53 protein-coding genes (2 of these 53 cut by a window edge) are annotated in these 57404 nt (G+C 71.1%); 34 read left to right on the top strand and 19 right to left on the bottom strand.

All coding sequences use genetic code 11. The features are described from left to right. Together AB0367_RS04485 and AB0367_RS04480 are read left to right on the top strand one after the other, a co-directional pair. Positions 1–283, top strand: partial view of a ribonucleotide-diphosphate reductase subunit beta gene (locus AB0367_RS04485; RefSeq protein WP_366225117.1) — the 3' portion only. It extends 758 nt beyond the left edge of the window; only the last 283 of its 1041 coding nucleotides appear in the window; its start codon lies beyond the left edge, outside the window; it ends in the stop codon at positions 281–283. Between the two features lie 178 nt (positions 284–461). Beyond that, a complete protein-coding gene (locus tag AB0367_RS04480) occupies positions 462–1883 on the top strand; it encodes a glycine hydroxymethyltransferase (RefSeq protein WP_366224755.1) in 1422 nt (473 codons plus the stop codon). Between the two features lie 83 nt (positions 1884–1966). Here AB0367_RS04480 and AB0367_RS04475 read toward each other — a convergent pair whose 3' ends face one another. Continuing rightward, positions 1967–2755, bottom strand: a complete 789-nt coding sequence (locus AB0367_RS04475; RefSeq protein WP_366224754.1) for a methyltransferase domain-containing protein — start codon at positions 2753–2755, stop codon at positions 1967–1969. A gap of 281 nt (positions 2756–3036) precedes the next feature. Here AB0367_RS04475 and tkt point away from each other — a divergent pair, with 281 nt between their 5' ends. The 3 genes from tkt to gnd are packed head-to-tail and all read left to right on the top strand — an operon-like array spanning position 3037 to position 7285. After that, a complete protein-coding gene (gene tkt, locus AB0367_RS04470) occupies positions 3037–5100 on the top strand; it encodes a transketolase (protein WP_366224753.1) in 2064 nt (687 codons plus the stop codon). 42 nt (positions 5101–5142) lie between these two features. Further along, on the top strand, positions 5143–6216 hold the full coding sequence (gene tal, locus AB0367_RS04465; protein ID WP_366224752.1) for a transaldolase: 1074 nt from the start codon (positions 5143–5145) through the stop codon (positions 6214–6216). Positions 6217–6274: 58 nt separating this feature from the next. Beyond that, a complete protein-coding gene (gene gnd / locus AB0367_RS04460; protein ID WP_366224751.1) occupies positions 6275–7285 on the top strand; it encodes a phosphogluconate dehydrogenase (NAD(+)-dependent, decarboxylating) in 1011 nt (336 codons plus the stop codon). A 6-nt stretch (positions 7286–7291) separates the two neighbouring features. On the opposite strand, the gene AB0367_RS04455 is transcribed toward gnd, so the two are convergent. After that, entirely contained in the window at positions 7292–8101 is an 810-nt protein-coding gene (locus AB0367_RS04455) for a Cof-type HAD-IIB family hydrolase (protein WP_366224750.1), read from the bottom strand. 27 nt (positions 8102–8128) lie between these two features. Continuing rightward, positions 8129–9478, bottom strand: a complete 1350-nt coding sequence (locus tag AB0367_RS04450; RefSeq protein ID WP_366224749.1) for an NAD(P)/FAD-dependent oxidoreductase — start codon at positions 9476–9478, stop codon at positions 8129–8131. A gap of 185 nt (positions 9479–9663) precedes the next feature. On the opposite strand from AB0367_RS04450, the gene AB0367_RS04445 reads away from it, so the two are divergent. Continuing rightward, the gene (locus tag AB0367_RS04445; protein ID WP_366224748.1) at positions 9664–10038 is read left to right on the top strand and encodes a DUF488 family protein; all 375 of its coding nucleotides are present in this window, start codon (positions 9664–9666) and stop codon (positions 10036–10038) included. Between the two features lie 50 nt (positions 10039–10088). On the opposite strand, the gene AB0367_RS04440 is transcribed toward AB0367_RS04445, so the two are convergent. After that, the gene (locus tag AB0367_RS04440; protein WP_366224747.1) at positions 10089–10415 is read right to left on the bottom strand and encodes a hypothetical protein; all 327 of its coding nucleotides are present in this window, start codon (positions 10413–10415) and stop codon (positions 10089–10091) included. A 270-nt stretch (positions 10416–10685) separates the two neighbouring features. Between AB0367_RS04440 and AB0367_RS04435 the strand changes: the two genes are divergently transcribed. The 6 genes from AB0367_RS04435 to AB0367_RS04410 all read left to right on the top strand — a co-directional run bounded on the left by AB0367_RS04435 (position 10686) and on the right by AB0367_RS04410 (position 15421). After that, complete coding sequence (locus tag AB0367_RS04435) at positions 10686–11342, top strand: SDR family NAD(P)-dependent oxidoreductase (RefSeq protein WP_366224746.1); 657 nt, start codon at positions 10686–10688, stop codon at positions 11340–11342. 12 nt (positions 11343–11354) lie between these two features. After that, complete coding sequence (locus AB0367_RS04430) at positions 11355–12431, top strand: serine hydrolase domain-containing protein (protein WP_366224745.1); 1077 nt, start codon at positions 11355–11357, stop codon at positions 12429–12431. A 181-nt stretch (positions 12432–12612) separates the two neighbouring features. Beyond that, entirely contained in the window at positions 12613–13512 is a 900-nt protein-coding gene (locus AB0367_RS04425) for a hypothetical protein (protein WP_366224744.1), read from the top strand. 93 nt (positions 13513–13605) lie between these two features. Next, positions 13606–14274: a FadR/GntR family transcriptional regulator gene (locus AB0367_RS04420; RefSeq protein WP_366224743.1), complete on the top strand. Its 669-nt coding sequence runs from the start codon at positions 13606–13608 to the stop codon at positions 14272–14274. Next, positions 14271–15098, top strand: a complete 828-nt coding sequence (locus AB0367_RS04415; protein WP_366224742.1) for an ATP-binding cassette domain-containing protein — start codon at positions 14271–14273, stop codon at positions 15096–15098. Before AB0367_RS04420 ends, AB0367_RS04415 begins: the two co-directional genes overlap by 4 nt. Positions 15099–15160: 62 nt before the next feature. Next, on the top strand, positions 15161–15421 hold the full coding sequence (locus AB0367_RS04410; RefSeq protein WP_366224741.1) for a hypothetical protein: 261 nt from the start codon (positions 15161–15163) through the stop codon (positions 15419–15421). A 35-nt stretch (positions 15422–15456) separates the two neighbouring features. Here the strand turns inward: AB0367_RS04410 and AB0367_RS04405 are convergent, their stop codons facing one another. From AB0367_RS04405 to AB0367_RS04395, 3 genes are read right to left on the bottom strand one after another with little or no spacing between them, the layout of a single operon-like run. Further along, positions 15457–16533, bottom strand: a complete 1077-nt coding sequence (locus AB0367_RS04405; RefSeq protein WP_366225116.1) for an ABC transporter ATP-binding protein — start codon at positions 16531–16533, stop codon at positions 15457–15459. After that, entirely contained in the window at positions 16533–18029 is a 1497-nt protein-coding gene (locus AB0367_RS04400) for an iron ABC transporter permease (protein WP_366224740.1), read from the bottom strand. The genes AB0367_RS04405 and AB0367_RS04400 overlap by 1 nt, the downstream gene beginning before the upstream one ends. A 14-nt stretch (positions 18030–18043) precedes the next feature. Next, the gene (locus AB0367_RS04395; RefSeq protein ID WP_366224739.1) at positions 18044–19081 is read right to left on the bottom strand and encodes an iron ABC transporter substrate-binding protein; all 1038 of its coding nucleotides are present in this window, start codon (positions 19079–19081) and stop codon (positions 18044–18046) included. 73 nt (positions 19082–19154) lie between these two features. On the opposite strand from AB0367_RS04395, the gene AB0367_RS04390 reads away from it, so the two are divergent. After that, entirely contained in the window at positions 19155–21743 is a 2589-nt protein-coding gene (locus tag AB0367_RS04390) for an AMP-binding protein (protein ID WP_366224738.1), read from the top strand. On the opposite strand, the gene AB0367_RS04385 is transcribed toward AB0367_RS04390, so the two are convergent. Both AB0367_RS04385 and AB0367_RS04380 read right to left on the bottom strand, forming a co-directional pair. Continuing rightward, positions 21726–23612 carry a DUF4118 domain-containing protein gene (locus tag AB0367_RS04385; protein ID WP_366224737.1) on the bottom strand — a complete coding sequence of 629 codons (1887 nt, stop codon included), beginning with the start codon at positions 23610–23612 and terminating at the stop codon, positions 21726–21728. The genes AB0367_RS04390 and AB0367_RS04385 overlap by 18 nt on opposite strands. 396 nt (positions 23613–24008) lie before the next feature. Continuing rightward, positions 24009–24812: an SDR family oxidoreductase gene (locus tag AB0367_RS04380; protein WP_366224736.1), complete on the bottom strand. Its 804-nt coding sequence runs from the start codon at positions 24810–24812 to the stop codon at positions 24009–24011. 105 nt (positions 24813–24917) lie between these two features. On the opposite strand from AB0367_RS04380, the gene AB0367_RS04375 reads away from it, so the two are divergent. Further along, positions 24918–25553 (top strand): NADPH-dependent F420 reductase, encoded by a 636-nt coding sequence (locus AB0367_RS04375; protein WP_366224735.1) that lies wholly within the window; start codon positions 24918–24920, stop codon positions 25551–25553. A 61-nt stretch (positions 25554–25614) separates the two neighbouring features. Beyond that, positions 25615–26217 carry a histidine phosphatase family protein gene (locus AB0367_RS04370; RefSeq protein WP_366224734.1) on the top strand — a complete coding sequence of 201 codons (603 nt, stop codon included), beginning with the start codon at positions 25615–25617 and terminating at the stop codon, positions 26215–26217. Between the two features lie 191 nt (positions 26218–26408). On the opposite strand, the gene AB0367_RS04365 is transcribed toward AB0367_RS04370, so the two are convergent. Further along, positions 26409–27245 (bottom strand): LLM class flavin-dependent oxidoreductase, encoded by an 837-nt coding sequence (locus tag AB0367_RS04365; protein WP_366224733.1) that lies wholly within the window; start codon positions 27243–27245, stop codon positions 26409–26411. Positions 27246–27461: 216 nt separating this feature from the next. Between AB0367_RS04365 and AB0367_RS04360 the strand changes: the two genes are divergently transcribed. Beyond that, on the top strand, positions 27462–28025 hold the full coding sequence (locus AB0367_RS04360; protein WP_366224732.1) for a hypothetical protein: 564 nt from the start codon (positions 27462–27464) through the stop codon (positions 28023–28025). Between the two features lie 78 nt (positions 28026–28103). Here the strand turns inward: AB0367_RS04360 and AB0367_RS04355 are convergent, their stop codons facing one another. Next, positions 28104–28445, bottom strand: coding sequence for a hypothetical protein (locus tag AB0367_RS04355; protein WP_366224731.1), 342 nt, complete (start codon positions 28443–28445; stop codon positions 28104–28106). Positions 28446–28629: 184 nt separating this feature from the next. Continuing rightward, positions 28630–29397 (bottom strand): SDR family oxidoreductase, encoded by a 768-nt coding sequence (locus AB0367_RS04350; RefSeq protein ID WP_366224730.1) that lies wholly within the window; start codon positions 29395–29397, stop codon positions 28630–28632. Positions 29398–29483: 86 nt separating this feature from the next. Between AB0367_RS04350 and AB0367_RS04345 the strand changes: the two genes are divergently transcribed. The 4 genes from AB0367_RS04345 (at position 29484) to AB0367_RS04330 (ending at position 32178) form a co-directional block, all read left to right on the top strand. Beyond that, positions 29484–30092 (top strand): TetR/AcrR family transcriptional regulator, encoded by a 609-nt coding sequence (locus tag AB0367_RS04345; RefSeq protein ID WP_366224729.1) that lies wholly within the window; start codon positions 29484–29486, stop codon positions 30090–30092. Positions 30093–30272: 180 nt separating this feature from the next. Further along, positions 30273–30800, top strand: coding sequence for a SigE family RNA polymerase sigma factor (locus tag AB0367_RS04340; protein ID WP_366224728.1), 528 nt, complete (start codon positions 30273–30275; stop codon positions 30798–30800). After that, positions 30797–31906, top strand: a complete 1110-nt coding sequence (locus tag AB0367_RS04335) for a hypothetical protein (RefSeq protein ID WP_366224727.1) — start codon at positions 30797–30799, stop codon at positions 31904–31906. The genes AB0367_RS04340 and AB0367_RS04335 overlap by 4 nt, the downstream gene beginning before the upstream one ends. A gap of 107 nt (positions 31907–32013) precedes the next feature. Then, positions 32014–32178: a hypothetical protein gene (locus AB0367_RS04330; protein WP_366224726.1), complete on the top strand. Its 165-nt coding sequence runs from the start codon at positions 32014–32016 to the stop codon at positions 32176–32178. 15 nt (positions 32179–32193) lie between these two features. Here AB0367_RS04330 and AB0367_RS04325 read toward each other — a convergent pair whose 3' ends face one another. The 3 genes from AB0367_RS04325 to AB0367_RS04315 all read right to left on the bottom strand — a co-directional run bounded on the left by AB0367_RS04325 (position 32194) and on the right by AB0367_RS04315 (position 36552). Beyond that, entirely contained in the window at positions 32194–33180 is a 987-nt protein-coding gene (locus tag AB0367_RS04325; RefSeq protein ID WP_366224725.1) for a hypothetical protein, read from the bottom strand. A 70-nt stretch (positions 33181–33250) separates the two neighbouring features. Beyond that, complete coding sequence (locus AB0367_RS04320) at positions 33251–34963, bottom strand: ABC transporter ATP-binding protein (protein WP_366224724.1); 1713 nt, start codon at positions 34961–34963, stop codon at positions 33251–33253. After that, positions 34960–36552: an ABC transporter ATP-binding protein gene (locus tag AB0367_RS04315; protein ID WP_366224723.1), complete on the bottom strand. Its 1593-nt coding sequence runs from the start codon at positions 36550–36552 to the stop codon at positions 34960–34962. The genes AB0367_RS04320 and AB0367_RS04315 overlap by 4 nt, the downstream gene beginning before the upstream one ends. A gap of 150 nt (positions 36553–36702) precedes the next feature. Here AB0367_RS04315 and AB0367_RS04310 point away from each other — a divergent pair, with 150 nt between their 5' ends. From AB0367_RS04310 to AB0367_RS04275, 8 genes are all read left to right on the top strand, one after another. Continuing rightward, positions 36703–37506, top strand: a complete 804-nt coding sequence (locus AB0367_RS04310; RefSeq protein WP_366225115.1) for an inositol monophosphatase family protein — start codon at positions 36703–36705, stop codon at positions 37504–37506. 122 nt (positions 37507–37628) lie between these two features. Further along, positions 37629–38774, top strand: a complete 1146-nt coding sequence (locus AB0367_RS04305) for an epoxide hydrolase family protein (protein WP_366224722.1) — start codon at positions 37629–37631, stop codon at positions 38772–38774. A gap of 168 nt (positions 38775–38942) precedes the next feature. Beyond that, entirely contained in the window at positions 38943–39260 is a 318-nt protein-coding gene (locus tag AB0367_RS04300) for a DUF6403 family protein (protein ID WP_366224721.1), read from the top strand. Beyond that, complete coding sequence (locus tag AB0367_RS04295; protein WP_366224720.1) at positions 39253–40680, top strand: hypothetical protein; 1428 nt, start codon at positions 39253–39255, stop codon at positions 40678–40680. The genes AB0367_RS04300 and AB0367_RS04295 overlap by 8 nt, the downstream gene beginning before the upstream one ends. Further along, positions 40677–41669 carry a hypothetical protein gene (locus AB0367_RS04290; RefSeq protein WP_366224719.1) on the top strand — a complete coding sequence of 331 codons (993 nt, stop codon included), beginning with the start codon at positions 40677–40679 and terminating at the stop codon, positions 41667–41669. The genes AB0367_RS04295 and AB0367_RS04290 overlap by 4 nt, the downstream gene beginning before the upstream one ends. A 155-nt stretch (positions 41670–41824) precedes the next feature. Continuing rightward, entirely contained in the window at positions 41825–42619 is a 795-nt protein-coding gene (locus AB0367_RS04285) for a hypothetical protein (RefSeq protein WP_366224718.1), read from the top strand. Positions 42620–42697: 78 nt separating this feature from the next. Further along, positions 42698–43192 (top strand): DinB family protein, encoded by a 495-nt coding sequence (locus tag AB0367_RS04280; protein WP_366224717.1) that lies wholly within the window; start codon positions 42698–42700, stop codon positions 43190–43192. A gap of 57 nt (positions 43193–43249) precedes the next feature. Then, positions 43250–44491 (top strand): MFS transporter, encoded by a 1242-nt coding sequence (locus AB0367_RS04275; RefSeq protein WP_366224716.1) that lies wholly within the window; start codon positions 43250–43252, stop codon positions 44489–44491. A 134-nt stretch (positions 44492–44625) separates the two neighbouring features. On the opposite strand, the gene AB0367_RS04270 is transcribed toward AB0367_RS04275, so the two are convergent. Then, positions 44626–47286 carry a DEAD/DEAH box helicase gene (locus AB0367_RS04270; protein ID WP_366224715.1) on the bottom strand — a complete coding sequence of 887 codons (2661 nt, stop codon included), beginning with the start codon at positions 47284–47286 and terminating at the stop codon, positions 44626–44628. A gap of 124 nt (positions 47287–47410) precedes the next feature. Between AB0367_RS04270 and AB0367_RS04265 the strand changes: the two genes are divergently transcribed. Together AB0367_RS04265 and AB0367_RS04260 are read left to right on the top strand one after the other, a co-directional pair. Beyond that, positions 47411–50839: a helicase-related protein gene (locus AB0367_RS04265; protein WP_366224714.1), complete on the top strand. Its 3429-nt coding sequence runs from the start codon at positions 47411–47413 to the stop codon at positions 50837–50839. Between the two features lie 467 nt (positions 50840–51306). Next, entirely contained in the window at positions 51307–51642 is a 336-nt protein-coding gene (locus AB0367_RS04260) for a hypothetical protein (protein ID WP_366224713.1), read from the top strand. A 137-nt stretch (positions 51643–51779) separates the two neighbouring features. On the opposite strand, the gene AB0367_RS04255 is transcribed toward AB0367_RS04260, so the two are convergent. Next, the gene (locus AB0367_RS04255; RefSeq protein WP_366224712.1) at positions 51780–52238 is read right to left on the bottom strand and encodes an SRPBCC family protein; all 459 of its coding nucleotides are present in this window, start codon (positions 52236–52238) and stop codon (positions 51780–51782) included. A 73-nt stretch (positions 52239–52311) separates the two neighbouring features. Here AB0367_RS04255 and AB0367_RS04250 point away from each other — a divergent pair, with 73 nt between their 5' ends. Next, positions 52312–53307: a DUF1152 domain-containing protein gene (locus AB0367_RS04250; RefSeq protein ID WP_366224711.1), complete on the top strand. Its 996-nt coding sequence runs from the start codon at positions 52312–52314 to the stop codon at positions 53305–53307. A 182-nt stretch (positions 53308–53489) separates the two neighbouring features. Here AB0367_RS04250 and AB0367_RS04245 read toward each other — a convergent pair whose 3' ends face one another. Both AB0367_RS04245 and AB0367_RS04240 read right to left on the bottom strand, forming a co-directional pair. Then, the gene (locus AB0367_RS04245) at positions 53490–54362 is read right to left on the bottom strand and encodes a hypothetical protein (protein ID WP_366224710.1); all 873 of its coding nucleotides are present in this window, start codon (positions 54360–54362) and stop codon (positions 53490–53492) included. Between the two features lie 273 nt (positions 54363–54635). Next, on the bottom strand, positions 54636–55043 hold the full coding sequence (locus AB0367_RS04240; RefSeq protein ID WP_366224709.1) for a nitroreductase family deazaflavin-dependent oxidoreductase: 408 nt from the start codon (positions 55041–55043) through the stop codon (positions 54636–54638). Positions 55044–55406: 363 nt separating this feature from the next. Between AB0367_RS04240 and AB0367_RS04235 the strand changes: the two genes are divergently transcribed. The 3 genes from AB0367_RS04235 to AB0367_RS04225 form a co-directional block, all read left to right on the top strand. Further along, positions 55407–55868, top strand: coding sequence for a peroxiredoxin (locus tag AB0367_RS04235; RefSeq protein ID WP_366224708.1), 462 nt, complete (start codon positions 55407–55409; stop codon positions 55866–55868). A gap of 109 nt (positions 55869–55977) precedes the next feature. Then, a complete protein-coding gene (locus tag AB0367_RS04230) occupies positions 55978–57189 on the top strand; it encodes an ROK family transcriptional regulator (RefSeq protein WP_366224707.1) in 1212 nt (403 codons plus the stop codon). A gap of 85 nt (positions 57190–57274) precedes the next feature. Further along, positions 57275–57404, top strand: the beginning of a protein-coding gene (locus AB0367_RS04225) for an aldehyde dehydrogenase family protein (RefSeq protein WP_366224706.1). It continues 1304 nt past the right edge of the window; the window shows 130 of its 1434 coding nt (coding positions 1–130); its start codon is at positions 57275–57277; the stop codon falls past the right edge of the window.

The following is a 57404-nucleotide window of genomic DNA, read 5'->3' as shown; positions in this document are numbered from 1 at the left end:
GCAGATGCTGGCCGAGGCGGTCGACTGCGAGGTGCAGTTCGCCGCCGACCTGCTCGAACAGGGCATCTCCGGGCTGTCCCTGGCCGACATGCGGGAGTACCTGCAGCACGTCGCCGACCGGCGCCTGGCGCTGCTGGGCATCGCCCCGCTGTACGGCAGCCGCAACCCGTTCGCGTTCATGGAGCTGCAGGACGTCCAGGAGCTGTCGAACTTCTTCGAGCGCCGGGTCTCGGCCTACCAGGTCGGCGTCACCGGCACGGTCAGCTTCGACGACGACTTCTGACCAGGTCGCACGCGGCCGGACCTTGCCGCGATCGGCGCGTGTGGGTCCACCTCAACTGTGGCCCGAAGACCCGCGACTACCCTGAGGTCGAGGCGTCGCTGCGGCACCTCGTCGCGGCCGCCGAGGTCCGCGGTAGCTGACAACCCTCGGGCCGGGCGGGCCCCTTTCCACGTATGGAGTGATTGTGAACGCCGAATCGACTGCTTTCCGCGCCGCGCTGGAGGCCGTCCGCGCAGTTGAGCCGCGGATCGCCGATGCGATCGCGAAGGAGCTGACCGACCAGCGCGAGTCGCTCAAGCTGATCGCGAGCGAGAACTACGCCTCGCCCGCGGTGCTGCTCGCCATGGGTAACTGGCTGTCGGACAAGTACGCCGAGGGCACGATCGGCCGCCGCTTCTACGCCGGCTGCCAGAACGTCGACACCGTCGAGGCCATCGCCGTCGAGCACGCCAAGGCCCTCTTCGGCGCCCCGTACGCCTACGTGCAGCCGCACTCGGGCATCGACGCGAACCTCGTCGCGTACTGGGCGATCCTGGCCGACCGGGTCGAGGTGCCGTATCTGGCGAAGTTCGGCAGGCGGCAGGTCAACGACCTCACCGACGCCGAGTGGGCCGAGCTTCGGGCCGCGTTCGGCAACCAGCGGATGCTGGGCATGTCCCTGGACGCCGGTGGCCACCTCACCCACGGCTTCCGGCCGAACATCTCCGGCAAGATGTTCGACCAGCGCAGCTACGGCGTCGACCCGGCCACCGGCCTGATCGACTACGCCGCTCTGCGTGAGACGGCGCGCGAGTTCAAGCCCCTGGTGATCGTCGGTGGCTACTCGGCGTACCCGCGGAAGGTCAACTTCGCCACGTTGCGCGAGATCGCCGACGAGGTCGGCGCGACCTTCATGGTCGACATGGCCCACTTCGCCGGGCTTGTCGCCGGCAAGGTCTTCACCGGCGACTTCAATCCGGTCCCGCACGCTCACATCGTCACCACGACGACGCACAAGAGCCTCCGCGGCCCGCGCGGCGGTGCCGTGCTGGCCCAGCCGGAGCTCGCCGACCAGGTCGACCGCGGCTGCCCGATGGTGCTCGGCGGTCCGCTGTCGCACGTCATGGCCGCGAAGGCGATCGCGTTCGCCGAGGCCCGCCGGCCGGAGTTCGCCACGTACGCGCAGCAGATCGTGACCAACGCTCAGGCGCTCGCCGAGGGCCTGCTCTCCCGCGGTGTGCGGCTGGTCTCCGGCGGCACCGACAACCACCTCGTCCTCATCGACGTGCACCCGTTCGGGCTCACCGGCCGCCAGGCGGAGCAGGCGCTGCTGGACAGTGGCGTGGTCACGAACCGTAACTCGGTGCCGAACGACCCCAACGGCGCCTGGTACACCTCCGGCATCCGCATCGGCACACCGGCCCTGACCAGCCGAGGTCTCGGCACCGCGGAGATGGACCAGATCGCCGAACTCATCCACACCGTCCTGGCCGGCACCTCGCCGGACGAGGGCTCCAAGGCCAAGTACCGGATCGACCCGGCCCTCGCCGACCGGGTGAGCAAGCAGGCCACGGAGCTGCTCGCGCCGTTCCCGCTCTACCCGAGCGTCGACCTGGGCTAGGTGTCCGGGCAGGCGTGGTGCTCCCACGCCTGCCCAGCCGTCCCGATCGCTGGCGGTGGCACCGTGTCGGCGGCCAGCACCGCTCAGCCGTCGGCGGGAACACGGCCGATCGCGGTGAAGAACGTGAACGAGGCCAGGAAGGGACCGCCGGTCAGCCGGGCGAGCCAGGCTCGTCCGGCTCGTTCGTCGAGGGCGCCGGCCTGCCAGGCGCGCTGGGCGACCGACGGCATCCGCAGGATGGCGTCCGCGGTCCGGTAGTCGCGGAACAGGATGACGGCGGCGTCGACGGACTCGATCTCGAACCCGGCGCCGCCGAGGAGCCGGGCAAGCTGCCGGCCGATGGCCGCGTTGCGCACGACGCTGGTGGTGATGTAGCGGGTGTAGGCCCGGCTGATCGCGACGTCGGCGTCGTCGATGACGAGGGTGTCCCAGTCCGGTTCGGCCAGCGCGACCCGGCCGCCGGGGCGGACGACCCGCCGCAGCTCGGCCAGTGCCCGCGCCGGGTCGGCCAGATGTTGCAGCACGCGGTCGGCGCGGGCGCGGTCGATGCTGGCGTCGTCGAGGGGCAACGCATGGGCGTCGCCCGCCCGGACCTCCACGCGGGGATGTGCCGCGATTCGTTGCCGGGCCTGCTCGAGCATCGCGGGGTCGTGGTCGACACCGATGACGGTGCCGGCGTCGCCGACGGCGCTGGCCAGCGCCGGGAGGTCGGTTCCCGGTCCGCATCCGACGTCGAGGACCGCGTTGCCCGGCCGCACGTCCAGCGCCGCAAGGAGATCGTGCTTGTACCGACGTCCGATGTCACTGGCGGCGGCGTGCTCGAGGTAGGCGATCTCATCCGCGGCGCGCAGCGCGCTGCTCGGCAGGGTCATGGGGTGCAGGCAACCACAGCCGCGGCCAGATGTGGTGACGGTTTTGTGGCGGTTCGGTGAAGACGCGGACTGCACGGATCACGGTGCCGGACCGTCACGGCTCGCCACCAAGATGATGGCCATCGCACGCTGGTGCGTGGGCATTCGTCTGCGTGGCAGGTGCGTTTGGCGCGGGCGGCGGGACAATCGCTCGGACCGGGTGAGTCTTCCGGGAACCTGTGGATATTGGTTTGTACGGTACGGCATGGGACACCGAAGATTCACGATCCATGGAGGTCATGGTGACCACCACGGCTATCGATCTGGACACGTTGTCCATCAACACGATCCGCGGCCTGTGCATGGACGCGATCCAGCGGGCGGAGTCCGGCCATCCGGGTACCCCGATGGGGATCGCGCCGGTCGCGTACTCCCTTTGGCAGCGGTTCCTGCGCTTCGATCCGGCCGATCCGATCTGGCCGAACCGGGACCGGTTCGTGCTGTCCGAGGGGCACGCCTCGGCGTTGCTGTGGTCGCTACTGCTCCTGAGCAGGGTGCGGGCGGTCGATCCGGACTACGAGGTTCTCGGCCGTGCCTCGGTGACGCTCGCGGACCTGAAGACGTTCCGGCAGCTCGATTCGCGTTGTCCGGGCCATCCCGAGTACCGGTGGACGAGCGGGGTCGAGGCCACCACCGGGCCGCTCGGCCAGGGGGACGCGACGTCGGTGGGGATGGCGATCGCCGGTCAGTGGCTGGCGGCCAGGTACAACCGGGACGGTTTCGACCTGTTCGACTTCGACGTGTATTCGATCACCGGGGACGGCGACCTGATGGAGGGGGTCGCGTCGGAGGCGGCCTCGCTGGCCGGTCACCAGCGGCTGGCGAACCTGTGCTGGATCTACGACTCGAACCGCGTGACGATCGAGGGGCACACGGACATCACGTTCACCGAGGATGTGGCGGAGCGGTTCCTGGCGTATGGCTGGAATGTCACGACCGTCGCGGACGCCAACGACCTCGACGCGGTGGAGCGGGCGCTGCACAGCTTCAAGGCCGAACACGAGCGGCCGACGCTGATCGTGGTGCACAGCCATATCGGATACGGCTCGCCGGTGGAGGACACCGCGCAGGCACACGGTGAGCCGCTCGGCCCGGAGGCTGTCCGTGCGACGAAACGGTTTCTCGGCATGCCCGAGGACGCCGACTTCTACATCCCGAACGATGTGTACGACTGGTTCGCCCGAGGTATCGGTGCGCGCGGCAGAGCGGCACACGACGCGTGGCGGTCGAGCTTCACGGCGTACCGCAGCAAGCATCCGCAGTTGGCTGACGAGATCGAGCGGATGCAGCGGCGGGAGCTGCCGGACGGGTGGCAGGATGCGCTGCCCACCTTCCCGGCCGATGCGAAGGGGCTGGCCACCCGCGAATCCTCGGGTCAGGTGCTCAACGCGCTCGCGCGGGCGGTGCCGTGGCTGCTGGGCGGGTCGGCCGACCTCGCCCCGTCCACGAAGACGCGGCTCGTGTTCCCCGGCGCGGGCGACTTCCAGGCCGGTGACCGGTCGGGACGTAACTTCCACCTCGGTATCCGTGAGCACGCGGCGGCGGCGATCGCCAACGGGATGGCGCTGTCCAAGCTGCGCTCGTACTGGTCGGGGTTCCTGATCTTCTCCGACTACGCCCGCGCGGCGATCCGGCTGTCGGCGCTGATGGAGATCCCGACGTTGCACATCTTCAGCCACGACTCGATCGGGGTCGGTGAGGATGGGCCGACGCATCAGCCGGTCGAGCATCTCGCGTCGCTGCGGGCGATGCCGGGGCTGCTGGTGTTCCGCCCGGCCGACGCGAACGAGGTGGTCGAGACGTGGCGGGTCGTGGCCGGGCTGCGGCGCGAGCCCGCGGCGCTCGTGCTGTCCCGGCAGCCGCTGCCCACCCTGGACCGTAGCGGGCTGGCCGCCGCGGACGGGGTGGCGTCGGGCGGGTATGTGCTGGCGGACCCGCCGTCGGGCGAGCCGGACGTGATCCTGCTGGCCAGCGGCTCGGAGGTGGCGCTCGCGCTCGCGGCGCGGGAGGAGCTCGCCGGCGGCGGGATCGCGGCGCGGGTGGTGAGCATGCCGTGCTGGGAGCTGTTCGACAGGCAACCACGCCGGTACCGCGATCAGGTGCTGCCCCCTGCGGTGCGGGCCCGGGTCGCGATCGAGCAGGCGTCCACGCTGGGCTGGGAACGGTACGTGGGCGACTCCGGCGCCATCATCGGCATGCACACCTTCGGCGCCTCCGCACCACTCAAACAGCTGCTGACCAAGTTCGGCTTCACGCCCGAACGGGTAACGCAGGCGGCCCGCGAACAGGTGGCCGCGAACACCTGACCGTCGCACGGCCGCACCCGCAGCGGGCAAGGAGGGGACGACGTGAAGGCAACCCAGACCCTGCACGAGCACGGGCAGAGCCTCTGGCTCGACAACATCACCCGGGCCCTGCTCGACTCCGGCCAGATCCAGCACTACATCGACAAGTACTCGATCACCGGGCTCACGTCGAATCCGTCGATCTTCGACAAGGCGATCGAGTCCGGCTACTACGACGACGCGATCCGGGAGAAGTCCGCGATCGGGTTGTCCGACGAGGAGCTGTTCTACGAGCTGGCGATCGAGGACCTGCGGCGGGCGGCGGACGAGTTCCTGCCGGTGCACGAGCGCACCGACGGCGTGGACGGGTGGGTCTCGCTGGAGGTGTCGCCGCTGCTCGCCTACGACACGGCGGGAACGATCGAGGCCGCCAAGACGCTGCACGCGAAGGCCGCCCGGCCCAACCTGCTGATCAAGATCCCCGGGACGGCCGAGGGCCTGCCGGCGATCACCGAGTGCATCGCATCGGGCGTACCGGTGAACGTCACCCTGCTGTTCTCGCCCGAGCAGTACGAGGCCGCCGCGGATGCCTACCTGACCGGCGCCGAGCGCCGGCTTGAGCGCCAGCTCGATCCCGCCGTGGAGTCGGTCGCCTCCGTCTTCATGTCCCGCTGGGATGTCGCGGTCGCCACGCAAGTGCCGGAAGAGTTGAAGGATGAGCTCGGGCTCGCCGTCGGGCTCGCGACCTACCGGGCGTACCGGCAGCTCATGGACTCCGACCGGGTGCAGCGCGTGCAGAACTCCGGCGGGCGCGTCCAGCGGCTGCTGTGGGCCAGTACCAGGACCAAGGACCCGGCGGCCTCCGACACGCTCTACGTCCACGGGCTCGCCGCGCCGTTCACGATCAACACCATGCCCGACGCGACACTGCAGGCGTTCTACGACCACGGCGAGATAGGGGAGCCGATGCCCGCCGACGGCGGCGACTTCGCCGTGATGCTGGACCGGTTCCGTGACGCCGGCATCGACGTGTCCGGCCTCGCCGCGAAACTGCGCTCCGACGGGGCGAAGAAGTTCGTCGCGTCCTGGAACGACCTGATGGCAAGGATCTCCGCACAACGCGCCGCGGTCGCCTGATGCGTGGAAACCCGCCAGCGCCGCTTGAGGGGGAATCGTGATGACGACGCAGAGGCCTATGCAGATCGGTATGGTCGGGCTGGGCAGGATGGGCGGGAACCTGGTCCGCCGGCTCATAGGGGACGGCCACCGGTGCGTCGGATACGCCCGCACCGAGAGAACCGTGCGGCAGCTCGCCGATGAGGGCATGACGGGCGCGACGTCGCTCGCCGATCTGGTGGCCAAACTCGACCGGCCGCGGGCGGTCTGGCTGATGGTGCCGGCCGCGGCCGTCCAGTCCACGCTTGACGAGCTCGTCGCGCTGCTCGATCCGGACGACGTGGTGATCGACGGTGGGAACTCGTACTATCGCGACGACATCGCCCGTGCCGGGCAGCTCGCCGCGCATCGAATCCACTATCTGGACTGCGGTACGTCGGGCGGGGTGTGGGGTCTGGAACGCGGCTACTGCCTGATGATCGGCGGCGAGGAGGCACCGGTCAGGCGGCTCGACCCGATCTTCAAGACCATCGCCCCGGGCCGCGGCAGCGCCCAGCTCACGCCGAGCCGGACCCGGGACGGGACCGCCCCCGAGGGGTACCTGCATTGCGGGCCCAACGGCGCCGGCCACTTCGTGAAGATGGTCCACAACGGCGTCGAGTACGGGATGATGGCCGCCATCGGCGAGGGGCTTTCGATCATCCGGCACGCCAACGCGGGCAAGAACACCCGTATCGTCGACGCCGAGACCGCACCGCTGCGCGACCCGGAGGCATACCAGTACGACATCGACGTCGCCGAGGTCGCTGAAGTCTGGCGGCGCGGTTCCGTCGTCGGATCGTGGCTGGTCGACCTCACCGCCGACGCGCTGGCCCGCTCACCCCGGCTGGATGACTTCACCGGGCGTGTCTCGGACTCCGGCGAGGGCCGTTGGACCGTGCAGGCGGCGATCGACGAGAGCGTGCCCGCCCCGGTGATCAGCACGGCCCTCATGGACCGGTTCGAGTCGCGAGGGCTGGGCGAGTTCACCGACAAGGTGCTCTCCGCGATGCGCAGCGAGTTCGGCGGCCACGCGGAGAAGCGGGGCTGATCCGGCTCAGCCGCGGGGCAGCACGAATCGCTGGACCGCGTTGGCGAAGCCCTCGTCGTCGTTGCCGGTGGTGACCCGGCGCGCGCATCGCTGGACGTCCGTGCTGGCGTTGCCCATCACGATGCTCAGCCCCGAATGGGCGAACATGAGCACGTCGTTGGGCATGTCCCCGATCGTGGCGATCTGCTCGGCCCGAAGGTGGTACCTGGATGCCAGGTACCGCACGACCGTGCCCTTGTTGGCTTGGGGGTGGGTGATGTCCAGGTAGTAGGGCTGGGAGCGGGCGGCCGAGACGTGCTCCGCGAACCGCTGGTGCGCGGCGGAGGCGGCCGCCGCGACCGTATCGTGGTCGTCGCTCACGCCGACGATCTTGGCGATGTCCTCGGTGAGATCGTCATAGCCCGTCACCAGGGTCGGTGCGAACCGCACGGTCCACGCTTCGCGGTCCACGTGCGGCCCCCTGGAGTCGCGGACGAACCAGTCGGCGCCACGGTACAGCCAGACGTCGAGCCCGAACGACTCCAGCAGCGCGATCGCCGGGGCGACCACCTGGGGCGGGATGACGTGCTGCTCGATCACGGACATGTCGGGGTTCACGAAGAGGCCACCGTTGAACGCGGCGATCGGGGTGCTGAGCCGCAGCGGCTCGATCAGCATGGACATGCCGCGCGGCGGCCGGCCACTGGTGATCGCGAACAGCGTGCCGGCGGAGTGCAACGCTTGTACGGCCTCGATGGCCCGGTCGGTGAGCACCTTGTCGCCGGTCACCAGGGTTCCGTCGACGTCGGCGAGCATGAGGCGAATGGGCGGTGTCATATGGCGTGAGGAAGCCGGCGTCGGGCGCTACACCATCCACGCCATGTTGGAGGCCTGGGTCGGGTAGACGAACAGTGCCTGCCGCAGCGCGTCGGCGCGGATGTCCGCCCGGATGGCCAGGGCGAAGAGGTTCGAGAACTCGTCAGCCTCCGGGCCCAGCAGGTGCGCCCCGAGAATCCGGCCGCTGTCCTTCTCGATCAGGACCTTGTACATCGACGCCGGCTCGGCGACCCGCCGCGCCGAGTACCAGCTCGACGTGTCCGCCTGTTTCACGGTGAAGTTCAGGCGCTTGGCCCGGGCTTCCTGCTCAGTCATCCCCACCGCGCCCAGTGCGGGGATCGAATAGACGACGCTCGCCCGGCCGCGGTAGTCCGTCGTGTGCTGGTTGCCGTTCATGAGGTTCTCGGCAACGAGGCCGCCCTCGTACTGAGCGAAGGGCGTCTCGGGAAGACCGCCGCTGTTGGCCGCGTCGCCCGCCGCGTACACCGCCGGGTTCGAGACGCTGCGCAGGTGCTCGTCGACCCGCACGCCGTGGCGGTCGAACTCGATGCCGGCGGTGGACAGGTCGAGATCGTCGATCTCGGGTGCGCGACCGGCCGCGTGGACGACCATGTCCGCCTCGAACACCGCAGGTCCCGAATCGGTCGTGGCCGTGACCCTGAAGTTGCCCGGTGCCCCCTCGACGCCCGTGACCTGAGTGCCGGTCCGCACGTCGATGCCAACGTCGTGGGTGCGCTCCAAGAGCCGTCCTACGAGATCCTGGTCGAAGTGTTTGAGGGGCCGGTCGCCCCGGTGCAGGATGGTGACCGCCGCCCCGGCTCTGGCCGCGATGTGGCCGAACTCGAAGGCGATGTAGCCGCCGCCGACGAACACGATCCGCCGGGGCAACTCCCGCAGGTCCAGAAACTGGTCACTGCGGGTGAGGTGGTCCTCGCCCGGGATGTTCAGCTTTCTCGGCCAGGCGCCGGACGCTACGACGACGTGAGCGCCGTCGAGCACGTCCTCGCCGACCTCGATCGAACGCTCGTCACGGAAGTGGGCACGCCCGTGGAACGTTTCCACCCCTTCCTTGACGAAGCCGTCCTCCCGCTGCCGGGGAAACGGGTCCGTGAACGTGGCCTTGAACCGGATCAGCTCAGGCCAGTCGATCCGCAGGTCCCCGGCAACGCCCCGGCCCTCCATCCGGCGTCTGCGATCGATGATCTCGGCCGCCCCCACCAGCACCTTCTTCGGGTCACAGCCACGCAACCCGCAGGTGCCGCCATAGGGCCGGGAATCGACGATCGCCACATTGCGGCCGGCCGCCTGGCATCGCGTAGCCACCGTTGAACCGGCTTCGCCCGTTCCGATCACGACGACGTCAAATGACTTCTTCATGATCCATCCCTCGTTTTGACGGCAACCAAGGTCTGACGCTGCTATGTCTTGCCAACGCCTACCCAGGTCCACGAGCTCGACACGTCCGTCGGCCGAAGCCGTGCAACCACATCCCGTCGTCGCGGATGATGGAAGAAGACGTCCACTGGCTCATACGAGTGCGGTCAACCGGGGGGAGTACTGCCATGACCAAGGACATCACATACCGCAGGGTCTACGAGGAATCCTCGCCCGAGGACGGCAAGCGGGTGCTCGTCGATCGCGTCTGGCCGCGGGGGATGCGCAAGGCCGACGCGCATCTCGACGAGTGGCTGCGTGCCGTCGCCCCTTCCATCGAACTGCGCCGCTGGTACGGCCACAAACCGAGCCGCTTCGCCGAGTTCCGCAGCCGCTACTTCACCGAACTGCGCGAGCCCGCGCGGCGGCAGGCCGTGGACCACCTGCGAGACATCGCCGACCACGACAAGGTGACGCTGCTGACCGCCACCCACGATGTCGACCACAGCCAGGCCGCCGTGCTCACCGAGTGGCTGACCAGCGTCGGGGGATCCAGCGCGTGACCGCTCGCCACGTGGCTGGCGACCGGGCCCGGCGCGGGCCGCGGGGCCGCTCAGGCCTCCTCCAGCGCCTCACCTATCTCCCGAAGGCTACGGCTGCGGACACTGGCCAGCAGATGCCCCCCGACGACCACCGCGGCGACCGGCCACTCCAACAGGCCCACCGCCGCCAGCGTCCCGACCGTGGCGTAGAACGCCAGGTCCGGGGTGGGCGGCAGCTTCACCTGCCCGACGAACGGCACCGTGAGCCGCACGCGCCCGAGGTCGGGGACGAACCGGCCGGCCACCGGGCACCCGCCGTCGCGGATACGGTCCGTGCCGCCGGCCGGGCCGGACGACCCACGGCCGCGCGGACGGTTCGCCCGTTGCCGCTCGGACACCTGCGCTACGGCCCGATCGGTGCTTGCCCGCGGTGAACGAGATGTCGTCGTCTGCACGGTCACCCCTCCGCCGTACCGGCCGAGCGCGTCTGACCGGCACGCACGGCATCCCTGCGGTGGTCAGGGTCGCCTACCCCGGAGCCGGGGCGCGGAAACCCCGGGGTGCGCCTCTGCGTCGCGGACCTCACGTCCGGAGCCGAGGATTGTCTACTATTCCTATAAGCTGAATTCCGAAACGAGCGATTCACGCGCATCGAAAGGGAGCAGCACATGACCGGACTGATCGTCGTCGGCGCGGGCCCGCTGATCGGCACGTCCACCGCCCGCCGGTTCGCTGCCGACGGCCTGCCCGTCGCGCTCGTAGCCCGCTCGGAGGCGACCGTCCGCGCCGGGGTCGAGGCGGTGCGCGGCGCGGCGTCGGCGGCGGTGCACGGCTTCGCCGCGGACGTGACCGACGAGTCCGCGATCCGCGCGGCACTGGACAAGGCCGTCACCGCCATCGGCGTGCCAGAGGTGGTGCTGTACAACGCCGCCCACATCCGCCACGACGCGCTCGGCGAGCTCTCCGCCGCGCAGCTGCTGGACACCCTCGCCGTCAACGTCGTCGGCGGCGTCACCGTCGCCGGTCACCTGGCGCCCGCTATGGTGGCGAACGGCGGCGGGTCGCTGCTGTTCACCGGTGGCATGCCGGAGGTGAAGCCGGGCGTGGCGTCGCTGTCGCTCGGCAAGGCCGGGCTGCGGACCGTCGCCGAGCTGCTGCACGAGCAGTACGGGTCGCAGGGCCTGCACATCGCGACCGTCACCGTCTGCGACGTCGTCGCCCCGGGCACGGCGTACGACCCAGATCTCATCGCCGAGGAGTTCGCGGCGCTGCACCGTGAGCCCCGCGACTCGTGGCGGCGCGAGGTGGTGTTCCGGCGCGGCTGAGGAAGGAATCAGATGACCGCGATACGGGGGAGTGTCGCGCCGGGCTTCGAGCCGGTGCGGGAGGAGTTCGCCGCGTTCCTGGCCGCCGAGCCGGAGGATCCCGGCGCCCAGTTGGCCGTCTATCGTGACGGCGAGCTCGTGGTCGACCTCTGGGGCGGCGACGAGGCCGCTGGGGACGCGCTGACCGGCGTCTTCTCGGTCACCAAGGGCGCCGCGCACCTCGTCGCCGCGGCGCTGGCCCAGGACGGCGTGTTCGACCTCGACGCCCAGGCCCGCAGCGTGCCGTTCCCGATCACGGTGCGCGAGCTGCTCGGCCACCGCGCCGGCCTGATCGGGGTCGACGGCGGGTTCACCATCGCGGAGGCGGCCGACGACCGGATCATCGCCGCGCGGCTCGCCCGGCAGAAGCCGTTCTGGGAGCCCGGCACCGCCTACGGCTACCACGGCCTGGTCATGGGGGCGCTGCTGGACGCCGAGCTGCGGGCCGTCACCGGGCGTTCGGTGCAGCAGTGGTATGCCGAACGCCTCCGCGAACCCTACGGGCTGCAGCTGTGGATGGGCCTGCCCGAGGATCTGGAGCCGCGGTTCCGCCCGCTGCTGCCGGCGCTGCGCCCAGCCCCGCCGGCCGAGCCGGGCTCGCTGCGGGCCATCGCCTTCAATCTGGAGTACTTCGACCTCGTCGACTTCGGCAACACCCGGCTCGTGCGCGCGCTCGGCCCGTCCTCGTCCGGGGGCGTCGGCAACGCCCGCGGTGCGGCCCGTATGTACGCGGCCGCCATCGGCCCGCTCGACGGGCGGCCCGCGCTGCTGCGACCGGACACCATCACCGAGTTCGCCACCCCGCATTCGCTCGGCACCGACCTCGTCACCGGGCAGGAGGACCACTTCGTGCTCGGCTTCGAGAACCTCCCGGCCGAGCACTCGTATCTCGGGCGGCGCACCATCGGCCACACCGGCGCGACCGGCTCGGTCGGCTGGGCCGACGCCGACGCGGGAGTCGCCTACGGATACGTGCGGCGCCGGTTCGGTTACCCGGGCCCGGAGAACCAGCGCCTGGGCGCGGCCGTCATCGCCGCCGCCCGGCGCTGACGCGGCCCGCTGACCGCGCTCGCCGCCTGGATCTCGGGCCGGCCCGCCGCGGCCACGCCGTCCGTCACCCCGCTCGGCGAACTGCCGGCGCTGCACGCCTGGCCGTGACCCGCCACCGTCGAAAGGTTCGCGGCCTTCGACGGGCTCGGGCAAGGACGGGACAACCTTGCGGCCGAGATCGGTGCACACTGGCACCCGGTCGCCCGGCGCCGGCAGCCGGGTGCTGACCGCGGCCACCCCGACGAACGAGGAAGAGGACACGATGAGCACTGTCACGACTCCTGCCGCTCCCAGAGCGCGGGCCGGCGGCCTGGTGCGGACCCTCGCCGCGATCTTCTGCGCGTTCACCGTGGCCGCGGTCGGCGCCGCCCTGGGCGCCTGGGTGGGCTGGCGCGGCGCACCGGCCCTCCCGTCCGACTCGGCGGCGCTCAGCCTGATCGGACCGGACACCGGGCTCACCGCGGTCGGGCGCAACGACGCCGTCTTCGCCTACGAGCACGAGTCGGGCCCGCTGACGTGGCTCATCGGCGATGACGACTACAACGCCGGCTCGATCCTCATGACCACCACCACGGCCACCGTCCAGGCTCTCACCACCGGCCTCGCCGCGCAGGGCTGGCACACCAGCGAGGACCCCGTCGTCCAGGGCTTCGCCGCGAGCAAGGGCGAGTGGTCCATCCGCGTCTACCCGGCCTTCGCCGACGGTTCGCCCACCGACCGCAGCGCCGCCGAGGCCGTCGCCGTCGAGTTCGGCCGGACCCAGCCCGGCCGTGTCTGGCCCCTCGTAGCCGTCGGCTATCTGCTCGGCCTCGCCGCCGGCTGGTTCGTCGGCTGGTTCGCCGGCCGCCGCGTCGTCGGCTGGGTGCTGCTCGGCGCCCTCGTCCTGCTGCTGCCCGGCACCGTCATCACGACCGGCGACATCATCGCCGCCGTTGCCCTGCCGGCCGACGCCACCCCGCCCGCGCTGTGGGGCGACTACCTCTTCATCGGCATCCGCGCGTTCACGACGGTCGGCCTGCTCGTCATGGCTGTCTCGCTGCTGCTGGGCCTCCGCGGCGCTCGTGCGGCCCGCAGCGCGTGACGTGCTTTGGGCCACGCCCCGCCGTGGCGGCGAGGAGGAAGGGGTAGGCTCTAGCGCAACTCCTCAGACAAGCAGAGAAGTGAGGGATTGCGCATGGCACAGGTCAGGCGGATGCCGCTCGCGGATCAGGCCGCGGAACTGCTGCTGGAGCGCATCAGGTCGGGCGAGTGGCGGCTGGGCGGGAAGCTGCCTGGCGAGACCACGCTGGCGCCGCAGCTCGGGGTCGGTCGCTCGACCGTCCGTGAAGCGATCCGTCAGCTCGTGGGACGCGGTGTGCTCGCCTCCCGCCAGGGCGCCGGCGTGTTCGTCACCTCGCTCGACCCTCCCGAAGACTGGGACGCGGTGCTGCGCCGCGCCGACATCCTGTCCGTCATCGAGGCCCGCATCGCGATCGAGACGGAGGCCGCCGCCCTCGCCGCGCATCGCCGCACACCCGCGGACCTGCGGGCCATCCGCCGGGCCCTCGCCGACCGCGAAGCGCGACGCTCGGACATCGAAGACCACGTCGACGCGGACATGAGCTTTCACCGCAGCGTCGTCGCGGCCGCCCACAACGCGATTCTCACGGAGCTGTTCGACGGCTTCACCCCGCGACTGCGGCAGGCGATGGTGGAGATGCTCCGCATCCACGCCGAGTTCGGCAGCGACGCCGACCACGACGCTCACGCCCGCCTGGCCGACGCCATCGCCGGCCGCGACGCGGTCGCCGCCGCCGACCGGAGCCGGGCACACCTGCTGTCCCTGACGGAGGGCCTCGCGTGACCAGCAGCGTTCTCGAACTGCGCGACGTGACGTTTCGCCGGGAGGGCACGCGCATCCTCCACGGCATCGACCTGACCGTGCGAGCCGGCGAGCATTGGGCGCTCCTCGGGCCCAACGGCGCCGGCAAGAGCACCGTCCTGGGCTTCTGCGGCGCACTGACGCACCCGACCTCCGGCACGGTCGACGTGCTGGGACGCAGGCTCGGGCGCGTCGAACTGCAAGCACTGCGGCGCGACATCGGCCACGTCAACCCGCGCCACCCGCTGCGCTCGCCCCTCACGGTCACGGAAGTCGTCCTCACCGGCATCACCGGCACCATTGAGACGCCCATGCGCTGGGTGCCGACGGCCGAGCAGGTGCGCAAAGCCAGGTCCCTGATCGCCGGCGTCGGGCTCTCCTCGCTCGGTGACGCGATCTGGCCCACCCTGTCACAGGGCGAACGCGGCCGCACGCTCATCGCCCGCGCGCTCGTCGCCGATCCCCGGCTGCTGCTGCTCGACGAGCCCACGACCGGGCTGGATGTCGCGGCCCGCGAACAGCTCCTGGAAACCGTCGACGCGCTTGCCCACACGGCACCCGACCTGGCCTCGATCCTCGTCACCCACCATCTCGAGGAACTCCCCGAGTCCACGACCCACGCCCTGGTCCTCTCCCACGGCGAGGTCGTCCGCGCGGGGCGGGTCGAGGACGTCGTGACGACCGAGACGATCACCCGCGCCTTCGAGTACCCGATCGCGGTCGCCCGGGAGAACGGCCGATGGAGTGCCCGCGCCGTCCGAGATCCGCACGCCGCGACGCCGGCGCCGTCACTCGTGGCGCGGTAGCGCTGTATTGCGGCCCCGGCGCCGGGGCACAGACGGCAGAACGGGAGCGGCTGCAGACCGAGTTGAACGCCGTTGCCGCGCGGAGCGAGGAACTGCAGACGCGGCTCGCCAGCGCCGAGGCCAAGCTGCTCGACCCGGCCGGCTACAAGCTGATCAAGCAGTGCGTCAACGACCAGGCCCTGGCGGAACGGGGGCTCCGCGAGATACTCGCTGACCGCGAGAAGTTCAACCTGTCGCACAGGACGATCAGCATGGTGGCCATCGACCCGGCGACCGGTGCGGTGTCGACGACCTGCACCGCCGCCGAGCCGTACCTGAAGTGACCACGCGCTTTGCCCGCCGCCGCACAACCGCGCGGTCATCGCTGCCCCGCGAGCCCCGGCGTTGTATGCGACGGGTGGCCGTCGGCGCCGGGTGACGTCGTGTCGAAGGCGCGGGCCGCGCCACGCACCGCGACGCCGACCAGCTGGCCGACGCTCAGTGCGCCGGCTTCGCTGTTGACGCGGGCGGTGACCTCGGTACCATCGGCCAGCCGCAACGCCACCAGAGCGTCGTGGCCGTGGAAGTCGTGGCGGACGACCGTCGCCACGACGCCGTATCCCTCGGTGCGCAGGTCGATCTGCTCGGGCCGGACGAGCACAGTCGTGTTGCGCTGGACCCGGTCCGTCGCGGGGTCGCGCAGCGGCAGCCGGCCGAGCGCGGTCTCGACCATCGCGCCGTGCGTGGTGCCGGGTAGCAGCACGGCCTCGCCGACGAAGCCGGCCACCCAGGGGCTGGCCGGCTCCTGGTACACGGTGGTGGGCGGTCCGGATTGTTCGATGCGGCCACCGTTCATGACCGCGACCTGGTCGGCGATCGACAGCGCTTCGGCCTGGTCGTGGGTGACCAGGACGGCGGTCGCCCCGTCGGCCCGCAGGGCCTGCCGGACGTCGCGGCGCAGTTCGGTGCGCAGCGCGGCGTCCAGCGCGCTGAACGGCTCGTCGAGCAGCACCAGCGGCGGGCGCGGGGCGAGGGCGCGGGCGACGGCGACCCGTTGTTGCTGGCCGCCGGAGAGCTGGTGCGGCATGCGGGCGCCGTACCCGTCCAGGCCCACGAGCGCGAGGACCTCCTCGACCCTGCCCGAGCCGCGCTCGGCACGGTTGAGGCCGTAGCCGACGTTGCCCGCGACGGACAGGTGCGGGAACAGCGCGCCCTCCTGCGGTACGACGGCGACCCGGCGCCGGTGCGCGGGGACCCCGGCGACGTGACGACCGGCGAGGGTGATCGCCCCGGCATCGACGCGTTCGAACCCGGCGACGCAGCGCAGCAGCGTGGTCTTGCCGCAGCCGGAGGGGCCGAGCACCGCCGTGAGGGTGCCCGTGGGCACGTCGAGGTCGACGCCGTCCAACGCCGGCACCCTGCCGTACACCTTGCGCAGACCGGTGACGCTCAGCATCACGTCGCCAGTCCGGTGCGGGTGGCGAGCAGCCAGGTGGGGACGGCCGCGACGGCGACGAGCAGCGCGGCATACGGTGCCGCGGCGGCGTACGCGGCGGCGGAGGTGTGCGTCCACAGTTCGGTGGCGAGGGTGTCCATGCCGGTCGGTCGCAGCAGCAGGGTGGCGGGCAGCTCCTTGACGCAGGTGAGGAACACCAGCGCGGCGCCGGCGCCGATCCCGGGCAGGGTCAGCGGCAGCGTGACGGTGCGCAGCACGGTGAACGGTCCGCGCCCGAGCGAGCGGGCGGCCTCCTCCAGCGAGGGCGGGCTCTGCACGGCGGCACCGGCCACCGCGCCGACCGCCAGCGGCAGGAACAGCGCCGCGTATGCGAGGGCGAGCAGCCACACGGTCTGGTAGAGCGAGTACGCCACGTTGATGCCGAAGAACACGAGTGAGAGCCCGATGACCACGCCGGGCAGGGCATGCGTGGCGTACGTCAGCCGGTCCAGCAGGGTCGCGATGGGCCCGGGCGCCCGGGCGGTGAGCAGCCCGACCGGCAGTGCGAGCAGCATCGTGAGCGCCGCGCCGGCGAGCGAGACGAGCAGCGAGTTGCCGGCCGCGACCGCGACCTCGCTCCACGGGCCGGGTCGCGATACGCCGGCGGCGAGCCAGCGTACGAGGCTGGCCGCGGGGACGCCGAGGGCCAGGGCGGCGACGCCGCAGAGGGCGAGCATCGCGGGCCAGCGCGCCGCGCGCAGGCGCAGCCGCGTCGCAGGGCGGCCCGCGCCGCTGGATCTCGTGTATCGGGCGCCCCGTGCCCTGGTCGCGAGCTCGCCCGCGATGAGCAGCGCGGTGAGCACCACCAGGACGTTGGACAGCACGAGCGCGCCGGTGCGGTCGAAGCCGAGGTTGAACGCGGTGAAGATGGCCCGGGTGAAGGTGTCGAGCCGCACGATCGACACCGCGCCGAAGTCGGAGAGCACGTAGAGCGCGACCAGCAGTCCACCGGCCGTGACGGCGGGGCGGACCTGGTGCAGCGTGACGGAGGTGAACGTGCGCCACGGGCCGCGCCCGAGCGACCGGGCCACCTCCTCCTGCGCCGGGTCCGCCCCGGCGAGCGCCGCCGTCACCGGCAGCAGGACGTAGGGGTACGAGCAGAGCGTGAGCACCAGCGCGGCGGGCCAGAATCCCTCGAACCCGTCCACAGTGGACACCCAGGCGAACCCGGCGACGTAGGTCGGCACGGCGAGCGGCAGCGCGGCGAGCACGCCGAACACCCCGCGGCCGGGCAGGTCGGTGCGCACGGTCAGGAACGCCACGCCGACGCCGACGACGACGCAGGCCGTGGTCACCACGGCGGCCAGCGCGAGGCTGCGCCAGGCGAGCACGGCGACCCGCGAGGTGAACACCTCATCGGCGATGCGCGACCAGCCCGCCTCGCCGGTGCGCACGGCGAGGTAGGCCAGCGGCAGCAGGGCCACGCCGACCGCCGCCGTCGACGCGGCGAGCAGCATGGGCCGTTGCGGGCTCAGGCGAGCCCCACTTCTTTGATCATCGCGATGGTCATGTCGAGGGTGTCGAGGTCGTTGAGGTCGATGCGCGGTGCCGGAAGCGAGCCCAGCGCGGGCAGACCGGCCGGCGCGGACACCCCGGCGACCAGCGGGTACTCGAACGTCTGCTCGGCGAAGTAGGTCTGCGCCTCGGTGCTGAGCAGATAGTCCACGAACGCCCTGGTGTCCGGGTCGGTGGCGGAGCGCTTCAGCACGCCGACGCCGGCCACGTTGACCAGTGCCCCGGCGTCGCCGTCCGGGAAGAAGTGCAGCCGGGCCTTGAGCTTGTCCGGCGTGGTGCCCTGCTCCTTGGCGACCTCGTACACGTAGTAGTGGTTGACCAGGCCGGCCGCGAGCTTGCCCGCGTTGACGTCGGCGACGATCTGCACGTTGCCGTCGCGGGTCGCCGGCTCGTTGGCCTTCAGCCGGGCGAGGAGCTCTTTGGCCTTCGCGTCGCCGTGCTGGACCCGCAGCGCGGTGACGAACGCCTGGAACGAACCGTTGGTGGGCGCCACCCCGATCTTGCCCTTCCAGGCCGGGTCGGCGAGCTCGAAGACCGACTTGGGCAGCTCGGCGGCCGGCACGAGGTCGGTGTTGTAGACGAGCACCCGCGAGCGCCCGGTGACCCCGACCCACTGCCCGTGGCGGGACCGGTACACCTCCGGCACCTTGCCCAGCGCCTCGGCGGGCAGCGCCGCGAGGTCTCCGCCCTTGGCCACCGCGCCGAGCGCGCCGGCGTCCTGGGAGAAGAACACGTCGGCGGGGCTGCGGTCGCCCTCCTCCGCCAGCTGGGCGGCCATCTGCGCCGAGGTGCCGTAGCGGACCTGCACGGTGATCCCGGACTGCCGCTGGAATTTCTCCAGCAGCGGCTTGACCAGCGTCTCGCTTCTGCCGCTGTACACGGTGATCTTCTTGTCGCCGGCGACGTTCGCGGCCTTCTCCGCGCCGCCGCACGCGGACAGCCCGCCCACAACGACGACGGCAAGACACCCAGACACGACACGGCGCAAATTCATAGGAAAGGCTTACCTTAGCGGACACTATTACGCAAGACTGTATAGTCAGGATAGCCTTACATAAGCTCTGCCCATGCACGTGCCCCTCGACACCAAGACCGTCTCGTTCGCCAGCCGGCTCGCGGTCCACGGCGACCGGACGGCGGTCATCACCGCCGACGGTCAGCTGTCGTACCTCGCGCTGGCACGGCAGGTGGCGATGGCGGCCCGCAGGCTCGGCGGGCAGCGGCGGCTCGTGCTCCTGGCCTGCACCAACAGCCTCGACTCGCTGGTGATCTATCTCGCCGCGCTGGCGTGCGGCCATCCGCTCCTGCTGGTCCCCGCCGAGCACGCCGATTCGCTCATCGACGCGTACGAGCCCGATGTGATCGCGCGCGGCGCCGGGCAGCTGGAGATCCGGCGCACCATTTCGGCCCATGACCTGCACCCCGACCTCGCCTTGCTGCTGAGCACGTCCGGCTCGACCGGCTCGCCCAAGCTGGTGCGGCTCTCGCACGAGAACCTCCAGGCCAACGCCGAGTCGATCGCCGAGTACCTCGACATCCGCGCGTCCGACCGGGCACCCACGACCTTGCCGATGCACTACTGCTACGGACTCTCGGTCGTCAACAGTCACCTGCTGCGCGGCGCCGGCCTGATCCTGACCGACCGGTCCGTCACCGACGCCGGCTTCTGGGAGCTGTTCCGCACCGGCCGGGGCACCAGCCTCGCCGGGGTCCCGTACACCTTCGACCTGCTCGACCGGGTCGGCTTCGCCGACATGAGCCTGCCGGACCTGAGATACCTCACACAGGCCGGCGGCCGGCTCGCACCCGAACGCGTCGCCCGCTACGCGGCCATGGGCCGGCGGCACGGCTGGGAGTTCTTCGTCATGTACGGGCAGACCGAGGCCACGGCGAGGATGGCGTACCTGCCACCCGACCTCGCCGAAGCGCACCCGCAGGCGATCGGGGTGCCGATCCCCGGTGGGACGTTCCGCCTCGACCCGCTCCCCGACCGGCCCGGCGGCGACACCGGTGAGCTCGTCTACGCCGGCCCGAACGTCATGCTCGGCTACGCCGACGGCCCGGCCGACCTCGCCCTCGGGCGCACCGTCGACGAGCTGCGCACCGGCGACATCGCCCGGCGCGCGACCAGCGGACTGTACGAGATCGTCGGGCGGAGCGGCAGGTTCATCAAGATCTTCGGCCTGCGTATCGACCCGCGACGCGTCGAGGACCTGCTCGCCCAGGACGGCATAGCCGCGCTCTGCACGGGCGACGACCGCGAGCTCGTCGTCGCCACGACCGCCGCCGAGGCCAGGGTCCGGCGGCTCGTCGCACGCCACTGCGGGCTCCCGGCGCGAGTTGTGCGCGTCCACCGGATCGCCGAACTGCCGATGCTCGCCAACGGCAAGCCCGACTACCAGAGCGTGGGGAAACTCGGCAGCGCCCGGCCGGCGCCCGCGCCGATCGACCTCTGTCGGCTCTACGCCGAGATCCTCGACCACCCCGGCGTGACACCGGAGGACAGCTTCGTACGGCTCGGCGGCAACTCACTGTCGTACGTCGAGATGTCGATACGGCTCGAACAGGCGCTCGGCACCCTGCCCGCCGACTGGCACACCCGGCCGATCCGCGAGCTGACCCGCGACCTGAGCGGGCCGGCCCCGCGACCCGACTCCCGGTGGCGCACGCTCGACACGACCGTCGCACTGCGGGCCATCGCGATCGTCCTCATCGTCGGCTCACACATCCCCGTGTTCATGATCAAGGGCGGCGCTCACCTGCTGCTCGCGGTGGCCGGCTACAACTTCGCCCGCTTCACCCTCACCTCCGCGGCACGGCGACTGCGCACCCGGCACCTCGGCGGCGGCATCGCCCGCATCGCCGTGCCGAGCATGGTGTGGATCGCCCTCGCCGTGCTGGTCACCGCCGACTACGCGCCCGCGAACATCGTCCTGCTCAGCAGCATCGTGGGGGAGCGGCCCGGAAGCGCCGACTGGCACTTCTGGTTCATCGAGGCCATCGTGTACATCATGCTGGCGACGCTCGCGCTGCTGAGCGCGCCGGGCGTCGACCGGGCCGAACGGAGCTTCCCCTTCGCGATGCCCATGCTGCTCATGGCGGCCGGCCTCGTCACCCGCTACGACCTGCCGAACCTGGCGGCCCATGGCAAGGTCCCCTCGGCGCTCGTCGTGTTCTGGCTCTTCGCCATCGGCTGGGCCGCCGCCAAGGCCACGACCACGCCGCAGCGGCTGCTCGTGACCGCCGCCGCCCTGGCGACCGTGCCCGGTTTCTTCGGCGAACCGTGGCGCGAGGCGCTCATCGCCGCCGGGCTCGTCCTGCTGATCTGGGTGCCGACGGTGCCCAGCCTGACCTCGATCAATCGGGTGGCCGGGGTCCTGGCCAGCAGCTCGCTGTACATCTACATCACGCACTGGCAGGTGTTTCCCCGCGTCGACGACGTGTCGCGCCACCTGGCACTCGTCGCGTCGCTCGCCGTCGGCATCGCCTTCGCGGCGATCTCCGCCCGGGTGGAGCGCCAACTCGCCGCCGCCGGGCGACGTCTCGCCCGGCGCTGGTCAACGGCGCGGCAGGGACGCTCGCCCGGCGGCACAGGACACGCCCTGGTCACCGCCGATGCGGCTGTGCCGCCGGTCGCGTCACGGTCCACCGAATGACCAGTCGGCCTCCGCATCCTGGCGGGCTTGACGGTCCACGGGCAGTCTCACGTTGAGGGACGTGCCCCGGCCGGCCGGGCTGGTCAGCGACAGCGTGCCGCCGATCGCCTCGACGCGGTCGCGCACGCCGGCCAGCCCGGAGCCCTGAGGCGGATCGGCGCCACCGGCGCCGTTGTCGTGGACGGTCACGCTGAGGACCTCGCCCTGCGCCGGTCCGCCCATCGCTGGTTCGTCGGCGACGATGTCGAGCTCCACGTCGATCGCCGAGGCGTCGGCGTGCGTGGCCGAGTCGGCGAGCGCCTCCGAGACCACGTAGTAGGCGGCGACCTCGACGTAACCGGGCAGGCGCCGCTTCGGCCCGCAGCGGACCGCCACCGGGACCGGGCAGCGGCGGGCGAGCGCCTTGATCGCGGAGCCCAGCCCGCCCTGGGAGAGGATCGCCGGATGGATGCCGCGGACGATGCGCTGGAGGTCCTGGAAGGTGGCGGACAGCCCTGCGGCGGTGTCCGAGAGCCGGGACCGCAGCTCCCCGAGCTCCTGGGGGACCAGCGCCTCGGCGGTGCGCAACTCGAGCCCGAGCGAGATGAGCCGCTGCTGCACGGTGTCGTGCAGGTCGCGTTCGATGCCGCGGCGGGCCTCATCCGCGGCGAAGACGAGCCGGGCGCGTGACGCGGCGAGTTCCGTACGGCTCTCGGTGTTGGCGATCGCGGTCGCGACGAGTTCGGTGAACTGGGCGAGCTCGTGCTCGGTGCCGGGTGGCGGCGGGACGGGCCGGCTCCACAGGGCGACAAGGACGCCCCAGACCTGGCCGTCGACGATGATCGGCGCGCCGACGGAGGCGTGGAAGCCCTCGGCGCGGGCGAGGTCGGCGAGTGCGCCGCTGGTGCCCTCGTACGAGTCCATGCGGGCCGGACGGGAGTCGCGCAGCACCAGCCCCGCGACGCCGCCAAAGGACTTGAGCCGCTTGCCCAGCATCGGTTGGGCTCCTGGCTTCTTGCGGTACTCGGCGACCACGGTCACCGTGCGGGGATCCTCCCGGCGCATCATCCGCGCGGCGTCGGCATCGAACAGCTCGGCCGTCTCGGCGGCGACCGCGGCGGCGAGCTCGGCGAGGGCGCCGCCGTGGGCCACGAGTTCCGCCACGCGCCGCAGCGCCGCCTGTTGCGTGAGGAGCGACTGGAGCTCAGTCCGGCTCGCCTGCAGCGAGCTGCCGGCCCGCAGCACCGTCGCCAGCCCGGGCACCACCCCGTCCCGCAGGCGCCGCATGACCCGCTCCGGAAGGTCGGCGGGGACGACGAGTGCGCCCGGCCGCAGTGGCAGCTGGACCCGGGACTCGTGCGGCGGGACCGCGCCGAGCTCGATCGCCGCGTACGGCAGCTGCAAGGCGTGCGCGATCCGGTCGGAGACTTCGGGAAGTACCGCTCGCACGTCGTCGGCGCCGAGGATAAGCCGGGTCAGCTCGGAGACCGCGTCGGTCTCCCGGCGTCGTTCGATGGTCTCGAGCGCCCGTGCGCGGGCCAGCTGCGCTACCGAACTGGCGACCCCGGCGACCATGAGGTACACCGAAAGCCCAAGCCAGTCCCGCCAGTCCTCCGCGTTGAGGCGCCCGACCGGCGGGGTGTAGAAGAAGTCGAACGCGAGCGCGCTGACGATCGACGTCGCCACGCCCAGCCACAAGCCCCACACCGTGGAGACGACGAGCACACCGGGCAGGTAGACGATCGCCAGGGCCGCCATGACAGTGGTGTGCCGGAGCGGGTAGACCAACAGCGTCTCCGCGACGATGAACCCGACGCTGACTGCGATCCCTACGGCGAGTGGCGGAGGACTGGGCCGTACCAGCCACGCCGCCAGGCGTCCCTGCATCATCGGTCCTCTTCTCCAGCACGTCAGTTCCGCCCAGTCAGGGCAGACGGAGCCGGTCGAGCGGAGGCAACGAGTCGATGTTAGGGCGGCGGGCACCGAACGCCGGACTCGTGACGGGTCCCGGTGCCGCGGACCACCCCCTGATTCACCCCGTGGCCACACCTTCCCGGGCGGTCACTGCTACTTCACCGGCGACGCCGCCCCCTAGGGTGTAGTCACTACTCTCAATATCCTTGGAGCAACCTGATGCTCGCTGGCTCACGGATGGCAAACCTGGCGGTGCGGTTCCTGGCCGAGCTGGCGGTCCTGGCGGCGGTGGGATTCTGGGGTGTCACGCTGCAAGCGCCTGACGCACCTCCGCGCGGCTGGGCGCTGCGCTGAAGCCTCGCGAGACGGGGCTCAGCGGCGCAGGTCGTGCCGGCGGTGGATGACCTTCTCCACCAGCCCCGCCGGCAGCAGCCGCCGCAGCGGGAACACGACCGCCGCGTTGCTCCCGACCGCGTAGTGCGCTCGGGGCCGGGAAGCCTCGACGGCCTTGACGATCGTCACGGCGACCCGCTCGGCCGGCACCCCGGCCCGCTCGTTGCGGTCGAGCGCGCCCAGCATGCGCTCGAAGTCCCCACGGTGCGGCGACCCTGCCGAGGTGTACTTCGTGCGGCGCTCACTGATCCCGGTGTTGATCGACCCGGGCTCGACGGTGCTCAGCCAGACCCCGAACGGCGAGTACTCGTGCCGGGCCCCGTCGCTGAACCCCTTGAGCGCGGCCTTTGACGCGACGTAGGAGGAGCGGTAGGCGAGCGGGAACGACGCGAGCATCGACCCGACCATCACCACCCGCCCGAATCGCCGCTCACGCATGCCGGCCACGAGCAGCTGGGTGAGCCGGACGGGCCCGAGTACATTGACTTGGAACAACCGCCGCAGCGCGTCCCCGGGCAGCTCCTCGAACGGCCCGGACTGACTCTCCCCGGCGTTGTTGACCAGCACGTCGACCGCTCCGACGGCAGCCGCGAGCGCCTCGATCGACGCCTCGTCACCGAGGTCGAGCGCGCGGTACTCAACCCCGTCCACCCGCTGCTGCGCGCCGAGCTCTTCCGGCCGCCGAGCGGTCCCCACGACCCGGCAACCCCGCGCGAGGAACGTGGCGGCGGTCGCCTTCCCAATCCCCGACGAAGCCCCGGTGACCAGCACGGTCCGATCCATTGCGGCACCATACCGTCGCCTGGAGCATCCGATCACGCGAACACGGCACACTGCTGGCCAGGCACCATGTCGCGTGAATGGGCCGTCAGCGGGTAGGTGCAGGGCATGAAGATCGGTGTGATCGGCGCCGGCAAGATCGGCTCCACGCTGGCCCACATGTACATCGCGGCCGGCGACGACGTCGCCATCGCGAACTCCCGAAGTCCGCAGACCCTGCGCGACCTCGAGCATCATCTCGGCCGCCACGCACACGCCGTCACCGCCGAGGAGGCGGCCCGCTACGGCGACGTCGTGGTCATCGCCGTGCCGTTCGGCCACTACCGGGACCTGCCCGCCGAGGCCCTGGCCGGCCGTACGGTGATCGACGCGACTAACTACCAGCCGGAACGCGACGGGCACGACGAAGAGCTGGAGCACGGCGATGTGACCAGCAGCGAGCTGATACAGCGGCACCTCGCCGGCGCGCACGTGGTCAAGGCGTTCAACGCGATGCGCTGGGACCACCTGCGCGACCACGGCCGATCGGCCGGGGCGAACCGCCGCTACGGCATCCCGGTCTCCGGCGACGATCCGGATGCCAAGTGGCGGGTCTTCGACCTCGTCGAGCAGATCGGCTTCGAACCGGTCGACGCCGGCCCGCTCGCTGAGGGCGGCCGCAAGCACCAGCCCGGCACGGAGGTCTACACCGCGGACCTGTGGGCCGACACGCTGCGTGCCCGCATCGGCATCGAGGGCGCCTGAGCCCGCCGGCCGGGATCCATACCGCTCGGCGCAGCACCGGTGACCCCAGTAGGTTTTCCCCGTGGCAACCCGACATCTCTATGTAGCGCGGCACGGCGCGGCGGACGCGTTCGGTGAGCTCAAAGACGCCGGGCACCGGCAGGCGAGCCTGCTGGGCGAACGACTCGCCGGCCTGCCGATCGGCACCGTCTGGCACTCGCCGTTACCGCGCGCCGCGGCGAGTGCGCGCGAACTGGCCCGGCACCTGTCCGACGTGCCCGTCGCCGAAGCCCCCGAGCTCATCGACCACGTGCCCTACGTGCCCAGCACGGCCGAGATGCCCCGGTCCTGGGCCGGGTTCTTCGACGGCTACGACGAGGCCGAGGCCGCGTCGGGCAAGCGACTCGCTGAGGCTTTGCTGGCGCGGTTCGCGAAGGTGCCCGAGGCGGGACAGCCCGACACGTACGAGGTGCTGGTCACGCACGCGTATCCGATCGCATGGCTGGTGCGCGATGCGCTGCAAGCCCCGCCGGTCCGATGGCTCAGCCTGGACAGCGCCAACACGGGACTCACGATGATCGAGTATCGCACCGGCCTCGCGCCAACCCTGGTGATGTTCAACGACATGAGCCACCTGCCGGCCGACCTGCGCTGGACCGGAGTCCGGACCGACGCACGGCCGTGAGCGGTCTGCCTACGTCACAGCGGGGCGAGCATCATGAGCACCTCGTCAGTTCTGCCTGAGCGGCGGCGTGACATCCTCTGGCCGCTGGATGCCGCTCAGGCCGAGATGCTGATGCTCCGTCACATCGACAACTGTTCCAGATCGCGCTGCCGCCTCCCTCCCGTCCCCGGCTGCGGCGCCGCCTGGGCGTCTCAGGGCCGCGGCGGCCCGGCGTCGACGACCGCGAGGGACAGCTCCAGCGGGTCGAGCCAGAACAGCGACTCCATCCACCACGTCACGCCGGCCGCCGCCAGGCCCGCGAGGTCGACGTCCTTGCCCTCGTCCCACGCCGGGCTCGCGTTGCCGCGCACCGCGACCTCGAAGGGCCGCCCGGCCGGCAGGCCCGCGTCGCGCAGCCCGCGCACCACCCCGGCGACGTCGTCGGGGCCGAGCTCGCGGCCGTCCGGGTTGGGGAAGATGCCGTCGGCCGCGGCGGCCCGCCGCAGCACCCGGGGGTGGTTGGTGGAGCTCGCGATCCACACCGGGATGCGGTGCGGCTCCGGCCGGGAGGCGTCGGCTGCCGCCTTGTAGTGCCGGCCCTCGTACGCCAGTCGCTCGCCGGACCACAGCCCGCGCACCACCTCGAGGCCCTCGTCCAGCATCGCCGAGCGGGCGCGGGCGTCGGTCTCGTCGCCGAAGCGGCTGAAATCGCCGGTCTCGTCGGTGCCGGCGCCCGCGCCGAGCACGAGCCGGCCGCCGCAGAGGCGGCTCACGGTCGAGGCCTGCCGGGCCACCACCTGCGGGCGCCGCCGGGGCAGCGGCGTGACCATCGGCCCGAGCAGGATCCGGTCGGTGGCCTGCGCGATCGCGGCGAGTGTCGTCCACGTGTCGACGAACGGAGTCTGGTCGGTGACGACGTGGTCCCAGAGGAACACTCCGTCCCAGCCGGCGGCCTCGGCGCGGCGGGCCAGGTCCACAAGGACGCCGGGCTCGCCGAGCGGGCCGAAGGGCGGTAGGTAGACACCGAAGCGCAGGTTGGGTCGGGTCATGGATACCTCCGAGCTGACTGCGGCTGAGCCGGTCTGAACGGTTGGCGGGCACGGATCGTCCGGCGGCACGAGCCGTCATGCGGAACCCCGGCACCTGCGTGGCCGGTTTCGCGCAGCAGGGGCACGCGGGCAGTGCGGAGGCCCACAACGTCGTAACCTGGGTGACCGGCTTACGTCGATGAACCGGCGATCACGGGGGCATCTATGGAGTGGCATGTGGCGACCCGGCGGGTAGTCGGATTCGCGGTGGCGTACGCCGTCGTCGTGCTGGCCGCGGCGGTATTCACCGACACGCTGAGGAACAGGCCGCAGACTCTGCACGCAACCGCGGTGACCATCGCCGGCCTGTTCATCGGCCTCATCGGCCTCGCAACGGTGCTCGGGATCGTCATCACGGTGGTGTACTGGATCTGGGTCGCCATCCGGCAGACGCGCGAACACGGCGCGCCTGCCTACGGACACCTCGGGTTCTGGGGCGTAGGGGCCTTCCTCGTCTTGTTCGTCCTCGGATACGTCGTGCCGGCCGGGGTGTATGTGACGGCGGCCGAGCGCGTGCTCGCTTCGGCGCTGCTCATCGCCGGGGTGCTGCACACCCGGGCGTGGCTGCGCCGGCGGAGCGACCCCGGCCGGCCATACGCCGCCGACCGGTACTCCCTGGTCACCGGAGGCGACGCCGCCTCGCCGCTGGCCGCCCAACCCACCGCCGAGGACTGGAACGCCTCGCTGTGGGACCCGGACGTGCTCGCGGACATCGAGCGCCGCCGCAACCGCGACCGCTAACGGCGCCCAGTCAGGCCCTGGGATCAGGGAAAAGAGCAGCGTTCCAGCCTTCGGCGAACTCGGGTCGCATTTGCCGGGTCAGACGTCGAGCAGGGAGTCGTCCGGCCACACGTCCTCATAGCCGGGAGCGAGCAGGAAACGCCAGCCGGCGGGCAGCGCGAGGTAGGCCATGATCTCCGGACGCTGGTGCGTGAGGTGCCGGACGTGGTGCGCCTCGAACGCATCGTCGGCCTCAGGGAACGTTTCCGACGACCATAGGTACCATCCGGACAACCCTTCGGTGCGCGGATGCCGCAGCCCGTTGATCGGCAGATCAGTCCAGGAGAACCCCTTGGCGACCGCGAGCATGTCGTCGAGGCCGACCGGATCGACCGGGCAGGTGAACCGCTGCTCAGGATTCGGCTCGCCGAGCGGTTCCATCGTCATGTGCATGCTCCCAACTTGCCGCAGTTTCCCTGCACAGTCTGCCAGTCGCGCCGACGTGACCACCCAGGCGCGAAGCAGAGGTGCCGCAGTGCTGGAACACACCGCGAAGTCCGTTGCCCGTCCGAGGTGGTGCGCCGTGGCTCGGGGTGGCTCGGCCCAAACGTCGGCCGTGTAGAGCTCAGAGGGCCGCGCCGCCGGTGGCGTCGATCCAGGTCGCGGTCACCCAGCGGCCCTCCTCGCCGGCGAGCAGCGACACCGCGTCGGCGATGTCGACCGGCCGGCCGACGCGGCCGAGTGCGGCCTGCGCCGACACGGCCGCCTCGGCGTCAGGGTTGCCGCGCAGCCAGCCCGCGTTGACGTCGGTGTCGACGACGCCGGGGGCCACCGTGTTGACCGTGATGCCGCGCGCGCCGAGCGGTTTGGCCAGGGTCCGGGTGAACGTGTCCAGCGCGCCCTTGGTCATCGCGTAGGCGATGCCGTCGGGGAACGCGATCCGGGTGACGCCCGAGGAGATGTTGATGATGCGGCCGCCGTCGCGCAGCAGCGGCAGGGCCCGCTGGGTGATGAAGAACGGGGCTCGGACGTTGACGGCGAACACCTTGTCAAAGCCGGCCGGCTCGACGTTCTCGATCGGCGCGGGCAGGGCGATCCCGGCGTTGTTGACGAGGATGTCGAGCGCCTCGGGGCGTTCGGCGGCCCGTAGTCCCTCGGTCACCCCGGCGAACAGCGTGTCGACGTCGCCGTCGACACCGAGCTCGGCGCGCACCGCGAAGGCCGCGCCGCCGGCCGCCGTGATGGTGTTCACGACGTCTTTCGCGGCCGTCTCGTGCTGCGCGCAGTGCACGACGACCAAGGCGCCGTCGCGACCCAGGCGCTCGGCGATCGCCCGGCCGATGCCCCGGCTCGCACCCGTGACGAGTGCGATCTTGCCATCGAGTTTCGCCACCACATCCCCCGCTTCGACGAATTGTGTAATGGGCTCTACAAATAGCGACGATAGCATATCTGTAGCGTCCGTTATAGAGTGAGCGCATGGCCGTTTCGAGAGGGCGACGCCGCCAGTTCGACACGGAACAGGTCCTCGACACGATCACGCACGCGTTCTGGCGCAGCGGGTATGACGGGACGTCGCTCGCCGACCTGACGTCGCTGACCGGCGTCAACCCGCCCAGCCTCTACGCGGCCTTCGGTGACAAGCGAGCGCTGTTCTTCGAGGTCGTGGCCTTCTACCAGAAGACCTACGGCGCCTTTACCGTGCACGCCCTCGGCGACGAGCCGACCGCGTCGCTCGCCGTCACCCGGATGCTGCGCGAGGCGGCGGTCGTCTACACCGACCCAAGCCACCCGAAGGGCTGCCTGATCATCAGCGCCGCCAACGGCTGGACCCCGCAGAGTTCGGAGATCTCCGACGCGATGCGCGAGCTGCGCACCGCCGGCCGGGACGCGATCGAGGCAAAGATCAAGGCCGACGTCGAGGCCGGCCTGCTTCCCGCCGGTACCGATGCCCACGGTCTTGCCGCCTTCTTCGCCGCCGTCGTCCAGGGCATGTCCGGCCAGGCCCGCGACGGCGCGACCCGGGAGGAACTGGAGCGGATCGCGGAGGTGGCCCTCAAGGTGTGGCCGGTCCCGATGGCCGCCTGAGCGGAGGCCACCACCATCCCAGGGCTCGAGGGCGGCTGACGACGGCCGTCGGTGGAGGCTGTGCGGGGCCGCCGACGGTGACGGCAAATTCTCCGAATGACCGGCAACCCTTTGGCGCAGGGTCGCGTCTTGGTGTGCGTCCTGTTGCGATGCACCACCTGACCCCAAGGACCGGCTCGTGTGGAACCCCTCGTGAGTGAGTTCGACTCGTTCGTGCGATCTCGTAGCGCCGCGTTGCTGCGCTCGGCGTACCTGCTCACCGGAGATCAGCATCTGGCTGAGGACCTCGTGCAGTCGGCGCTGGCCCGGACGCACCGGTCGTGGAACCGGCTGCACGACCGCGGCAACGCGGAGGCGTACACCCGAAAGATCATGTACCACCTGCAGGTCTCCTGGTGGCGGCGGCGCGTCGCGGAGTCGATGCCGGGTGACCTGCCGGAGCCGCGGCGCGACGGCACCGGTGTGGACCACGCCGACCAGACGACCATCCGGATGACGCTGCGGGCCGCGCTGCTGAAGCTCTCCGTCAAGCAGCGGGCCGTGCTGGTCCTGCGGTTCTTCGAGGACTGCACCGAGGCCGAGGCCGCCGAACTGCTCGGCGTGACCGTCGGCACCATCAAGAGCCAGACCTCGAAGGCCCTGGCCAAGCTGCGCACCGTCGCCCCTGAACTCGCCGAGCTGTACCTCCTGGAAGGAGCTACCCGATGAACGACAGTCGTCTGCGGTTCGACATGGCAGATCTGGCCGACCAGGTCAACCCGGTCGACCTGCGGGACCGGGCGCTGCGCACATCCCGCCGGCTCGGCATGCAGCGGGCCGTGGCCACCTCGGCGGCCGCGCTGGTGGTGCTCGCGGGGGCGGCCGGAATCGCGTTCGCGGTCCGGCCGGACGGGCAGGGCCCGGCGCCCGTCCCCGGCGACTCGGCGGTCCTCACCAGCGCACCGGTCGAGACCACCCAGCCCACCAAGCCGGCCCTCACCGGCTCCGGCAGCGCCGCGGCCAACGCGCCGCAGTCGGTGCTGACCGGCACCCGCTGGTACCTGGGCCGGAACGACGCCGAGATCGCGATCCACGCCGTGCGCGGCGACAAGGACGAGGTGACCGTCCGGATCCCCCGCGGCTCCGGCGAGTGCGCGCACAACACCATCACCGTCTCGCCCGACGGCAAGCGGCTGGCGTGGGTGGACAGCGGCGACACCGAGGGCACCCTGATGACCGCGGCCACGGACGGCTCAGGCAAGCGGACCCTCGACACCGGGGTGCTCTGCCTCGGCGCCAAGGCGCTCGTCTGGAAGGGCGGCGACAAGCTGATGGTGACCAAGGGCAACAGCCAGCGGATCGTGAACCTGGTGACGGGCGGGTCGTCGCCCGGCACCGACATCGCGGCGGCGTTCCAGGCGTGGTCCGCCGACGGCGTGTGGTCGGCCGGCAAGATCAACGACAAGCTGACGGTGACCAACGGGACGGACCGGCGGTACTACCAGTACACGCCGCCGCAGGCCGAAGCCAAGCACTACGATGGCTGGGCGGCGCGCGGCGTCTCGATGGACGGCCGCTACATCACGGCCGGCTGGCTGGGCACCGACCCGTCCCGCAAGGATGACACCTTCGCCGTCGTGGACACCATCACCAGCAAGACGGTGCAGCTTCCGGTCTCCGGCGGGGTCCAGAGTGTCTTGTTCGCCGCAGACGGCACGGTGCTGGTCCGGCAGACCAACCGGATCGTGGTCCTGGACGCCCAGTTCCGCAAGCTCGGCGAGCTGACGGAGCTGAAGGGCCTGCAGGGGATGCCGCTGCTCGCGTACGCCGCCTGAGCGCCGCAATCGCAAGACGCCGAACGCCCGGTGAGTCCTCGTCGGACTGCCGGGCGTTCGCGTTGGCCTGCGCGAGGGACCGCACGCCCAAGCGCAGGTCCAGACCGGTGGCGCTTCCCGGCCGTTTCACCGACGAGGTCACCCAACGCAGCGGCGACGATGTTCCGATGCGATCAGACGATCCCGTTCTTGAGGCGATCGCCGGCGTGACGATCGGTCGCAGCGGGACACGGCCGCTCGACGAAACGAGCGCCATGCGGTCGACCGCCTGACAGCGCGCGGGGTGGTCATCCGGCGAGGATGGCCGTGGTCGACGGGTCCATCTGCCGGAGCGTTCCCCCCGCGCCCAAGGCGCGGTGACAGCCACCTGTCTCGACGGCCACGCTCGAGTCGGCGAGCAGTGCGAACGGTGCCTGGGGCCGATCGCACGGGGCGGTGACCGGCGGGGCCGCGTTCAGGGCGGCGACGAACGCGGCCACGGACGGCCCGGTGAGCGTGGTCGTGGTGCTCAGCTTGCCGACGGCCAGCGCGCCGGACGCGGTGACCTCGATGGTCTCGGCCGGGTCCGGGGTGTACCGGCACACCCGAAGCGTGGCCGGCGGGGTGCCGGGAAACACCGGACCGGAACCGGCCGTGCCATGGCGGCTCTCGGCGGCGGCCAGCGCGATCACCGGCTTGTATCGGCCCGCACAGCCCGAGTCGAGCTCCAGCTGGCTGCGGACCTGCCGGTTCTTGCTCTCCTTGACGGTCTCCCACGGCAGTGCCGCTATCGCCTGCTTTGCCGCCCGCGCCGGGAGGCCGCAGGCGTCCTGCGGCAGGGCCGGAATGGTTGTCCTGCCCTGGGCGTCCGTGAGCGTGATGATGATCAGTGGCATCCCGATCGCCAGGCAGACGCCCTCCGCGCCGCGCTCAGACGGAGCGCGCAGGGCGCGGACAAGAGCGTCGAGCGGGCCGGTGTACTGCTGCTCCTCGCGCATCTGCCACTCGCCGTCCCCGGCGACGATCTTCATGGTCGCGATGCACCGGCCCGCCGACACCGGGACGAAGTCCGCGGCCAACGGCTCGGGAGTGGGCGGGGCGACCGGCGCCTGCGACGCGCCGATGGACTCGACGGCGGAGCACGACACACCTCCCAGGGAGACGTCCGGCGGGGCCGCGGCCCAGCCATCCCCGGGCGGCGCCTGGCGAGGCGTACAGCCGCTCGCCGTCACAACGAACAGCGTGCACGCCATCGCAACCGCCAGCCGCCGGCCGCGCGTCCGCGATCCAAACATCGGTACCTCCTCCAACAGTCGCCTCAGCACTCAGACGCGCCGCGCGGACGGTTCGTTCCACCGACCGAAATCAGCCGTGCCACTGGCGCCAGAGGGCGGCGTACGGGCCGGGCCGGGTGATCAGCTCGTCGTGGGTGCCCAATTCGATGATCCGGCCCGCGTCCATCACCGCGATCCGGTCCGCATCGTGCGCCGTCTGCAGGCGGTGGGCGATGGCGATCACCGTGCGGTTGTGCAGCACGGCGGCCAGCGCCCGTTCCGCCGCGCGAGCCGCCCGGGGGTCCAGCAGCGCGGTCGCCTCGTCCAGGATCACGGTGTGCGGGTCGGCCAGCAGCACCCGGGCCAGCGCCAGTTGCTGCGCCTGGGCGCCGGTCGGCGGGTGCTCGCCCAGGTCGGTGTCCAGGTCGCGGGCCCAGTCCGCGCCGACCGTGCACAGTGCCTCACGCATTCGGTCGTCCGGCGCCGCCACCATGAGGTTGTCCCGTAACGTCTCACGGAAGACGTGGTGCTCCTGTGTCACCAGTACCACCTGGCGGCGCAGCAGGTCCGGCGGCAGGTCGGCCACCGCGACGCCGCCCACGCTCACCGTGCCGGTGTGTGGCCGGTGTACCCCGGCCAGCAGCCGGCCCAGGGTGGACTTGCCGGCCCCGGAGAGGCCGACGATCGCCAGCCGTTCGCCGGGCTGGACGGTGAGGTTCACGTCGTGCAGCACGTCCGGGCCGCCGGGGTAGGCGTACCGGACGCCGGTCACCTCGATCCGGTCGCTTGCCGGGACGCCCGCGGTCGTCGCCGGGGCGGGCGGCACGGCGGCCAGCCCCTCGACCCGGGCGAACGACGCGCTGCTGCTCTGCAACTGCTCCAGCCAGATCAGGATGCCGTCCATCGGCCCGATCAGCTGCCGCAGGTACAGCGTGGCCGCGGCGACCGTGCCCAGCGTCATCCGGCCGTCGAGGTAGAACAGGCCACCGACCAGCAGTACGAGCACGACCGGGATGTTGTACGAGCCCTCGGCCACCGGGAAGTACACCGACCGCAGCCGCAGGGTGGCCAACCGGCTGCGCTTCGTCCGCGCGATCGCGGCCCGGCCCGCGGCCAGCCGCGACCGGTGCAGGCGGAACGCCTCGATGGTCCGCGCCCCGGTGGTGGTCGCGGCGAGTTCCTCGGCCAGGTCCGAGTTGGCCGCGCCCTCCTCCAGGTACGCGCTGCGGGCCCGGCGCAGGTACCAGCGGCCGACGATCACGATGCCGGACAGCCCGAGCAGCCCGGCCACGCCCAGCAGCGGGTCGAGCACGAGTACCGCACCGACCAGGAACAGCACCTGCGTGCCCGCCACGAAGACGCCCGGCAGCACGTCGCGCAGGGTGCCGGCGACGGCGTCCACATCGCTCGTGCCACGGGCCGCCAAGTCGCCGGGCCGCACCCGTTCGATCGTCGAGGCGGGCAGGCTCAGCGCGCGGGACAGGAAGCCGGTCCGGATGCGGGCCGCGGTGCGCTCGCCGAACCGGTACCCGAGCAGCAACGCCCACCGCGCGAGCATCAAGTGGGCCAGCGCGCACAACAGTACGGCCGCGCCCAGCACGTCGATGCGGTCGCCGGCGCCCCGCGATCCGGTGACCGCGTCGATGATCCGGCCCAGCAGGTACGGCGCGCCCAGAGCGGCCGCCGCGGCCAGCACGTTGAGTAGGAGCGTGGCGGCGACGGCCCACTTGTCGGCAGCGATCAGCCGGCCCGCCGCCCGGGCCACCTGACGGGTGTCCGCGACCGGCAGGGTGTCGCTGCTCATCGCGCCTCATCGGCAGCGGTGAGGACCTCGTCGTCCGCGCTGAACGTGCGGCTGACCAGGTCGCCGTACCCGGGCTCGCGTTCCAGCAGCTCCCGATGCGTCCCGGACGCGACCACCCGGCCGTCGACCAGGTACAGCACGATGTCGGCCCGGTCCAATAGCACAGGCGACGTGGTGGCCAGCAGCGTGCCGCGCCCGGCCCGGGCCACGGCCAGCCGCTCGGCGATAGCCGCCTCGGTGTGCGCGTCCACCGCCGAGGTCGGCTCGGCCGCGAGCAGCATCTCCGGGTCGGCGAGCAGCGCCCGGGCGAGCCGGACCCGTTGCCGCTGGCCGCCGGAGAGGTTGCGGCCGTCGCGTTCGATGTGGTGGTCAAGCCCGGCGACGTCGGTCGCCACCGCGGCCGTGATCGCGCGCCGGACCGCGTCGTCGCCGGCCTTCATGTCGCCCGCGACGACGTCGCGTAGAGCCCCGGCGAACAGGTCGGCCTCGTGGTCGGCGACCAGAATCCGCTCGCGCACCAGCGGTTTGGCCACCTCGGCGATCCGGTGGGAACCCCAGGTGGCGTCGGTTTCGCAGTACCGGCCGATCCGGTCGATGATCGCGGCCGTGTCCTCGGGGCGGGCCGAGGCCAGCACGGTCAGCCGGCCCGGCTCGGCGACCACGCCGGACACCGGGTCGCGCAGGACCGCCGGGCCGCCCGGGGCCACGCCGTCGCCCGGTTCCTCGACCGGCAACCGTAGAAACGCGATGATCCGCCGGGCAGCGATCACCCCGCGGCTGAGGTCGCCAGTACTGAGGATCAGCATCCAGGTGGGCACGATCAGGATCGCCACATACCCATACACCGCGACCAGTTCGCCGACGCTCAGATCGCCGCGGACCGTCAGCCGCGCGGCCAGCCAGGTCACCCCGCCCAGGAAGACCATCGGCAGGCCGTCGCCCAGCGCGTTGATCCAGCTCAGCGCCCCACCCACCCGGTAGCCCTCGGCCCGGACGGTGTCCGACTCGGCGGCGTACCGGCGCAGGTGGACCTCCTTGCCGCCGAGACCGTTGAGGATGCGCAGACCGCCGAGCACATCGACGAGCCGCGCGGCCAGCCGGCCCTGCCGCTCCCGGTATTCGCCGCCGGCGCTGTTCAGCCGGCTCAGCAGCGGCCCGAGCACCACCCCCAGGACTGCCACCCCGCCCGCCACCACGAGCGCGATCATGCCGGACACCCGCACCAGCAGGCTCATGACCACCGTGTACGCGACGATCGCACCTAATCCCGGCCCGGTTACGTTCAGCGCCCGCGAGACCAGCCACACGTCCCCGATCCCGATGGTGACCACCTCACCAGCCGTGATCCGGCGAGGTAGCGCGGCACCCAACTCGACCGCGTGGGTCATGACCGCGTCAGCCGTGCGCAACGCGCCGTCCAGCCGGATCTTGGTCATGGTCCGGTGCCGGAGGATGCCGAGCACCGCGTTGGCCACGCCCACCACAAAGATGGCGCCGGCCCAGGCGACCAGCGGCCCCACCTGCCGCGGGCGCAGGCCGCGGTCGATGGCCTGGGAGATCAGGTACGGCGTGACAGCCAGGCTGATCATCCAGAGCGAACTCCACAGCCCACCGAGGGCGATCCGTCGTTTCTGCCGCCATGCCAGCCACCCCAGGTATCGACCCGGCCCCCGTGTCCGCATGCGCCCATCATGTCGCATGAGCGTGCCAGACTCGAACCGCTTATCTATGGTTGCCGCATGTCGATCACGGACCAAGCTCTGGTCATCGAGGCGGCGGAAGCCGGTGCCGCGATCGTCCGCTCTCACTACGGATCAACGCTGACTCGCTTCCAGAACACCGCAGGCGACTTCGCCACCAGAGCCGATGTCGAGGCCGAGAAGGCCATCCTCGACGTCTTGCGCGCGGCGCGTCCGCACGACGTCGTGCTGGGTGAGGAGAGTGGGCGTACGGGTACCGGCGGGAATGGACGCATGTGGCTGGTCGACCCGTTGTGCGGAACGTTGAACTATGCCGTGCGGAACATGCTGGCCTCGGTCAACGTGGCTCTGCGAACCGGCACGCAGGTCGCCGTGGCCGCCTCGGCGGACCCGTTCACCGATGAGGTGTTCTGGACCGACGGTACCGGTGCGTACGTCCGTCGCGCCGGTATGGACGAGCGCCTCGCCCCGTCGGCCGAGTCGAGACTGGTCGAGGTCAACCTCGATCCGCCGTTCCCCAACAACGACGTGTTCCTGGCCGCCCGGATGCTCGCCGAGGACGGCTTCATCGAACAGTTCCGCCCGCGCGTGGTCTCCACGACCCTGGCCGTGGCTTGGGTCGCTGCCGGCCGCCGCGCCGCCTACGTCACGGACGGCCATCTGCGCGAGAGCGTTCACTTCGCGGCCGGAATCGCCCTCTGCCAGGCGGCCGGTTGCGTGGTCACCGGGATCGACGGCCAGCCGATGCACTCCGGTGCCGGTGGCCTTGTCGCGGCTGCTGACGAGCCGACGCATGCCGCCCTGCTGAGACTCATCCGGAATCAGCGCGCGAGGAGGGACTGAGCCGCGCGACGGTCAGAATCGGCGCCCGTCGTTGAACCACTTCTCGGCTTGCTGCTCGGGAACCCGCAGCCGGGCTGCCAACGCCCCCGCACAGACCGAAACCCTCCCGTATCGTATCAATCATGATCGAGCCGTTCAGGACGAGCACCGGACCCGTCGTCCTCGACGACCTTCGCGCGCGGCTGCGGGCGACGCGGTGGCCGGACGCGCCCGAGGACGCGGGCTGGTCGCAGGGCGCCGACGTGGCGTACCTGCGCGAACTCGCCGCCTACTGGGCCGACGGCTTCGACTGGCCGGCCCAGGAGGTGGCGCTGAACCGGCTGCCCCGCTACCGGACCACGCTCGGCGGGCACCGCGTGCACTTCGTCCACGCCCGCGCCAACACGCCGGCCGGAAGCGCGCTGCCGCTGATCCTGAGCCACGGCTGGCCCGACTCCTTCTGGCGGTACACCAAAGTCATCTCGCTGCTGACGGACCCCGGCGCGCACGGAGGAGATCCCGCCGACGCCTTCGACGTCGTCGTGCCGGACATGCCCGGCTACGGCTACTCCGACCGGCCGGTCGGCACGCCGCCGGACACCATCGCGGTCGCCGGGCTGTGGGCCGAGCTCATGCGCCGCCTCGGTTACGAGCGCTTCGGCGCGGCCGGCGGCGACATCGGCAGCGGGGTGAGCCGCTACCTCGCCCTCGACCATCCCGGCCGGGTCGTGGCCGTGCACCGCATGGATGCGGGCCTGCCCGTCCACCTCGGCGACCGCGCGGACCTCGCGCCCGAGGAGCGCGACTTTCTCGACGGCGCCGCAGGCTGGGCCGCGGCCGAGGGCGCCTACGCCGCCATGCACCGCACCAAGCCGCAGACCGCCGCCGTCGGGCTCAACGACTCGCCGGCCGGGCTCGCCGCCTGGATCGTGGAGAAGCTGCGCGCGTGGAGCGACTGCGGCGGCGACGTCGAACGCGCCTTCACCCGCGACGAGATCCTCACCAACGTCACCGTCTACTGGCTCACCGGCACGATCGGCTCGGCGATGCGGATGTACCACGTGAACGCCGCCATCCCGCCCGCGCAGCACGCCCGCCGGGTCGAGGTACCGTCGGGCTTCTCGCTGTTCCCCGCCGACCTCGTGCGACCGCCCCGGGCCTGGCTCGATCGGATCGCCAACACCGTGCGGGTGAGCGAGCACGCCCGCGGCGGGCACTTCGCCCCGTTCGAGCAGCCGCGGGTGTACGCCGAGGAACTGCGCGAGTTCTTCCGGCCCTACCGTCCCTAGGAAAGGCTTGAGCCGATGCAGGCCCGCCCGACCTGCGTGTCCCGCGGTGCCGTGAGTCACCGACGGTGGCGTCACGGTTGCCTCCCGGCGCAGGTCGTGTTGACATGATCGTGGATCATGGGCGGGTCTGCGGCTGCACCAGATGCGGCGACGGACGAGGTTGGGAGCGTGCGGGTGGTGTCGGCCTGGCCGGTGTGGCTGATCGGGGTGTTGCTGCTCGTTGCCGCCGGGTTTGCGGCCACGTTCGTGCCCCGGTGGCGCGCCGGCGCGCGGGATCGGGCGGTGGCCTGGTCGGGCGCCCGGGCCGCGATCGATGTCGCGACCATAAGCCGGGACGCGGCCGCCGGCCGGGTGGTCGAGGCCGACGAACTGCTGGCCCGGGCCGAGGCGATCACCGCGGGTCGCGGCGGCGAGAACGCGGCGCGGGAGGCGGCCCGCTGCGCCCGCGAGGCCGACCGGCTGTGGCGGGAGGCCGCCGGTGCCTGACCAGACCGTCGACCGGCTGTTTCACCGGCGCCGGGGGCTCGCCGACGGGCCGGCACGGTGGATCGTCCTGGCCGTCGCGGCGGCCAGCATCGCCGGGTTCATCGGGGCGCAGCGGCAGAGCGCCGACGTGACGTACGGCCGCTCTCCGTCTACCGCCACGGTCGCGGAGGGCTCTGCTGGGGAGATCTCCGACGCACTGCTGCCCTCCGTCGACGACATGAAGACCATGGTCGCCGCCCAGCCGATCGTCCGCCTGCCCGGCGCGGTCGCCGAATGGGACCAGGCCAAGGTCGCCGCGACGATCGGGGGCACCGACGTGCGGATCCTCGTCGCCCCGCCCGGACTGACCAAGGACCAGCAGGACAAGGTCCGCGCGGTCGACAACGCCACCATCCGCGTCCTCGGCACCCGGGTCTCCGGCGGCATGTACCAGGCCACGGCGACCACACCGCTGCAGTGGCGCGGCCAGTTCGCCCGCAACGACGTCACCGGCCAGCTCGTGGAGCTCATCCACGCCCTGCGCAAGGAAGACCGGAAGGGCTCGGGGGAGCCGGCCCCGGCGGACGAGGACGACCCGGGCCTGTGGCGGGACCCGACCGAGGCTGAGGTCGCCACCGTTGCCGACGGGCTGCGTGCCGTCGGGCACTACATCGCCGCGGGCGCCACGCTCAAGGCGGTGCCCGCCGAGGCGGCCGCGCAGGCGTTCGGCGACACCGCGCCGCTCGTCGTCGCGCTGCCCGCCCAGCCGCGTGACACCGCGGCGCCCAGCTACGGGGCGCGGCTGACCGCCCTGTTCCCCGACCGGCCGCTCATCGTCATGTACGGCGCGTGGATCGAGTACCACGGCCCGCACGCGGCCGACTTCGCCGAGATCACCACGGCGAGCTTCTACTCCCGCTTCGGCAACCAGCTCAGCACCTATGCCCACCCGCAGGACAACGTGCTCCGCGCGTACCTCGCCCTGGTCACCGACGTCCGCTACGCCGGACTGTTCGACCGGCCCCTGCCGTACCAACCCTTCGATCCGCTGCGCGTCGCGTTGCCGGCGCTGCCGTGGCTCTTCGCGGCCTGCGTGGTGGCGTTCCTGCTGCTGTCCGCGGCCGCGCCGCCGCGCCGCCATCCGCGGGTCGCGCTGGCCAGGCTCGCTTCGGCCACACGCGGCGGCGTCCCGGCTCTGCTGGCCGGCCTGACCGCCCTCGCCGTCGAGGTCTCCGGCCTCACCGACGCGACCACCGACCCGGCCCTCACCCGCGCGATCGCAAGCCTCGGCGCGGCCCGCGACGCGCTCGGCACGGGCCTGCCCGACGAACACGTCGCCGGGCTGCTCGACGACGCCGCGCGGGAGCTCGACGCCGTCGGCCGGGCTGTCGGGGTCCGCGGCTACCGCCCGGCCGAGTACCTCCGGGGACGGCTGGCATGAGCAGAGTGAACCGCGCGAGCCGGGTGTATCGACGGATCGGGCAACTGCTGACCACGCCCTTCGGGCTGGGGGTGCTCGGCTGCCTGGTGCTGGCCGGCTGGGCGCTGTGGTCCGGCGGTGTCCTCGACGGCCCGGTCGCCCGGCAGGTCCGCAGTGCCTCGGTGTACGCCGCGCCCGGTGTCGGCCTCGACGTGCCCGCCGCCGAGCGGGTCATCGGCAACCGGCGGCTCGTGGTGCTGCTCATGAGCCCGGGTGCCGACCTGCGCGCGGCCTGCCACGAGGTCGAGCGGGCCGCCTCGGGCACGCTGGTGCTGGCGATGAGCCGCAAGGACGACTCGTACGACACCTACGGCTGTGCCCTGTTGTCCGGCGCGAGCGACAAGTACTTCGGCAAGGCGTTCGTCGCCGAGACCACCATCAGCTACGGCATCCAACCGTTCGCCGACCGGCCGCTGGAGGCGATCAAGGTGATCGCCGTCAACTACGACCGGCTGGCCAAGGCCGACATGGTACCGGCCGACGCCCGCACCATCAGCCCGTCGCTGCCGCGTTACCTCGTGGCCGCCGCGGCCGTGGGCTCCGTCCTGGTCGGCTCCGCCGTGCTGTACTTCGCCGCCCGCCGCGGCGGTCGCCTCGCCGCTGCCCGCCGGGAGCGCCGCGACCGGGCCATCGACAGCCGCACGGTGCTCAGCGCCGCCATGGCCGCCGTCGCGCAGCAGATCATCGACCTCGACGCGCGGTATGCCGACGCGGTCCGCCGTGGGGCTGCCGAGCGGGCCATGGGCAAGCCACGGCGGGGCGGCGGCCGCATGCGCAACGCCCCGAAGAACACGCCCGCCTTCGCCGACCGCTACCGGGAACTCACCGCGGAGTACACCGGAATGCTCGACGACGTCGCCGCGGCCGGCCGCCGCGGCGAGAAGGACTTCACGCGCCTCACCGACCGTGCCGAGGCCCTGTCCCAACGCCTGCACAGCCTCGCCAGCTAATCGATCGACCGGGTACACCACGGTATCGTCGAGACCTCTAGGGTCCGATCCGGGATCCGGTCCACGTCCCCAATCGCCGTCGCGCCGTCCGCCGCCTCCGTACCCGCGCAACCGGGGGATAGGGTGTGCGGCACCTGACTGGGGAGGGTGTTGCCGTGGCCGACCGGGCATCGCGGACGTGGGCGACGATATTCGGCACGCTGATCCTGGCGACGGCCGGCGCGACAGTCGGCTCCTGGTACGGCGGACACAACACGAGGCCGTTGCCGAGCGACACGCAGGCCTTTGGGCTAGCGTCGGAGTTGCTCCCGGGCGTCACCCCGGCCGAAGGAACGGATCGGCGTGACTATCAGTACGGATTCGCCCTGGGCGACGACGACTTCGGCCCAGGGTACGTAGAGATCCGTTACACCACGCCGGGGCAGAATCCGGACCAGGTGAGTGCCGACTGCGGACTGTCCCGGCGAGCCCTGGCCAACGCACGGCCACACGGGTGGCGGAACATCCACGAGATGCCGGGATACCAGTGCGACGACTGGAGCGCCGAACGGGGCGAGGTGGTCGCCGCGTTCACCCACGACTCAGGCGGCCCGATGCTCACGTTCTACCGGGCCGCGCCGGCCGGGCTCGGGATCGCCACGCTGACTGGCGCCCTCCTCGGTGCGGTGGCTGGTGCGGTGTTGTCCGCGCTGCTCACCCGCAGACGCCGACCGCTGCTGCTGCTCGCCGTGACGCTCGGTGTGATCGGGGTGCTTCCCGGCATGGCGTTCGGGTCGATCGGCATGGCGCTCAACCTGAGCCACTCGCCGGCTCTGCCGTTCTGGACGGTCTGGCCGGCGCTGTCCTTTCTGCTCGTACCGTTGTGGCTCGTGCTCGTGCTGGCCGGCGGGCTCGGCTGGATCGAACTCAGAAGACGCGGCGCGCCCGGACCGGCTCTCCCTCAAGGGTGACGCCCCTGCTGGAGACCGGCATCCGCCGCTGCGACTCGGTGCGCCACCAGAGGTGATAGTCGATGTAAGGTCGCAGACATGCTCGAGTCGCAGCGTGAACGCGTGCCGCTCAACGACGGCGGCGAGTTGGACACGGCCCTGGCGTTCCTGTCGTTCGCCCGGTCTTGTGTCTTGAAGAAGGTCGATGGATTAGCCGACGAGCAGCTGCGCCGTGGCCTGGTCGTGTCCGGCACGACGCTGCTGGGACTGGTGCAGCACCTGACCGTCGCCGAGCGGTACTGGTTTGTTTACATCCTGGCCGGCGACCCGCGATACGCCGACGCCGACTTCGACATGACAGTCGCGCCGGACCGGCCCGCCGATCAGGTCATCGCGGCCTACCGGACGGCGATCGCCGACAGTGACGCACACATCCGTGCGGCTGACGGCCTCGACGTCCGCACCGCGCACCCGGTGCCCGACGAACCCCGCACCCTGCGTTGGGTGCTAGCCCATATGACCAGCGAAACCGTCCGGCATGCCGGGCACGCCGACATCCTCAGGGAGCTCATCGACGGCGTGACCGGCCGCTGACCGGTCCGGTCCGCCGGTTCTGCGGTGCGCGGCGCGGTGTACGACATGGGAGGTGGCATGCGCTTCGACCCGGCCGGCCGATCGGAACGCCGGCTGAGCGGTCCGGCGTGGTGGTTCGTCGCCGGGTACGGCGTGTCCGCGATCGGTACCGGGCTGTGCTATCCCTTCCTGGCCATCTACCTGCACCAGATTCTGGGCCTGTCCGCCGGTGCGGCGGCGGTGCTGCTGGTGGCGCTGGCCGGCGCCGCGGTGCCGATGTCGGTCGCCGGCGGCTGGCTGGTGGACCGGCACTCCTCTCGCGCGGTCGCGATCGGCGCGCTGCTCGTGCAGACCGTCGGGTGGTTGGTGGTGGCCGCCGGCGCCGGGTACGTTGCCGAACTGCTGGCGGTGCTGGTCATCGGTGTCGGCACCGGCCTGTTCCTGCCGGCCGTGATCCCGATCATCGCCGGGCTCAGCGCGACCGAGGAGGTCAAGGTCCGCACGATGTCGCTGCGGTACCTGATGCTAAACCTCGGACTGGGCCTGGGCGCCGGGCTCGGCGGGCTGCTGCTCGGCTCGGCGAGCGCCGCCACCTACCAGTGGCTGTGCGCGGCGAACGGCGTGAGCTGCGCGGTGTACGCGGCCATCATCACCCTTCGCGTGCCGCTACCGCGCGACGGCGGCCGTTGGGTCCAGCAGCGGGCGCGGCTCGTACGGTTCCGGCCGGGGCTCAACTACGGCCTGCTGCTCGTCGTGCAGCTGCTGTTCGTGACGTTCGGCCTGGCGCAGGTGGAAAGCGGCGTGCCGCTTATGGTCCGCGCCGAGCTGTCCGGCTCCACCGCGCTGGCCGGTGGCCTCTACGCCGTCGCCACGCTGGTCGTGCTGGCCGGGCAGCTGCCGGTGTCCCGGTGGGTGGAGCGGGTGCACAAGACCCGCGCGCTGATCACCATGGGTCTGGCGTGGGCCGGGGCCTGGCTGCTGGGATACGCCGCGGGCGCGCTGACCGGCGGTCCCAGGGTCGCGTTGCTGGTGGTCATGATGGTCACGTTCGCCCTCGGTGAGTGCGCCTACAGCCCGGCGTTCTACACGCTGGTGGAGAAGATCGCGCCGGAAGGCACCCTCGGCCGTTCGTCCGGCGCGGCCTGGGCGGTGTTCCAGGTGGGCAACACCCTCGGCCCGCCGATCGCGGTGTTCCTGGCCGGCGGTGCCGTGCCATTCTGGCTCGTGCTCGCCGCGGCGGCGACGCTCGCGGCCGGGCTGATGCTGGTGGTCGACCGGCGGATGCACGCCGCGCCCCGGCCCGCCCTCGTTGTGCGGTAGCGTTTGCCGGCTCCCAGCGCCGATGATTCGGCCCTGGATGTCGCTGTCGGCTCGACCTGGCCGGCGGCACGGCTCCATCGCCCTGCGTGTCCTGGCCCGGCTGCCCGGGGCGCAGGCTGCCCGGGCGATCGCGGTCAGGCGTCGCCGGGGGAGCTTCGCGCGAGTCGTTCTCGCTCAGCGGCCACGACCTGCCGGGCGAGTTCGGCCTCGGAGAGGTCCACGGCCTCGGGAGCGGAGTCGGCCATGTCGCTGACCCTGGCGAAGTCGTCGAACAGCCGCTTCTTGGCGGCCAGCAGCTCGACGATCCGTTGATCGACACCGTCTTCGGACAGCAGCCGGTGCACCTGTACCGATTGCACCTGCCCCATCCGGTGTGCACGAGCGATGGCTTGGGCCTCGGTGGTGGGCTTGAGCTGTGGTTCACAGATGACGACGACGGATGCGGCCTGGATGTTGAGCCCGACGCCGCCGGCCACGATCTGGGCGACCAGCACAGCGCCGTGTTTGGCGGCGGAGAACTGGTCCACCATCTGCTGGCGTTGGTTCGCCGGCACGGAACCGGTCAGTGGCCCGAACACCGTCCCGGGCAGCGACCGGGCAGCGAGGTCAAGCACCTGCCGGAAGTGGGAGAATACGATGACCCGTCGCTCATTGTCCGCCGCCTCGCGGGCGATTTCGACGAGGCGTTGCATCTTCGTGGACTCGGGCCCCTGGAGCATGGCCGCCTGCCGCATCTGCATGAAGTTCCCCTGCTCGACGGCGCCGCGGTAGCGGGACATGTCCGTCGCGGACATGGGCAGCCACTCCTCGACCTCGACGAGTTCGGGAAGTTCTGTTAGCACGTCCTCCTGGTTGCGGCGCAGGTATGCCGGTGCGATCTGCCGTCGGAACGTCCGCGGTGAGAGCTCTGTGGCATCGACGGTGAGGTCGGGGCGCACGTAGGAGGCCAGATTGCGGAACTCCTCAACCCTGTTCTCCAGTGGTGTACCGGTGAGGAGGATGGCACGGTCGGCACGCGTGATGAGGCCTCTGGTCCTGACCGTTCGTCGTGCCTGCGGATTCTTGATGTAGTGGGCCTCGTCGACCACGACGCACGCCAGCTCGCGGAGCTGCTGCAGTGCCGGCTCCCACCACGCCAGGGTCTCATACGTGGTGACGGCGACGCCCCCGTCGCGCACCCATATCTGGGCCGCGCGGTCGCGCTCCGGCCCGTGCACCCGGTGCGCTCGCAGCTTCGACTTGCCGGTCACCTCGCGGACCCAGTTGGTCACGACCGCGGCCGGGCACACCACCACGAAGTGGGTCTCGCCCCGGCTGCGCAGGTGGGCCAGGACGGCGATGGCCTCGACGGTCTTGCCGAGGCCCATCTCGTCGCCGATGATGACCTTGCGCTGCACGAGGGCGAAGCGGGCGGCGAAGCTCTGATAGCCACGCAGCGACGCGGTCAGGTGTTCACCGCTGAGCGCCTGGTTGCGCACCGCCTCGATGATCTCCTCCGGGAGATCCCCGTGCACCGCGTTCTCGTCCTCGGTGAGGAAACCGAGTTCGGAGAGCATGGCGAAGTAATCGGCGGGGCGGGAGAGGAAGTCGTCCCACGGGTCCCCGTGGACGCTCCCTGGTCCGGATGCGGAGGACATGCCGAGCAGTTCGGCTCGCCGTTTGACGATCTGGATGCTCTCGCGGAGGCCCTCGACGGTGACCGTTCCGGCCGGAATGACGAGCGCGTGGCTCGTCCAGGAGCCGATCGCGGCGCGCAACGGCGCGAGTTCGGCCGCACGCTCGAGGTCGGCCGACGCACCTCGGGTAACGCGGCACGAGTCCCATTCGGCGAGGCAGCGCAATAGGTGGGTGGTTTTCGGGTGGCGCTTGGCGATGTCGATGCGTACCGGCATCTCGTCGTACGTCGTCCGTCGCAGCGTCTGCGCCGCTCCGAGCATGCGCCGCGCGGAAGTCTCTCCGACACCCGGCAGCGTTGACAGGGATCCGCCCCGGTTCAGCACCTCCTGCACGGTATTGACACCGGCGTCGGCAAGCGGACCCAGCCGGAGGCGGTCGCGGGTGGCGTCCTTCAACGCGTCCAGCGGCATCTCCTGCAGGACCCGCCGGACCTCTGCCTTGCGGACCTTCTCGCCCGCGTCGCGCGCAGCCGAGCGGTACGAGTCCTCACTCGCGACGACCTTGGTGATGGCATCGAGTGCTTCGGGCAGGTCCCCGAAGACCGATCGGCCGAGGATTTCCGGATCCGGGCCGGTCCGCCCGGAGACGAGGTCGAAGCGAAGAGCCGGATCGAGCAGCGCATGGAGCCTGAGTGCTCCGTTGCCCTGGGGCGCGGCGGAGAAGCCGAGCTGCTCCAGGCGCTGTGGCCCGCGGGCTCTGGTGAATGCCGAATGGTGGCGGCGCAGGGCGTCAGCCGCGGCTTCCGCCGACTGCTTCCTCGCCGATCCGGTGAAGAAACGACGCAGGCCGAGCAGGGGGCTGACCTCGGCGATGGCGTGCGCTGCGTCCTTGGTGAGCAGTCGCAGCAAGGCGTGGTCATCCGCGCTTGTCGCAGGAAGGCTCGCGCGCTCCCACAGGTGTCCGACGATGTCCTTGTCGCTCGACTGGAGCGGGATCACGCGCCAAGCGATCTGACCGGCCCGGTTGATCCCGACACTGCGGGCGTGCAGGTCTCGTTCGCCGTTGCTCGCCGCTGCTTGGACGGCATGCCGCCGTGCCTGCACCTGCGCGGCTCGTCGACCCCACTGCTCGAAGTCCGCCACGAGGCTGCGGATCTCAACGCGCTCTGTCTTGTTCATGCCTCACTGCAGGATCGACGGGTTTGGCGTCCGGTGATGATAGAGCATCCGCGATACGGAACGGGATCGTCATAATGGCGATGATCGTGGGCGCACTCTGCAGGCTGTCGATGGAGGAACACGCGTGAGGCTTGAGGATCTCTCGTCCGGTGTCCGGGTGAACGGTGTGGTGCCTGGCGAGACGGTCTGCGTGATCGCGGCCCAATGGCACGGTTCCGACGCCGTGGAACTGACGTACCGGACCCTCGACGGAGGACTGCGCCAGCAGGTGCTCTTCCGTGCCGATGAGGCCAAGCTGCATCTGTCGGATGCGGGCAGCCGGCCGTTCGACGCCGCCGCTGAGGAGTTCCGGCTGGTCGCCGAGGTGCAGCGGATTTCGCTGGCCGGACTGTTCGACCCGATGCTGGCGGTGGCCACCAGCGACGTGCAGCCGTTGCCCCATCAGATCCGGGCCGTGTACGGGGAGATGCTCGACCGTGCGCCGCTGCGGTTCCTGCTGGCCGACGACCCGGGTGCCGGCAAGACGATCATGGCCGGCTTGTACATCAAGGAGCTGCTGCTGCGCGACGACGTGAAGCGCTGCCTGATCGTGGTGCCCGGCGGACTGGTCGAGCAGTGGCAGGACGAGCTCTACTTCAAGTTCGGCCTGCGCTTCGACATCCTCACCTCGGCCATGGTCGACGCGGCGTTCGGGTCAACCGTGTTTGAGCAGTACCCACTGCTCATCGCGCGGATGGACCAGCTCGCGCGCAATGAGGGCTTGACCGCTCAGCTCGACGACGCCGAGTTCGACCTGGTCGTCGTGGACGAGGCCCATCGGATGGGTGCCCACTACTTCGGCGGCAGGCTGAACAAGACTCGGCGATTTGCGCTCGGTGAGCGCCTACGCGACCGCACTCGTCACCTGCTGCTCATGACCGCCACCCCGCATGCGGGCAAGGAGGAGGACTTCCAGCTGTTCCTCACGCTGCTCGAACGCGACGGCTTCGAGGGCAGGTTCAAGACAGGCGTCCACAACGCCGACACCAGCGGGCTCATGCGACGCATGGTCAAGGAGGACCTGCTCACCTTCGACGGCAAACCACTGTTCCCCGAGCGCATCGCCCAGACCGTGCCCTACGAGCTCACCGCGGACGAACGGGACCTCTACGAGCGCGTCACCGACTACGTGCGCGAGGGGATGAACCGTGCCGAACGGCTGGACGACAAACGCCGCAACACCGTCGGTTTCGCCCTCACGGTGCTCCAGCGACGGCTGGCTTCCAGCCCCGAGGCGATCTACCAGTCCCTGGTCCGGCGCGCGGAACGGCTCACGCGTCGCCGGGACGACCTGATCCACGGTCAGGGCGTCGCCGACGAGCCTGGCCTGATCGACACGGGGAACTGGGACGACGGCGAGCACAGTGCCGAGGAGATCGAGCAGATCGAGGAGGAGCTGCTGGACGCGGCCACCACGGCCCGCACCGTCGCGGAACTCGACAGCGAGCTGGCTGACCTCGACAAGCTCATCCAAGTCGCGCGGCGGGTCCGAAGCCTCGACACTGACCGCAAATGGGTCGAACTGCGCAGGATTCTCGAGGACAACGACCTCATCCACCCCGGCGCCGAGCGGCCCCGCAAGCTGATCATCTTCACCGAGCACCGCGACACCCTCAACTACCTGGCCCGCAAGATCGGCGCAATGTTCGGCTCACCGGCCACGGTGCAGGCCATACACGGCGGTGTTCGACGCGCGGACCGGCGGGCCGTCACCGAGGAGTTCACCAAGAACCCGGTATGCCAGGTGCTCCTGGCCACCGACGCGGCCGGCGAAGGTCTCAACCTCCAGGCCGCTCACTTGATGGTCAACTATGACCTTCCGTGGAATCCCAATCGCATCGAGCAGCGCTTCGGCCGCATCCACCGCATCGGGCAGAGTGAGGTGTGCCGGCTGTGGAACCTTGTGGCCGCGAACACCCGCGAGGGCGAAGTGTTCACCCGGCTGCTGCAGAAGGTCGAGGAACAGCGCAAGGCATACGGCGGCAAAGTCTTCGACGTCCTGGGCTCGGCCTTCGACGAGACGCCGCTGCGGGACCTGCTGATCGAGGCCATCCGCTACGGCGATCTCCCCGAGACCAGGGCCAAGATGGAGCAGGTCATCGACGCCTCGGTCGCTCACGGGCTCAAGGAGCTCCTCGAGGAACGCGCACTCACCCACGACACCATGTCGGACGCGGACCTGGCACAGATGCGGCGGCGAATGGAGGAGGCCCGCGCACGACGCTTGCAGCCGCACTACATCGAGTGGGCCTTCCGCCATGCCTTTCAGCGTCTCGGGGGCCGCCTTGTGAGACGTGAACGCGGCCGCTACGAGATCAACCAGGTTCCCGCCGCCATCCGCGCTGTCGCGAAGTACGGTCCAGTCGCTTCCCGCTACGAGCGGATCACGTTCGAGCTCGACCGTATCGACGTTGACGGTAAGCCGCGTGCCGACCTCCTTGCCCCCGGGCATCCACTCCACGACGCCGTCGCCGAGCTCACCATCACGCAGCTGCGGCCCCTTCTTGAGCGCGGTACCGTCCTGGTCTCCCCGCAGATCGAGGAGCCGAACGTGCTGGTCGGCGTCGTGGAGGAGGTTGTTGACGGCACCGGAGAGTCCATCGCCCGGCGATTCGGCTACGCCTATGTCGATCCCACCGGACGGGTGTCGCCCGCCGGACCGGCACCATATCTTGACTGCGTCGCCGCCCCGCGCACCCCGGCCGTGGCCGGGGCCACGAAACTGTCCTGGCTCGGTGAGGCCGAGTCCCGCGCCCGGACCTGGATCATCGGCCACCAGCTCAAGGAGTACCTCGCCGAGGTCGCACCCCGGCGGCTCACGGAGATCGAGCGGACCCGTATCCGAGCCGACCAGCGGTTGACCCAGGAGTCGAACCGGCTTGTCGGCGAGGCGACGGCGGCCCGGGAGAAGGAGCAGAACGGGATCAAGCCGAAGGAGAGCTCTGACAGCCTCCTGCGCAAGGCTCAGGAGCTGGCAGTCCGCAGGCAGACCCGCTTGGCGCTGCTGGAGCAGCAGGCCCGCCTGGCCACCAGGCCGCCCCGCGTCACGACCGCCGCGCTCGTGCTTCCGCTCTGCATGGTCGAAAGCTCGATCGCGGCGGACGCCCCGATCCGTGCGAAGGAGACCAAGGCCGTCGAGCGGCGCGGTATCGACCTGGTGCTCGCGGTTGAGCGTGCTCTCGGCCGGCAACCGCAGGAGCAGGCGTTCGACAATCCTGGCTACGATGTCCTGTCCATCCCCGCCGGCGGTGAGCCTTCGATCCGCATCGAGGTCAAGGCACGGCTTGAGGGAGCCGAGGACTTCTACGTCACCCACAACGAGATCGTCACCGGCAAGAATGCCGCCCCGCAGTACCGGCTCGCCCTGGTACTTGTCAGCATGGCCGGCCCTGAACACGACCAGGTGCGCTACGTCGCTGACCCCTTCGCCGGCATCGACTTCGGTGACCTCGCAGCGACCGGGGTTCGCGTCAGCTGGCGGAAGACCTGGTCCACCGGCTCCACCCCGTTCTGATCCAAGGTTCTCGGTCGACCGGACCGCACTCCGGTCGACGGTGAGGCGTACCTGCTCAGTGGGGATCATGCGCGGGGCGGCCGGCCGCGGCCTCGTGTCCGGCGCGCTGGACAACGCCTACCGCCGGGCTATTCCATTGACGTCGTTATCCTCGTCAATGGAGCGGGAAGGAGCGCTGATGTCCAACGGGGGCGGCGTCGGCCTGTGGCGGAGCAGAGATTTCCAGATCTTCCTTGCCAGCCAGACCCTGTCGGCGCTTGGCGATTCGTTTTCGTTCGTGGCGATTCCGCTGCTGGTCCTGCGGGCCACCGGCTCCCTCGTGCAGATGGGCGTGGTCACCGGCCTGGTCGGCGTCTCGTCCGTCGTCACCGGCGTCTTCGTCGGCTACATCGCCGACCGGGCGGACCGGCGGGCTCTGCCGGCTGGGCTTCGGCGCCTGCTGGATCGGCTCCTGGGCGCTGTGCGGTGTGGCTATCGCCGGCCTGGGCCTGACCACCAGCGCGATCACCGTCGGCGTCCTGGCCACCGTGCAACTGCTGGCCACCGGCTGGGCCGGCATCTGCTCGATGTCGTTGCGGCAGGAGGTGACCCCGCAGCACCTGCTCGGCCGGGTCACCTCCGCGTTCTGGACCCTGCACAACTCGCTCGGCCCGCTCGGCGCGGCCGCTCTCGCCGGGGCGGCCGCCCGCTACGGCGTGATGGTCACCTGCGTGGTCGGCGGCACCGCCTGCGTGGCCATCGCGCTGGCCGCGCTGGCCACCTCGATCCGGCAGCGCCGGCCGGAGACCGTCGAGGTCACTTGACCACGACCCTTGACGCCACGACGGTGCTTGATCCGATCGAGACTCGTCCGCCTGACGCGTCCGCGGCTCACCGTGGCCGACCGCGCGGCCGGCGTCGTGGTGACCCGCGGCCACCTCACCGCGGAGATGCCGCCGTATCAGCGGCGCTCGGCCAGCTCGGCGAGCCGGTCGAGCGAGGCCAGCAACTTCTCCGGCGTGGTCGCTCTTGCCCGCGGGATGCGATCCTCATCCGTGAGTTGCGTCCAGTCGTAGGTGTGCGTCACGCGCGTCTGCGACGCGTCGATCGGCTCGAGTTCCCACCGCCACAGATGCCCCGGTGCCGGCTGACCTGACTCGCTCGGCCGCCACGCGATGCGGCGCTGCTCGACGAACTCGACCACATGGTTCTCCCGGACGCCGCCTGTCGTGATCGTCATGACGAAGACGTCACCGACGGCGTGGACCCGCTGCCCCGAAAGGGCCTCGGACAGGTTGTCGTTGCCGTCCCAGCGTGGCTGCTGTGAAGGATCAGCGATGAGCTCGAAGATCTCCGCGGTCGCGGCGGCGATATCACGACTGGCGGTGACGACACGCTCGGATTCATGAAGTCTGGTCACGTCCTCATCAAAGCACGCGACAACCGATCGGTCGCCTTGGCGTCTGGCTTGCGTCGTGGCTGATCATTGAGCGGTGACGCACCCTGCCGCGCTGCCCGCAGAACCAGGTACGTACTCGTTGGCCGTTCCGCCGCTGTTCGCCGCGCTGGCTCCGGCGCGCAGCATTCTCATCGCGGGAGCGGGCGGTGGGTTCGACGTGTACGCCGGCCTGCCGTTGGCGCTTGCCCTCTGGCGCGGCGGCGCGCAGGTACACCTGGCCAGCCTGTCCTTCTCCGAACTCGAACTGGTCGACCGGGACGCGTGGCTGGCGGAGCATGTCGTGGCGGTGCGGCCGGACACGGAGACTCCGGACTGGTACTTCCCCGAAGGGACGCTCGCCCGGTGGCTGGCGGCTCACGAACTGCCCTCGACGGTGTACGCGTTTCCGCCGCTCGGAGTGCAGCCGTTGCGGGACGCGTATCGGTACCTGATCGAACACCTGAGCATCGACGCGGTGGTGCTGGTCGACGGCGGCACGGACATCCTGCTGCGCGGCGACGAGAGCGACCTCGGCACCCCGGTGGAGGACATCACCAGCCTCGCCGCCGTGACCGCGCTCGACGTGCCGATCAAGCTGGTGACCAGTCTCGGGTTCGGTATCGACGCCTATGACGGCGTCAATCACGTCCAGGTGCTGGAGAACCTCGCCGCGCTCGACCGCGACGGCGGCTACCGCGGCGCGTTGTCCATCCCCGGAAACAGCCGCGAAGCAGCGCTGTACCGCGACGCGGTCGCCGATGCCCAGGCGGCCACACCACAGCGGCCGAGCATCGTCCAGGGCCAGATCGCCGCCGCCGTCAGCGGCGCGTTCGGAGACGTACGGTTCACCGGGCGTACCAGCGGCAGCGCCCTGTTCGTCAACCCGCTGATGGCGATGTACTTCACCGTCGACCTCGACAAGCTCGCCGCCCGATGCTTGTACCTCGACCGCATCGAGAACACCATCGGCAGGCGACAGGTGATCGGGCGCATCCAAGCGTTCCGCGACCAACTCCCCAGCGCCCGCGTTCCCCGCGCGTTTCCCCACTGAACGACACATTGATCCCGGCCCGCCGTCTCTTCTACCAGAGTGGATGCGGCTTTCGGCAATGGCAGTGGGCCGTCGACGCTGATCTGGCGTACCGGATGAAGATTGCCGGACAGGAACGGCCTCGTCTTCGTCCTCGACTACGTCGGGTTCGGACACGGTGCAGTTCGTATCACGACGGCCGCTTATAGGCCGACCGCTTGCATGTGACGTAGTCGGGCCGGCAGCGGTGGCACCCGCAGCGCGCCGCCGCAGGCGTCGAGTTGCCTGCGGACATCGCCGCCCCACAGCGTCCAGGTCCAGCCAGGCCAGTTCGGCGACAGATCGTGGAGGGTGCCCTCGAGCCGGTCGATGCACCACAGCGCGCCGGCGCGGGTGGCTTGGTCGAGGTGCAGGCCCCAGCGTGGCAGTTCCGAGCGCTCCAGGCTGGTGTACCCGGGCCCCAGTGCCTCGACCCTCTCGGCGGTGGTGTAGGCGATCGCCGTCGGGTTGTCGGCGGTCAGGTACAGCTCCAGCGAGCCGTCGGGGCGCCGGACGCTCAGCGTGCCCTGGTACCAGTGGTCGAGCCAGTCCTCGGGGCGGTCGTCCGGGCCATCGAACGGCGCCGGGCCGTCCGGGGGCATGGGCGGGTCGGGCGCCTCGCGCAGCGGGTCGGGGTCCTGGCCGAGGTACGCCGCGACGTCGAGCACCCCGTCGAACGCCCAGCGCACGTGCCAGCCCGGCCACGCCTCGGCGAGACCGGCGAGCCCGTTGACGAAGGTTTCGTAGTCGTCGGACCACTGGAAGGCCAGCAGCACCCGCCGGTCGTGGTCGATGACGGCGGCGCCCTCGCAGTACACATCGGTCATGAGCTCGTCGACCGGCATGATGCCCGTCCACCGCAGGGCCTCGGCGGTGTTCGGCGGCGGGGGTTCGGGCGGCTCCGACGGCCGCAGCGCCGCGGTCGCCGCCTCAGGACCGGCCATCAGGTCGGCCACAATGCGCTGGCCGCCCCATCGCGACCAGCCCATGGACGTCTCGCCCCGCTCGATGACGACGTAGTTCGCCCGGCTCCCCATAGGCGACCATGCTGCCGCAGCCGCGGCGCACGGCGCGAGTGAGTATCTTGGCGGCGACCTGGCGACTCGCGCTGCGGCAGGCCAACACGACGGCGGCTTCTGCCCGAATGGGCCCAAGCGCTCGCGGCGCCTGTCACCGTCGTGCGCGAGCACCGGGCGAAGGCGATCGCGCCGGGCCAGGAGGAGACGCGGCAGCGCCTTCGCGACCGGACCACAACCAGCCACCCGCGGATATGCGCCGGACCGGCGGCACTGGGGTTGTGCCGTCTCCGCCTACGGCGCAGGTTCCAGTACGACGACTGGGATCTGGCGGGTAGTCTTCCGCTCGTAGTCGGCAAAGCCGGAATATGCGGCCTTCTGCGCGCTCCAGATCTGTTCCCGCTCGCCCCCTGCGGCCACTCTGGCGATCAGCTCGACCTTGCCCGTACCGATCTCCGCTTGGACCCGCGGATGAGCGAGCAGGTTGTAGTACCAGTCGGGATTGGTGGGAGCACCGCCCTTGGTCGCGAACACGGCGTAGCCGCTGTCCACCTGCTGGTACATCACCGGGTTCACGTGAGACCGGCCGCTCTTGGCGCCGACCGTGTGCAACAGCAGCAGGGGTGCGCCAGTGAACTGACCGCCGACCTGCCCGCCGTTGGCGCGAAACTCACCGATGATCTTGTCATTCCAGTCGCTCATGACGTCTCCTCGGCCCTGCGTACCGGCTCCTCAATCATAATGCTGGCAGTCCGGCCGCAGTGCAGCGGTGACAGTACGTAGCGCTCGGTTCGCGGCGTGATCGTGCACCATCTGACATTATGGACTGCCGTTCGGGGCAACCCGGACATCGGCGGTTGCGGACATCCTCGGCTCCGCCGGGCCGGTCACCAGCTGTGACGTTCGGTGGCCCGCTGCGCGTCCGAGCGGCGGCAGATGCCGCTACCCGCGCAGGCACGGTGATGCGCTTTGCTGTCGTCGGATCTGCCACGGGGAATGCCCCGTCTTCAGGCGTGGGGGAGGATGTCAACGAAGAGAGACGTTCCCTCAGTAAGGGTGGTTGGCATGGATGTCGGCGACATCGTCGAAGACTTCGAACTGCGAGACGACCAGGGCGTGGCACGGTCGCTGACCGGGCTGCTCGCGGACGGGCCGGTGGTGCTGTTCTTCTACCCCGCGGCCCTGACCCCCGGCTGCACAGCCGAGGCCTGCCACTTCCGCGATATCGCCGCCGATCTCAAGGCGGTGGGCGGGCAGCCCGTCGGGATCAGCGGTGACGCCGTCGAACGCCAGTCCGAGTTCGCCACTCGCCACGGGCTGGGCTATCCGTTGCTGTCCGACGCGGACGGCACCGTACGCGCACAATTCGGCGTGAAGCGCGGTGCGTTCGGGCTCACCCCGACCAAGCGGGTCACCTTCGTCATCGACACCGACCGCCGGATTCTCGAGATCATCAAGAGCGAGATCCGGATGGACGTGCACGCCGACAAGGCCGTGGAGGCGTTGCGCAAGCGGCGCGGCGCCTGACTGGGGGAGGGCGCCGCAGCGATCCGCGGACCGCACGGCGCCGTCACGCCGAACTGGGCCGCGCGGTCGGACCGGGGCGCGCGGCGGGATGTCTGGCAGAATTGGTGCCGTGACCCTCGCGATGCGCCACACGACGCGCGACCTGCGCCGGCGCAACCGGGCGGCGCTGCTGTCGCTCATCTACCACCAGGGCGCCGCCAGCCGCGTTGAGCTGGTGCGAGCCTCCCGGCTCAGCTCCGGCTCGGTGAGTAACGTCGTCGGCGACCTGGTCAACGACGGCATGATCGCCGAGGTCGGCTCCGAGGACTCCGACGGCGGGCGCCCGCGGGCGCTGCTGCGGGTGCGGCCCGAGTTCGGCAAGGTGGTCGGGGTCGACATCGGCGAGACCCACGTCCAGGTCGGGCTCTTCGACTGGACGCTGCGGCGGATCGCCACCACCACCTTCGGCATCGCCGAGACCAGCCTCGAGCCGGAGGCGGTGGCCTGGATGGTCAGCGCCGGCATCGCGAAGGTCAGCGCCGAGGCCGGCGTCGACCCGGGCAGCCTGCTCGGCGTCGGGGTGGGCGTGCCCGGGGCGGTGCAGCCGACCGGGACGGGCACCGCCGTGCACGCGCCGACCCTGCGCTGGTCAGGGGTGCGCCTGGACAAGATGCTCGAGGAGAGCGTCACCGTCCCGCTGTACATCGACAACTGCGCCCGCACCCTCGGCCAGGCCGAGATGTGGCGCGGCGCCGGCCGCGGGGCCAGCCGCAGCGTCGTCGCCCTGCTCGGCGTCGGCATCGGCGCCGCCCTGGCGACCGGCCCCGACTCGCGGGAGTCGACCAGCAGCACCAGTGAGTGGGGCCACACGGTCATCATGGCCGGCGGCGCGCCCTGCCGGTGCGGCTCGCGGGGCTGCCTGGAGGCGTATGTCGGCGCCGAGGCCGTCCTGTCGCGCTACGCGGCCCTGGCCGGCGGCGAGCCGATCGAGGCCGTCGGCACCGAGGCCCGCCTCGCCGAACTCGCGGCCCGGGCGGCCGGGCCGGGGCCGGCGGCGAGCGTGCTGGAGACCACCGCCGAATACCTCGGCATCGGCATCGCCAACCTGGTCAACCTGCTCAGCCCGGACCGGGTCGTCCTCGCGGGCTGGGTCGCCGAGGTCATCGGGCCGCAGATCCTGCCCGCCGTGCGCGCCGCCGCCCGCCGGCACTCCCTGCCGTATCTCTACGACCAGCTGCAGATCCAGCTCGGCGAGCTCGGCACGGACGCCGTCGCCCTCGGCGCCGCCACGCTCCCGGTGGTGCAGATCCTCTCGACCGGAGAGCTCCCGCAGTCCCGCTGACCAGTTGGCCGCGAGCCATTGACGGGCATTCCCCTCGACACTTACCTTAAGTCGTAACGTAAGCCTCGGCACGGGAGTCCTGCGCATGACCAGTCCTGCCGGCGACGGCCAGCACTACATCAACGCCACCTTCCGCGACCCCCTGGGCGGCCGCACCGGCCCGGTGCTGGAGAAAGCGACCGGCGCCCGGATCGGCACCTACGCCCGCGGCGATG

Origin of the sequence: Dactylosporangium sp. NPDC051484, from assembly GCF_040689395.1 — a bacterium.
Taxonomy (GTDB): Bacteria; Actinomycetota; Actinomycetes; order Mycobacteriales; family Micromonosporaceae; genus Dactylosporangium.
The sequence above is the reverse complement of the archived record's forward strand: the minus strand, read 5'-3'. Positions and strand labels throughout refer to the sequence as shown.

Bases quoted from the DNA above. Each gene is read 5' to 3' on its own strand.
- AB0367_RS04380 (WP_366224736.1), bottom strand. From the start codon at position 24,812: ATGGATCGGACCGTGCTGGTCACCGGGGCTTCGTCGGGGATTGGGAAG.
- AB0367_RS04365 (WP_366224733.1), bottom strand. From the start codon at position 27,245: ATGACCCGACCCAACCTGCGCTTCGGTGTCTACCTACCGCCCTTCGGC.
- AB0367_RS04355 (WP_366224731.1), bottom strand. From the start codon at position 28,445: ATGGAACCGCTCGGCGAGCCGAATCCTGAGCAGCGGTTCACCTGCCCG.
- AB0367_RS04375 (WP_366224735.1), top strand. From the start codon at position 24,918: ATGAAGATCGGTGTGATCGGCGCCGGCAAGATCGGCTCCACGCTGGCC.
- AB0367_RS04320 (WP_366224724.1), bottom strand. From the start codon at position 34,963: ATGAGCAGCGACACCCTGCCGGTCGCGGACACCCGTCAGGTGGCCCGG.
- AB0367_RS04390 (WP_366224738.1), top strand. From the start codon at position 19,155: ATGCACGTGCCCCTCGACACCAAGACCGTCTCGTTCGCCAGCCGGCTC.
- AB0367_RS04305 (WP_366224722.1), top strand. From the start codon at position 37,629: ATGATCGAGCCGTTCAGGACGAGCACCGGACCCGTCGTCCTCGACGAC.
- AB0367_RS04405 (WP_366225116.1), bottom strand. From the start codon at position 16,533: ATGCTGAGCGTCACCGGTCTGCGCAAGGTGTACGGCAGGGTGCCGGCG.
- AB0367_RS04235 (WP_366224708.1), top strand. From the start codon at position 55,407: ATGGATGTCGGCGACATCGTCGAAGACTTCGAACTGCGAGACGACCAG.
- AB0367_RS04345 (WP_366224729.1), top strand. From the start codon at position 29,484: ATGGCCGTTTCGAGAGGGCGACGCCGCCAGTTCGACACGGAACAGGTC.
- AB0367_RS04400 (WP_366224740.1), bottom strand. From the start codon at position 18,029: ATGCTGCTCGCCGCGTCGACGGCGGCGGTCGGCGTGGCCCTGCTGCCG.
- AB0367_RS04420 (WP_366224743.1), top strand. From the start codon at position 13,606: ATGGCACAGGTCAGGCGGATGCCGCTCGCGGATCAGGCCGCGGAACTG.
- AB0367_RS04325 (WP_366224725.1), bottom strand. From the start codon at position 33,180: ATGTTTGGATCGCGGACGCGCGGCCGGCGGCTGGCGGTTGCGATGGCG.
- gnd (WP_366224751.1), top strand. From the start codon at position 6,275: ATGCAGATCGGTATGGTCGGGCTGGGCAGGATGGGCGGGAACCTGGTC.
- AB0367_RS04245 (WP_366224710.1), bottom strand. From the start codon at position 54,362: ATGGGGAGCCGGGCGAACTACGTCGTCATCGAGCGGGGCGAGACGTCC.
- AB0367_RS04385 (WP_366224737.1), bottom strand. From the start codon at position 23,612: ATGATGCAGGGACGCCTGGCGGCGTGGCTGGTACGGCCCAGTCCTCCG.
- AB0367_RS04275 (WP_366224716.1), top strand. From the start codon at position 43,250: ATGCGCTTCGACCCGGCCGGCCGATCGGAACGCCGGCTGAGCGGTCCG.
- AB0367_RS04270 (WP_366224715.1), bottom strand. From the start codon at position 47,286: ATGAACAAGACAGAGCGCGTTGAGATCCGCAGCCTCGTGGCGGACTTC.
- AB0367_RS04280 (WP_366224717.1), top strand. From the start codon at position 42,698: ATGCTCGAGTCGCAGCGTGAACGCGTGCCGCTCAACGACGGCGGCGAG.
- AB0367_RS04450 (WP_366224749.1), bottom strand. From the start codon at position 9,478: ATGAAGAAGTCATTTGACGTCGTCGTGATCGGAACGGGCGAAGCCGGT.
- AB0367_RS04435 (WP_366224746.1), top strand. From the start codon at position 10,686: ATGACCGGACTGATCGTCGTCGGCGCGGGCCCGCTGATCGGCACGTCC.
- AB0367_RS04455 (WP_366224750.1), bottom strand. From the start codon at position 8,101: ATGACACCGCCCATTCGCCTCATGCTCGCCGACGTCGACGGAACCCTG.
- AB0367_RS04445 (WP_366224748.1), top strand. From the start codon at position 9,664: ATGACCAAGGACATCACATACCGCAGGGTCTACGAGGAATCCTCGCCC.
- AB0367_RS04430 (WP_366224745.1), top strand. From the start codon at position 11,355: ATGACCGCGATACGGGGGAGTGTCGCGCCGGGCTTCGAGCCGGTGCGG.
- AB0367_RS04475 (WP_366224754.1), bottom strand. From the start codon at position 2,755: ATGACCCTGCCGAGCAGCGCGCTGCGCGCCGCGGATGAGATCGCCTAC.
- AB0367_RS04335 (WP_366224727.1), top strand. From the start codon at position 30,797: ATGAACGACAGTCGTCTGCGGTTCGACATGGCAGATCTGGCCGACCAG.
- AB0367_RS04395 (WP_366224739.1), bottom strand. From the start codon at position 19,081: ATGAATTTGCGCCGTGTCGTGTCTGGGTGTCTTGCCGTCGTCGTTGTG.
- AB0367_RS04240 (WP_366224709.1), bottom strand. From the start codon at position 55,043: ATGAGCGACTGGAATGACAAGATCATCGGTGAGTTTCGCGCCAACGGC.
- AB0367_RS04315 (WP_366224723.1), bottom strand. From the start codon at position 36,552: ATGATCAGCCTGGCTGTCACGCCGTACCTGATCTCCCAGGCCATCGAC.
- AB0367_RS04290 (WP_366224719.1), top strand. From the start codon at position 40,677: ATGAGCAGAGTGAACCGCGCGAGCCGGGTGTATCGACGGATCGGGCAA.
- AB0367_RS04310 (WP_366225115.1), top strand. From the start codon at position 36,703: ATGTCGATCACGGACCAAGCTCTGGTCATCGAGGCGGCGGAAGCCGGT.